Origin of the sequence: Paenibacillus ginsengarvi (assembly GCF_003626695.1) — a bacterium.
GTDB classification, from domain to species: Bacteria; Bacillota; Bacilli; order Paenibacillales; family NBRC-103111; genus Paenibacillus_AB; species Paenibacillus_AB ginsengarvi.
Genome location: NZ_RBAH01000019.1, coordinates 57672 through 115342, shown reverse-complemented (window position 1 = coordinate 115342; position 57671 = coordinate 57672). Strand labels below are relative to the sequence as shown.

The 57671-nt window shown below is 56.1% G+C and carries 49 protein-coding genes and 3 riboswitches (2 of these 52 cut by a window edge); of the genes, 31 read left to right on the top strand and 18 right to left on the bottom strand.

Features of this window, described 5'->3' with window-relative positions; genetic code table 11:
* On the bottom strand, positions 1 to 440 hold the 5' portion of the coding sequence (locus tag D7M11_RS23445) for a hypothetical protein (RefSeq protein ID WP_120749702.1). The gene continues 91 nt to the left of window position 1, outside the view; only the first 440 of its 531 coding nucleotides appear in the window; its start codon is at positions 438 to 440; its stop codon lies beyond the left edge, outside the window.
* A gap of 61 nt (positions 441 to 501) precedes the next feature.
* Positions 502 to 582, bottom strand: a riboswitch (ZMP/ZTP riboswitch).
* 254 nt (positions 583 to 836) lie between these two features.
* Between D7M11_RS23445 and D7M11_RS23440 the strand changes: the two genes are divergently transcribed.
* Positions 837 to 2444 (top strand): S-layer homology domain-containing protein, encoded by a 1608-nt coding sequence (locus D7M11_RS23440; protein ID WP_120749701.1) that lies wholly within the window; start codon positions 837 to 839, stop codon positions 2442 to 2444.
* A gap of 70 nt (positions 2445 to 2514) precedes the next feature.
* Here D7M11_RS23440 and D7M11_RS23435 read toward each other — a convergent pair whose 3' ends face one another.
* The 3 genes from D7M11_RS23435 to D7M11_RS23425 form a co-directional block, all read right to left on the bottom strand.
* A complete protein-coding gene (locus D7M11_RS23435) occupies positions 2515 to 3045 on the bottom strand; it encodes an SRPBCC domain-containing protein (RefSeq protein ID WP_240041271.1) in 531 nt (176 codons plus the stop codon).
* Positions 3046 to 3067: 22 nt separating this feature from the next.
* On the bottom strand, positions 3068 to 3409 hold the full coding sequence (locus tag D7M11_RS23430) for an ArsR/SmtB family transcription factor (RefSeq protein WP_120749700.1): 342 nt from the start codon (positions 3407 to 3409) through the stop codon (positions 3068 to 3070).
* A 203-nt stretch (positions 3410 to 3612) separates the two neighbouring features.
* Positions 3613 to 4872 carry a glycosyltransferase family 39 protein gene (locus D7M11_RS23425; protein ID WP_120749699.1) on the bottom strand — a complete coding sequence of 420 codons (1260 nt, stop codon included), beginning with the start codon at positions 4870 to 4872 and terminating at the stop codon, positions 3613 to 3615.
* Positions 4873 to 5218: 346 nt separating this feature from the next.
* Here D7M11_RS23425 and D7M11_RS23420 point away from each other — a divergent pair, with 346 nt between their 5' ends.
* Complete coding sequence (locus tag D7M11_RS23420) at positions 5219 to 6499, top strand: ArsB/NhaD family transporter (protein WP_120749698.1); 1281 nt, start codon at positions 5219 to 5221, stop codon at positions 6497 to 6499.
* 21 nt (positions 6500 to 6520) lie between these two features.
* Positions 6521 to 6802: a hypothetical protein gene (locus tag D7M11_RS23415; RefSeq protein ID WP_120749697.1), complete on the top strand. Its 282-nt coding sequence runs from the start codon at positions 6521 to 6523 to the stop codon at positions 6800 to 6802.
* A gap of 34 nt (positions 6803 to 6836) precedes the next feature.
* On the opposite strand, the gene D7M11_RS23410 is transcribed toward D7M11_RS23415, so the two are convergent.
* The gene (locus tag D7M11_RS23410; protein WP_120749696.1) at positions 6837 to 7532 is read right to left on the bottom strand and encodes a hypothetical protein; all 696 of its coding nucleotides are present in this window, start codon (positions 7530 to 7532) and stop codon (positions 6837 to 6839) included.
* Between the two features lie 341 nt (positions 7533 to 7873).
* Between D7M11_RS23410 and D7M11_RS23405 the strand changes: the two genes are divergently transcribed.
* The 8 genes from D7M11_RS23405 to D7M11_RS23370 all read left to right on the top strand — a co-directional run bounded on the left by D7M11_RS23405 (position 7874) and on the right by D7M11_RS23370 (position 15495).
* Complete coding sequence (locus tag D7M11_RS23405) at positions 7874 to 9142, top strand: glycosyltransferase family 39 protein (protein ID WP_120749695.1); 1269 nt, start codon at positions 7874 to 7876, stop codon at positions 9140 to 9142.
* On the top strand, positions 9121 to 9828 hold the full coding sequence (locus D7M11_RS23400) for a glycosyltransferase family 2 protein (protein WP_120749694.1): 708 nt from the start codon (positions 9121 to 9123) through the stop codon (positions 9826 to 9828). Before D7M11_RS23405 ends, D7M11_RS23400 begins: the two co-directional genes overlap by 22 nt.
* 5 nt (positions 9829 to 9833) lie before the next feature.
* Positions 9834 to 10208 (top strand): DUF2304 domain-containing protein, encoded by a 375-nt coding sequence (locus D7M11_RS23395; RefSeq protein WP_120749693.1) that lies wholly within the window; start codon positions 9834 to 9836, stop codon positions 10206 to 10208.
* A 7-nt stretch (positions 10209 to 10215) separates the two neighbouring features.
* Positions 10216 to 10554 (top strand): EamA family transporter, encoded by a 339-nt coding sequence (locus D7M11_RS23390; RefSeq protein ID WP_120749692.1) that lies wholly within the window; start codon positions 10216 to 10218, stop codon positions 10552 to 10554.
* 6 nt (positions 10555 to 10560) lie between these two features.
* Positions 10561 to 11607 carry a GNAT family N-acetyltransferase gene (locus D7M11_RS23385; RefSeq protein WP_120749691.1) on the top strand — a complete coding sequence of 349 codons (1047 nt, stop codon included), beginning with the start codon at positions 10561 to 10563 and terminating at the stop codon, positions 11605 to 11607.
* A 27-nt stretch (positions 11608 to 11634) separates the two neighbouring features.
* Complete coding sequence (locus D7M11_RS23380) at positions 11635 to 12297, top strand: class I SAM-dependent methyltransferase (protein WP_120749690.1); 663 nt, start codon at positions 11635 to 11637, stop codon at positions 12295 to 12297.
* Positions 12294 to 13151 (top strand): DUF3473 domain-containing protein, encoded by an 858-nt coding sequence (locus D7M11_RS23375; RefSeq protein WP_205127103.1) that lies wholly within the window; start codon positions 12294 to 12296, stop codon positions 13149 to 13151. The genes D7M11_RS23380 and D7M11_RS23375 overlap by 4 nt, the downstream gene beginning before the upstream one ends.
* A gap of 64 nt (positions 13152 to 13215) precedes the next feature.
* Positions 13216 to 15495, top strand: coding sequence for an ATP-dependent helicase (locus D7M11_RS23370; RefSeq protein WP_120749689.1), 2280 nt, complete (start codon positions 13216 to 13218; stop codon positions 15493 to 15495).
* Positions 15496 to 15579: 84 nt separating this feature from the next.
* Here the strand turns inward: D7M11_RS23370 and D7M11_RS23365 are convergent, their stop codons facing one another.
* The 6 genes from D7M11_RS23365 to D7M11_RS23340 form a co-directional block, all read right to left on the bottom strand.
* Positions 15580 to 15792, bottom strand: coding sequence for a hypothetical protein (locus tag D7M11_RS23365; protein WP_120749688.1), 213 nt, complete (start codon positions 15790 to 15792; stop codon positions 15580 to 15582).
* A 123-nt stretch (positions 15793 to 15915) separates the two neighbouring features.
* A complete protein-coding gene (locus D7M11_RS23360; RefSeq protein WP_120749687.1) occupies positions 15916 to 16932 on the bottom strand; it encodes a Gfo/Idh/MocA family protein in 1017 nt (338 codons plus the stop codon).
* A gap of 143 nt (positions 16933 to 17075) precedes the next feature.
* Complete coding sequence (locus tag D7M11_RS23355) at positions 17076 to 18635, bottom strand: extracellular solute-binding protein (protein ID WP_120749686.1); 1560 nt, start codon at positions 18633 to 18635, stop codon at positions 17076 to 17078.
* 44 nt (positions 18636 to 18679) lie between these two features.
* Positions 18680 to 20041, bottom strand: a complete 1362-nt coding sequence (locus D7M11_RS23350) for an ABC transporter substrate-binding protein (RefSeq protein ID WP_158606786.1) — start codon at positions 20039 to 20041, stop codon at positions 18680 to 18682.
* A gap of 348 nt (positions 20042 to 20389) precedes the next feature.
* A complete protein-coding gene (locus D7M11_RS23345; protein ID WP_120749684.1) occupies positions 20390 to 22438 on the bottom strand; it encodes a helix-turn-helix transcriptional regulator in 2049 nt (682 codons plus the stop codon).
* A gap of 144 nt (positions 22439 to 22582) precedes the next feature.
* On the bottom strand, positions 22583 to 22930 hold the full coding sequence (locus D7M11_RS23340) for a hypothetical protein (protein WP_240041270.1): 348 nt from the start codon (positions 22928 to 22930) through the stop codon (positions 22583 to 22585).
* Positions 22893 to 23094, top strand: a riboswitch (cyclic di-AMP (ydaO/yuaA leader). It overlaps the preceding gene by 38 nt.
* Before the next feature lie 152 nt (positions 23095 to 23246).
* Positions 23247 to 23413: riboswitch (cyclic di-AMP (ydaO/yuaA leader) on the top strand.
* A gap of 145 nt (positions 23414 to 23558) precedes the next feature.
* Here D7M11_RS23340 and D7M11_RS23335 point away from each other — a divergent pair.
* From D7M11_RS23335 to D7M11_RS23295, 9 genes are all read left to right on the top strand, one after another.
* Positions 23559 to 23969 carry a hypothetical protein gene (locus D7M11_RS23335; RefSeq protein WP_120749682.1) on the top strand — a complete coding sequence of 137 codons (411 nt, stop codon included), beginning with the start codon at positions 23559 to 23561 and terminating at the stop codon, positions 23967 to 23969.
* A gap of 93 nt (positions 23970 to 24062) precedes the next feature.
* Complete coding sequence (locus D7M11_RS38145) at positions 24063 to 24182, top strand: potassium-transporting ATPase subunit F (RefSeq protein WP_120749681.1); 120 nt, start codon at positions 24063 to 24065, stop codon at positions 24180 to 24182.
* 32 nt (positions 24183 to 24214) lie between these two features.
* A complete protein-coding gene (gene kdpA, locus D7M11_RS23325; RefSeq protein WP_120749680.1) occupies positions 24215 to 25894 on the top strand; it encodes a potassium-transporting ATPase subunit KdpA in 1680 nt (559 codons plus the stop codon).
* A gap of 31 nt (positions 25895 to 25925) precedes the next feature.
* The gene (gene kdpB / locus D7M11_RS23320; RefSeq protein WP_120749679.1) at positions 25926 to 27956 is read left to right on the top strand and encodes a potassium-transporting ATPase subunit KdpB; all 2031 of its coding nucleotides are present in this window, start codon (positions 25926 to 25928) and stop codon (positions 27954 to 27956) included.
* A gap of 44 nt (positions 27957 to 28000) precedes the next feature.
* Positions 28001 to 28609, top strand: a complete 609-nt coding sequence (kdpC, locus tag D7M11_RS23315) for a potassium-transporting ATPase subunit KdpC (RefSeq protein ID WP_120749678.1) — start codon at positions 28001 to 28003, stop codon at positions 28607 to 28609.
* A gap of 88 nt (positions 28610 to 28697) precedes the next feature.
* Positions 28698 to 31028, top strand: coding sequence for a universal stress protein (locus D7M11_RS23310; RefSeq protein WP_120749677.1), 2331 nt, complete (start codon positions 28698 to 28700; stop codon positions 31026 to 31028).
* Positions 31029 to 31188: 160 nt separating this feature from the next.
* Positions 31189 to 31944 (top strand): ABC transporter ATP-binding protein, encoded by a 756-nt coding sequence (locus D7M11_RS23305; protein WP_120749676.1) that lies wholly within the window; start codon positions 31189 to 31191, stop codon positions 31942 to 31944.
* Positions 31941 to 32960 carry an ABC transporter permease gene (locus tag D7M11_RS23300; protein WP_120749675.1) on the top strand — a complete coding sequence of 340 codons (1020 nt, stop codon included), beginning with the start codon at positions 31941 to 31943 and terminating at the stop codon, positions 32958 to 32960. Before D7M11_RS23305 ends, D7M11_RS23300 begins: the two co-directional genes overlap by 4 nt.
* A gap of 74 nt (positions 32961 to 33034) precedes the next feature.
* Positions 33035 to 33697: a TetR/AcrR family transcriptional regulator gene (locus D7M11_RS23295; RefSeq protein ID WP_120749674.1), complete on the top strand. Its 663-nt coding sequence runs from the start codon at positions 33035 to 33037 to the stop codon at positions 33695 to 33697.
* Between the two features lie 90 nt (positions 33698 to 33787).
* Here the strand turns inward: D7M11_RS23295 and D7M11_RS23290 are convergent, their stop codons facing one another.
* Positions 33788 to 34549 (bottom strand): helix-turn-helix domain-containing protein, encoded by a 762-nt coding sequence (locus D7M11_RS23290; RefSeq protein ID WP_158606785.1) that lies wholly within the window; start codon positions 34547 to 34549, stop codon positions 33788 to 33790.
* Between the two features lie 134 nt (positions 34550 to 34683).
* On the opposite strand from D7M11_RS23290, the gene D7M11_RS23285 reads away from it, so the two are divergent.
* The gene (locus tag D7M11_RS23285; protein ID WP_120749672.1) at positions 34684 to 35601 is read left to right on the top strand and encodes a nucleoside hydrolase; all 918 of its coding nucleotides are present in this window, start codon (positions 34684 to 34686) and stop codon (positions 35599 to 35601) included.
* A gap of 400 nt (positions 35602 to 36001) precedes the next feature.
* Complete coding sequence (locus D7M11_RS23280; protein WP_120749671.1) at positions 36002 to 39958, top strand: carbohydrate binding domain-containing protein; 3957 nt, start codon at positions 36002 to 36004, stop codon at positions 39956 to 39958.
* 113 nt (positions 39959 to 40071) lie between these two features.
* Here D7M11_RS23280 and D7M11_RS23275 read toward each other — a convergent pair whose 3' ends face one another.
* Complete coding sequence (locus D7M11_RS23275) at positions 40072 to 41124, bottom strand: metallophosphoesterase family protein (RefSeq protein ID WP_120749670.1); 1053 nt, start codon at positions 41122 to 41124, stop codon at positions 40072 to 40074.
* Positions 41125 to 41381: 257 nt separating this feature from the next.
* On the opposite strand from D7M11_RS23275, the gene D7M11_RS23270 reads away from it, so the two are divergent.
* Genes D7M11_RS23270 through D7M11_RS23255 form a run of 4 tightly spaced genes read left to right on the top strand, consistent with a single transcriptional unit; the run spans position 41382 to position 47253 of the window.
* Positions 41382 to 43079: a permuted SH3 domain-containing protein gene (locus tag D7M11_RS23270; RefSeq protein WP_120749669.1), complete on the top strand. Its 1698-nt coding sequence runs from the start codon at positions 41382 to 41384 to the stop codon at positions 43077 to 43079.
* Positions 43076 to 43849 carry an ABC transporter ATP-binding protein gene (locus tag D7M11_RS23265; protein WP_120749668.1) on the top strand — a complete coding sequence of 258 codons (774 nt, stop codon included), beginning with the start codon at positions 43076 to 43078 and terminating at the stop codon, positions 43847 to 43849. Before D7M11_RS23270 ends, D7M11_RS23265 begins: the two co-directional genes overlap by 4 nt.
* A complete protein-coding gene (locus D7M11_RS23260) occupies positions 43846 to 45024 on the top strand; it encodes an ABC transporter permease (protein ID WP_120749667.1) in 1179 nt (392 codons plus the stop codon). The genes D7M11_RS23265 and D7M11_RS23260 overlap by 4 nt, the downstream gene beginning before the upstream one ends.
* Before the next feature lie 60 nt (positions 45025 to 45084).
* Positions 45085 to 47253 carry a hypothetical protein gene (locus D7M11_RS23255; protein WP_120749666.1) on the top strand — a complete coding sequence of 723 codons (2169 nt, stop codon included), beginning with the start codon at positions 45085 to 45087 and terminating at the stop codon, positions 47251 to 47253.
* Between the two features lie 354 nt (positions 47254 to 47607).
* Here the strand turns inward: D7M11_RS23255 and D7M11_RS23250 are convergent, their stop codons facing one another.
* Positions 47608 to 49338, bottom strand: a complete 1731-nt coding sequence (locus D7M11_RS23250) for an SHOCT domain-containing protein (RefSeq protein WP_120749665.1) — start codon at positions 49336 to 49338, stop codon at positions 47608 to 47610.
* A 271-nt stretch (positions 49339 to 49609) separates the two neighbouring features.
* On the opposite strand from D7M11_RS23250, the gene D7M11_RS23245 reads away from it, so the two are divergent.
* Together D7M11_RS23245 and D7M11_RS23240 are read left to right on the top strand one after the other, a co-directional pair.
* Positions 49610 to 51283, top strand: a complete 1674-nt coding sequence (locus D7M11_RS23245; protein ID WP_120749664.1) for a DUF6138 family protein — start codon at positions 49610 to 49612, stop codon at positions 51281 to 51283.
* Between the two features lie 89 nt (positions 51284 to 51372).
* Entirely contained in the window at positions 51373 to 52233 is an 861-nt protein-coding gene (locus D7M11_RS23240; protein ID WP_120749663.1) for an AraC family transcriptional regulator, read from the top strand.
* A gap of 147 nt (positions 52234 to 52380) precedes the next feature.
* Here D7M11_RS23240 and D7M11_RS23235 read toward each other — a convergent pair whose 3' ends face one another.
* Positions 52381 to 52821 (bottom strand): hypothetical protein, encoded by a 441-nt coding sequence (locus D7M11_RS23235; protein ID WP_120749662.1) that lies wholly within the window; start codon positions 52819 to 52821, stop codon positions 52381 to 52383.
* 238 nt (positions 52822 to 53059) lie between these two features.
* On the opposite strand from D7M11_RS23235, the gene D7M11_RS23230 reads away from it, so the two are divergent.
* From D7M11_RS23230 to D7M11_RS23220, 3 genes are all read left to right on the top strand, one after another.
* On the top strand, positions 53060 to 54112 hold the full coding sequence (locus D7M11_RS23230) for a stalk domain-containing protein (RefSeq protein ID WP_120749661.1): 1053 nt from the start codon (positions 53060 to 53062) through the stop codon (positions 54110 to 54112).
* A 147-nt stretch (positions 54113 to 54259) separates the two neighbouring features.
* A complete protein-coding gene (locus tag D7M11_RS23225) occupies positions 54260 to 54685 on the top strand; it encodes a DUF4395 domain-containing protein (protein WP_120749660.1) in 426 nt (141 codons plus the stop codon).
* 62 nt (positions 54686 to 54747) lie between these two features.
* Entirely contained in the window at positions 54748 to 56511 is a 1764-nt protein-coding gene (locus D7M11_RS23220) for an ABC transporter ATP-binding protein (RefSeq protein ID WP_158606784.1), read from the top strand.
* Between the two features lie 24 nt (positions 56512 to 56535).
* Here the strand turns inward: D7M11_RS23220 and D7M11_RS23215 are convergent, their stop codons facing one another.
* The 3 genes in view from D7M11_RS23215 to D7M11_RS23205 are tightly spaced (at most 4 nt apart) and all read right to left on the bottom strand, a layout consistent with a single transcriptional unit that may run on beyond the window.
* On the bottom strand, positions 56536 to 56874 hold the full coding sequence (locus tag D7M11_RS23215) for a YrdB family protein (RefSeq protein WP_120749658.1): 339 nt from the start codon (positions 56872 to 56874) through the stop codon (positions 56536 to 56538).
* Positions 56871 to 57521 (bottom strand): TetR/AcrR family transcriptional regulator, encoded by a 651-nt coding sequence (locus D7M11_RS23210; protein ID WP_120749657.1) that lies wholly within the window; start codon positions 57519 to 57521, stop codon positions 56871 to 56873. Before D7M11_RS23210 ends, D7M11_RS23215 begins: the two co-directional genes overlap by 4 nt.
* A 4-nt stretch (positions 57522 to 57525) precedes the next feature.
* Positions 57526 to 57671: the end of an MBL fold metallo-hydrolase gene (locus tag D7M11_RS23205; protein WP_120749656.1), read on the bottom strand. 586 nt of this gene lie beyond the right edge of the window; 146 of the gene's 732 nt are visible here — the last part of the coding sequence; the start codon falls outside the window, past its right edge; its stop codon occupies positions 57526 to 57528.

The window sequence follows — 57671 nt, the reverse complement described above, 5'->3', positions numbered from 1 at the left end:
CCCGTTTGTTTCATATGGGCAAGCAGCATGTCCGCCTTTTCCTTCCTGTTCATCAAGGCATAAGCGACATACCAGGCTTCAGGACTGCCGACCTGGATACCGTTCCATCGGGCCAGCGGAATGGACGGTATATGACATAGGCCGTCGCCGCTATAAATCGAAAATCGGCCCATGATTTCCACCTGGGGGCTCGTGCTTCGAACAATCAGCTTATATTCGGAGGCGAACGGATAATCGCCGCTCGTTATTTCTTGTACCTCGAAGTCTTGCAGGGCGGCGAGGACGTCGCCCTTCGACGTTTCGGTCATCACATCCCAGTCGCCGACCTTGTCCGCCAGCCCCAGGCTGCATAGCAATCCGCTCCCGCCCAAGGTGTAACCGATCTTGTGCCGCTCCAGCTTTTCGACCACGACAGCCAAGCTTTGAATAGATGTTTGCATATCGCTCTAATCCTCCCGTTTCCCGAAAAAAATAAAAAGTATTCGGTCATAGGTTGACCGAATACTTTGCCCAGGCGAACGGCATATGAGGCTAGGTGATTCCTCGTGGTACTCCACGTTTACGCCAGTCGCACCTAACCGAATCTATGTTTACTAACTTACCAGAAAACTCGGATGGTTTCAATCGTGACTTGAACCGAGCCCGGCGAGCCGTCTCATTTAGGAGCGCTTTTGAAGCGCCAGGCCGGGTAAAATGGAGGCAGCGGCAAGCCTGAATGCTGCTGAGCAGCAGGCTCCGGACAGCGGCGAAGCTTCGGCTTCGGGCGCAGATAAATCCGCTTGACCGCAGTACCGTTGAAATCAAGCAACGCATTATAAGCCGAGGGGAGTTCGTGTATGGGAACGGTCAGAAAAACGTTCGTTCTGCTGTTCGCTGTGTTGGTCATGCTGGGAATCGGGAAACCGGGGCAGCGTGCCGATGCGGCCTCGATTAATCGCCTTTCTATTATGGATCTGGAGACGTTCACCCAAGTGAATATGCTGATTGCGGGAAAGGGCTACTATCCCGCATTCGATTCCGACAGTGCCATCGGCACCTCGATGTATAACGTCAAATTCGAGTATACGACCAACAACGGGGCGACATGGACATCGCTGCCTTTCACAGAGTCGGGCGGGTTTTATGTGAAACATTTCCAGATGCCCATCGATCCGCAGCTCACGTCCGCCAAATTCCGGATCAGCGCCTATTTCGATCCGCTGATCGGTTCGAAAACGTACTCGGAGAAGACGATCGGACCTTTTCCCATTATGCAGCCGGCCGATCCGACCGATTTCACCGCGATCGCTAACGACGACGGTACCGTCACGCTGAAATGGATCGATAACTCGAATATGGAGTCATCTTATCTGATCACCCGCAGAGGTCCGGACGGCACGAAAACGTTCAGTGTCAAAAGCGGGAACGATCGTGTCGCACCAATCAGCTATACGGACAAAACGACCGATACGAAAAAAAGCACGCTTTATTCGTACCAGCTGTCCGCCATAGTCGATGCCTACAAGCTGCCGGATAACCTGATGCTTGCGGAGGCGTATACGCTAGTTAAAACGAAGGTGCCGATCTCGCTCCGCGACATTTACAAGATCGATTCCCCGATCATGCTGGATAAGTGGAGCCTGGAGCTGTTCAAGGACCCGAATAAAGCCGTAGTGACCGGAGTAGCGTTGAAGCAGCGCGATATCTCGCTGGCGAAAGGGCAGACCGCGCAGCTTGTTGCAATCGTATCTCCCGCCGATGCGGCTAACCCGAACGTGAAGTGGAGCAGCAGCAACAGCGCGGTGGCCGAAGTGGACGCAAACGGCAAAGTTACGGCCAAATCGGCCGGCGCAGCGAAAATTTCCGTCAAAACGGAGGTCGGCAATTTTTCCGACGTTTGCACGGTGACTGTAACCGAAGCGCCTCTTGCCGACATCGAAGGACATTGGGCCAAAGCGTGGATCGCCAAAGCGGTACAGCGGCAAATCGTGGACGGTTATGAGGACGGCACGTTTAAGCCGGATAACACGGTCACCCGGGCGGAATTTACGGTTTTACTGATGAAAGGGCTGAAGCTTGCCGACGAAGGGAAGCCGCTTGAGTTTGCGGATAAGGAGCAGATCGGCGGCTGGGCGCTCATACCGGTGCAGCAGGCGGTGAAGCTTGGTATTATCGGCGGCTACGACGATGGCACGTTCCGGCCGAATGCGAATATTACCCGTACGGAGATGATCGCGATGGTCGTACGCGCCTCCGGTTTGCCCGTAAACGAACAGGCGGGCAAAACCCGTTTCGCGGACGATGCGGATATTGCGTCGTGGGCCCGGCCGGCCGTCTCCAAGGCGGAGGAAACCGGCATTATTATCGTGGGCGGGCTTCCGGTCCAAACGTTCGGGCCGAGCACGCTGTCGACCCGGGCGGAGGCGGTGTCGTCCATCGTGGCGATGCTGGAGCTGGGGAAGTAAGATACAGGCACACAAAAAGCCGTCGGCCCAGGGACCGGCGGCTTTCCGTATTTGTTGCGGCAAAGGAATCTTATTTCAAATCGGCCACAAGCTCGGCCAGTCTGTCCCATGTTTCGGTGATGCCTTGCATCATGCCCATGTCGATAACTTTTTGCAGCGATTCCGCCGAATCGTATTGACCGCGGTTCAACAGCTTTGTCTTGCCGCCCTCGAGCTCGTGGAACTCCAGCGTGACGCGCGTGGAGGGCATGCCGCTCGCTTCGTTGCCTTCGGCGTCGGAGAAGAAGTCCACATACACGATCTTCTCGCCTTGCACGATTTCCTCGTACACCGCTTTGCCCCAGGATTCGAATCCGAAGAAGTCGCCCTGATTCTCGTCCATGCACTTCATGCAATAATGCCATACGCCGCCCGGACGAAAATCGATATTGCACACGGTCAGCGTCCAGCCACGCGGTCCCCACCAATGCTTCAGATGCTCCGCCTTGGAAAAAGCCTGAAAGACGAGCGAACGCGGCGCATCAAACACCCGTTCCAGTACAAGCTCCCGTTCGTTCTCGATTCTCGAAATCATTTGGCCTGCCGTGTTAGAAGTTGTCATTAGTAATCCTCCTCGAATGGGTTCAAGATTCGTTTTCGTTGCCGCTTTCCGTGTTCGCCTGCAATCTGCGGAGATAATCGTCCAACCGGTCATAGCGCTCGTTCCAGATGCGCCGGTACGCCTCCAGCCAGGCATCCAGCTCTTGAAAAGGCTCGGGACGCAATCTGTAGATGCGTCGGTTCGCTTCGGCGCGTTGTTCCAGGATGCCGGCGTCCAGAAGAACGCGGAGATGCTTGGATGCCTGAGGCTGACGAAGCTGGAGACGATCGGCAATTTCTCCTACGGTCAAGGGGCCGTCGCGCAGCAGCTCTACGATGTGCAGACGATTCGGCTCGGCAAGCGCACTCCATGTTGTAGTGTCCATGACTGCATAATCCCTCTCAGGTCGTTCTGGACCCGTCATGATCCGCTTCCAGTCATCTGTACTGGCTCGTTACATTCATAGTATACCCCAAAGGGAATATTCCTGTAAAGGAATATTTTAAAAAAATTTGGGAACCTGCAAAAAAACAGGCTGCGCCGCAGCCTGTTCGCGAATGTATGGAAATTGAAGACTATTTGGAAGCTTTACAAATCGACCGAATTTCGCTTCCACGGCAGCTTATCCGCATATTTCCTGATGAACCGGTACAGCGTTCGCAGAATGCTGTCCGCCCCATAGGCGACCGCTATGGCGATAAACGGGATGCTCGGGGCTCTGTACCTGTACATGCCGTCGATAAACAGGATGATGCAGAAAATGAAAATCGCCAAAAAGCTGAGCCAAATAATCGAGGTCTTCTTGAATACCCGATTGACGATCGTGGCAAGAAAGCCGATCAGGAACAGGAAGGTCGGAATCATATGGATGACGAATCGCTTGATGCCCCCGAGCGTGTGTAAATCGGTAAGCCATACCCAGCGCCCTAGGAAGGCAACCACCCGTCTCGCGTACAGGACGGCGATATGATCCCAGTTATGGACGAGAAAGCTAAGTATCAAGCTATCGGCGATATCGATCCTATAATCCGGTTTGTAGGGCATGGCCCCCGGCGTCGGCTGGTCGTATACCCAGCCCTTGGCGTAAATATTGTACAGAACGAGCTTGGCGTTATATTGCAGCGATTGGATCAAAGGAGTAAGCTTGCCGCCCAGCAGCAGGATCGCGAATACGGCAATGATCGCCGCAGCGCCGCCGCCGAGCGCATATTTATATTTGCGGATAAAGGCCATTGCTTTCCGCTTGTCCATACGAATCACCAGGTAAATCACGATGAACAGGAAGGAAAGCAGCCCGGTAGGCCGGAAAATACACATGTAAGCCGCAGTCAGGGCAAACAGCCATTTGTATGCTTTTTTATCCGATTCCAGACTTTTGAGCAGGAAATAGACGCACAGCAGAAGCAGGCTGATGAAGAAGCTGTCTGTCAAAATGTAGGTGGACCACAGCGTAATATCCCAGGAATAGGCGTAAAAAATCGAGGCGATGACGGCCGTCGTCCGGTTGAACAGCATGCGGGCGATTTTGAAGACGAGAATGACGCTTAGGCTGGCCGTTACGGTCTGGATCAGCAGGATCGTTTCGGTGTTTTTGAAAATCAGGAGCAGCAGCGTCAGCAGCGTATTATAGCCTAAATACATCAGATCGTTCATATGCGATCCGATATCGAAGTCGGAGATGAGCGACCTGGCGTAAGCGAGATACCACTGGCTGTCTGCCGAATCGGGAAATTTGCTGTTGTTTGCAAGGAAGAAGAAATATCGCAACCTGACGTATAGCGAGAGCGCTACGATCGGAAGGAAGAGGATGAAGTCGTAGTGTTTGTACTTCTGATAGAGGGCGTACATCGTTGTAGTTGACAGCTCCTGGTCGCAGGGTAAAAGTCAAAAGTAGGAATATGTCATTTTTCCATAACTATAACAAAAGCCGGTCAAGCTGACAATCCCTAAAATCGGCTTAAGGGGTTAGCTGCGATCCGCGGCCTTATGACCCCCGGGAATCGCTGTGCCGAGTCTTTACAACCGTACCGGTCCTGTATATAATGAGACCGGAATAGCATATCGGGATGTACCTGGAGGAGCCTGTCAATTGCGGCTCCTTTTTGCCATTTTTGCGCTCGCGTAAAGATGGCGGGTCTGCTAAAATCTGGCCGGCAAGGGCAAATTAAAGCATCCTTACGAATCGGGAGGCATTATGGAACTGCAGGCAATGCTCGCAATCGGTATTTTCCTCATTACGTACGGACTGATTATCGCCGAAAAAATACACCGTACGATTATCGCCATGCTGGGCGGGGTTGTGATGGTGGTACTCGGAATCGTCGATCAGGAGACGGCGATCCATCATATCGACTTTAACACACTCGGCCTGCTGATCGGCATGATGATCATGGTCAGCATAACGGCGGAAACCGGCTTGTTCAAATACGTGGCGCTTGTAGCCGCCAAGAAGGCGAAGGGAGAGCCTGTCCGGATCATGCTTTTTCTTGCGCTCATTACGGCGCTCGGCTCGGCGTTTCTCGATAATGTGACGACCGTGCTGCTCATGGTGCCGGTGACGTTCAGCATTACGAGGCAGCTAAGAGTCAATCCAATTCCGTTTCTCGTGACACAAATTATTTCCTGTAACATCGGAGGAGCGGCTACGCTGATCGGAGACCCGCCAAACATTATGATCGGCAGCGCGGTCAAGGAACTGACCTTCATGGCGTTCATCACGAACCTTGCCCCTATCGTAGCGATAGTGATGGCTGTTCACCTGCCGATATTCGTATGGCTGTACCGGAAAAAGATTCAGACTACCGACGATCTGAAGCAATCGATCATGCAGATGGACGAACATGAGGTCATTACCGACCGTAAATTGCTAATCCAATGCTTATCCGTGCTCGGCATCACGATACTGGGCTTTTTCCTTCACCAGACGTTTCATCTCGAGTCGGCGACGGTCGCCTTGGCAGGGGCGTTTCTGCTGCTTTTGCTGACGGGCGAGCATTCGATGGAAGCGGCGTTTGCCAAAGTCGAGTGGACGACGATTTTCTTTTTTGTCGGGTTGTTCGTGCTTGTCGCCGGTTTGGTGGAGACGGGGGTCATCTCGCGTCTGGCGAAGGAGGCCGTTGAATTGACCGGCGGTGAGCTTGTGGCCAGCTCGATGCTGATCCTATGGATGAGCGCGATCGCGTCGGCGTTTCTGGACAATATTCCTTTCGTGGCGACGATGATCCCAATGATACAGGAAATGGGGAGCATGGGCGTGTCCGATCTGGAACCGCTCTGGTGGAGTTTGGCGCTCGGAGCATGTCTCGGCGGCAACGGTACGTTGATCGGGGCGAGCGCCAACCTGATTGTGGCGGGATTGTCGGGAAAAGAAGGCTATCCGATCCGGTTCGTCTCGTTTTTGAAGGTTGCTTTTCCGTTAATGCTCTTATCGATCGTCATTTCAAGCGTGTATATATACCTGCGGTATTTAATGTAATAGGGAACAGGAGGGTTTACGATGAAGCTTCATTACGAATGGGATTCGGAAGTGATCCGAATCGAGGAGACGGCAAACGGAAACGATACCGAATTCACGATCGAGCTGATGGGGCAGAAGCCGCACGACGAGGCGCTGCGGCTCGTCCAGACGTATTTCGAATCGAATAAGGTACACACCGATGTGCTCTTGTATGCGTACCCCGATCATCGGTACCGGGTTATCGTCCGCAAAGATTATTACGAGGAGTTTCTGCTGGAGCTTATGAAGCATAAGCTGCTGCGGGCTCTGGAATGGAAATGAGCCGGGAGTTCGGCTTGGCCGGCCGGCTCGCCGTTCAGTAGCCGTCGATGACCCGGCCGGTCAAGGAATGGACGGTTACGATACGCGGAGAGGCAGCGTAACTCGTATCGGGAGGTAGCGATACGATATAAACGAGGGGAACGCCTTCCCGGGTCGGGAGATAGCAGGCTTCCACCCGGGCGGTCCCGGCGGCATCCGGGTTCTGCGCATAGGCGGCTGCCGCCGCTGCCGCTTCCCTGGCGGACAGGGCCGGGAACATCGGACGACGCAGCCTTTTGCGCTCCAAATCGGCATGAATGGTCCCCTCGACCCGGCGAATGACGCGGGAAGCGTCCAATTCGGCGGTAAGCGAGTCCCCGCAAACCGGCCTGCCGTACAAGTAGCGCTGCAGGCGAACGGCCACCGTGCCGGTATCCCGATGCTCTACATGTGCGACTTTCATATTTTCACGAACCTGCTTAAGCCCGTAAAGCGACTTCGCGGCTTCCGCAAATTCGAGCGTTATCCATTCCGGGGTATGACGTGAAGGCTTGCTTAGCCTCCCTTCCAGCGTTCCCGGCGTGCCGGTATCCGCGTTCCAGCTCATTCGGAGCGTATGCCCGCTCTCCTTCTCCAGCTTCTGAATGAACCGGGCTGCCGGGCCATATGCTGCGCCTGCCTCGGACGACAGATGCGGCTCCATCCACGCTAGAGCCAGAGCCGTTACCCATATCCATTTGCTTTCCCACAAGGGACTTCACCTCCTGCTTTGTTAACATTGTCTGTCAGCGGCGCGAAGTTTTATTCCTGCGCTTTTGGCCGATTACAAAAAAATATCATAATAATTTGTTCATATACTAAGAAAAAGGCAGGAAATACGTCGATATACGTCGTAAAATAAAGACTATAAGAACGAAATGGCTTATTTCGAGGAGGAATGGCAAAAATTGTATTCCTATGCGCGATCGCTTAACCGCTATGGGGTGATGGTTCGGTAAGTTGAAAAGAACGTTTACGTTCGCAATATCGCTTGCCGAATCGGCAATACTGAAGCTGGGCCTATCCAGGCGGGTGCGCCCGCGACTACGATGTATGGAGCTGTTTGATAGCGTGTACAAACTTTATAACCAATACAAGGACCGGGACTTCGTGTACTGGATCCCGCTCGTCCTGTTTACGCTCGCGGTCAAAGTCCGCTATTTCTGGCTGCTGATGAAGTCGGGGCGGGGCATTCCCGAATCCGAGGATAGCGACTGGTACATCGCTTACGCCCATTCCTTGATGACTCATTTCCGGATCGGCCTGAATATGGACGAGATCATGTATGCGGGTTACAATCTGCTGCTGACCGCGCTGCTGGCCTTATTCAAGGACCCTGTCGCCGTTGTGTTCATTCAGGTGCTGACCGCAAGCTTCAGCGTTATTCTCGTGTACAAAATCGCGAAGCTGCTGTTCAACCGGACGACTGCGGTGATCGCTTCCTTGATCTACGGGTATTCATGGGATATAACGCTGTGGTCGACGTATTTGCTGACCGACAGCTTCTTTATAAGCCTTTTGCTGCTGTGCGTGTACTTCCTGCTGCAAACGTTCGAAACCGGGAAAAAGACGTACAAATGGCTTTTTATCGCGACATCGCTGTATATGCTCGTATTTCGCCCGGCGGGCGTTATGACGCTGATGTTCGTTATGGCGTATGCGTTCATCCGGATGGACAAAACGAAGCTCGTCGCCTTTCTACGCAAATACCGCCTTCTGATCGGGGGCGTGCTCGTCGCCGGACTGGCGGTGTTCGTATTTGCGCTCGCAAGCGGCAGACTGGAGCCGCTGCTCGAATCGATGCAGCTAAACGCCAAAAAGGTGCTGTACAACATGTATGCAGAAGGCTGGATTTACGACAAGCCTTCGGGCTATGATTATCACTTTACGCCGGACTATACGATTGACATCGCGAACAGCCTCATTCTCAGCTTTTTCATTCACAACTGGGATCATATTCTGATCCTGTACGGACGAAGGTCGATCGCCTTCCTCGGCCGATGGGTGTGGGACCCGGAAGCCCGCAGCGGCATGCTAACGTACGTCAGGCATCTCGTTCCCATCGCCTTGTTCGCGGTCGGGACTGTGGCAGCCGCCGTAAACGGGCTGTTTCGGCGAGCATCGGTCATCTGGCTTGTCATTGCTGCCGTGTTCCTCTTTTGCGTGTTGTTTTTTATCGACGGACTTTACAGATATAAGGCGCCCGGTATTCCTTTCATCGCCATTGCGGTTGCATATGGAGCGGACAGAACGGTTCGGGGAATTTTCGTAGTCGCAAAAAAATATACGGGGATGCTATTATGGGACAAGGGAAAATATTGATCGTCGTTCCAGCTTACAACGAGCAAAATAACATTTTAAAAGTAATTGACGATATTCGCAGCAGCATCGATAACTGCGATATTCTCGTTGTCAACGACTGCTCCCTGGACGCCACATCGGTGACGGCCCGGAAGGCGGAGGGCGTGAAGGTCGTCGATCTGCCGTACAATCTGGGCATCGGCGGCGCCGTGCAGACCGGCTTCAAATACGCATACGCCCACGGCTATTCGTATATGGTGCAGATCGACGGGGACGGCCAGCATCTGCCGCGCGAAGTGAACAAGCTGTACGATACGCTGCTGCGAACCGGCTCGGACATGGTCATCGGCTCCAGGTTTCTAGATGTCCGCTCCTTCCGGACGACGTGGACCCGCAGGCTTGGCATCAAGGTGTTTTACGTGCTGTTCCGGCTGCTCATCCGCACGAAGGTGACGGATGGCACGTCAGGCTTCCGGCTGTACAACCGCAAATGCATCGAGCTGCTGCAAAAGCATTATTCGGACGACTACCCCGAGCCGGATGCGATTATTTTGCTCAAGAAGAACGGGCTGCGAATTAGCGAGGTAGGCGTTGAAATGAGTCGCCGCGAGCATGGCTCTTCGTCCATAACGCCGCTCAAGAGCGCTTATTATATGGCGAAGGTTACCTTGTCGATGCTCTTTTCCTGTATTCGGACTAGGTGGTGAAAGCTGTGGAGGGCGGAACGATTCAATTAATGGGCATCGCGTTCAGCCTCATCATGATTTTATCGGTATTTTTCATGGTGCGGGCGCGGATGATCCAGGAGAAGTATTCGCTGGTCTGGTTTGTAATCGGACTGTTTACGCTGATTATGTCGGTGTTTAAAGATTTGATGGACTGGTTCTCGCATATCATCGGCGTTTATTACGCGCCGTCCGCTTTTTTTGCGATTCTGATCGCAAGCGCCTATCTGCTGCTGCTGAATATGAGCGTCAGCATATCCGGGCTCAAGGCGCACAACAAGGCGCTCACGCAGGAGCTCGGGCTTACGAAGCTGCGGCTGGATGAGCTGGAAAAAAGACTCAAGGAGGAGGGCCATCATTAAATTCGTTATGCTGTTTGGAAGCGTCCTGATGACCGTGACGGGCAGTACGCTGCTGAAGCTCGGCAGCCGCTCGGTTAGCTTCGACGCTCCGCTGTTCGGCATTCTCCTGAGCTACATCACGACGCCCGCTTTGCTCGCCGGGTTCGCCGCGTATGCGATCGGAGCTTTTCTGTGGGTGTACTGCCTGTCCCAATTCGAGCTGAGCTACGTCACATTCGTGACCAGCTTCCAATACGTGCTGCTGCTGCTCGCGTCCATCTTCATTTTTCAAGAGCATATCAGCATGATGAAGTGGGCCGGATGCGTTGTTATATTGATAGGCGTAGTGATGTGGATGAAAGGATAACGATTCATGCTGAAGTGTGTGGCCTATACCGAACGGATGAGGGACGAATGGGACGAGCTGGCCTGGTCGAAGGGCACCGTATTTCATACGACGGCGTTTCGTCAAATATTGCTTAGCTGTTTCGGCTACCGGTGCCAGTACCGCGCCGTCATCGATGAGAGCGGGCGTCTTCGCGCCATGATTCCGCTCGTAGCCGGGCGCAATTTGACCTTGAAGCAGGTAGCCGTTTCGCTGCCGTTCGTCAATTATTGCGATCTGTGCGCGGACGGGGACGAGTCGTTCCGGTTTGCCGTCGAGTCGGTTAAAGCGCTGAAACGGGAAAGCAAGCTGGGCTACGCCGAGCTGAGGCTGAAAGATCGCCCCCTTGCCGACGAAGCAGGCTGGACCGTGAATACGCATAACTATACGTTCAAGCTGCCTCTTGAGGGCGGCGAGGAGCAGGTGCTGGCGCTGTCCAGCGGGAACAACCGGAACCACGTGCGCAAGGTGTACAAGAACGACTGGTTCGACGTTTCCTTCGATACCGGCCATCTGGACGCGTTCTACCGCGTATATGTCCGGAGAATGAAGCAGCTCGGCTCGCCGGCGCCGGATATCCGCTACTTCCGGGCGTTCTTCGAACGGCTGCCGCGGCATGCGTTTTTGTTAAGCGTGCTGGACAAGACGAGCGGGGACGTTGTCGGCGGCATGTTGCTGCTCGGCAGTCCGGGCAACTCGACGCTTTACTACCCGTATGGAGCGAATCTGATCGAATACAACAACAAATATTTGAACAACTTCATGTACTGGGAAGCGGCGAAGCTCGGGATGAGGAACGGGTACGACTATTTGGACCTCGGCCGCTCGCCGGCCGGCTCCGGGACGTACACGTTCAAGGAGAAGTGGGGCGCGAAGCCGGAGCAGCTCTATTACGCCGTTTACGACGGCGGAGCGGGAGCCGGCGGACCGCCGGACAAGGAAAGCCTCGGCCTGTTCGTCGAGCTGTGGAAGAAGGCGCCTGCCTTTGTCACCGATCTGGCGGGCAAAAAGCTGATTAAATATGTATTCCCCTGAGGCTACGAACTGGAGGACTTTACGCGGATGTCCAATCATAACTGGAAGCAGTATTTTGATAAAAAAGCCGAGGTGCACGGCGCCTCCGTCAAATCATCGGATTATTTCAACGAGAAAAGCTTCTTCATGCAGCGGGAAAATACGCTGCGCTTTCTCGGACCGTGCAAGGGCAAAGTGATTTTGGACGCCGGCTGTGGCGTAGGCGCCTTTAGCGAGCCGCTGGTCGAGCATAATATCGTCTATGGCGTCGACTTTTCCGAGAAAAGCCTGGAATTTGCCGCAGCCCGCGGCTTGAAGACGATGCCCGGCGATTTGACGGCGCTGACGTTCGAGGACGGCAAGTTTGACGTAGTCGTATGCAACGGAGTCATTCAGCTGATCGATCAGTATGAGGACGTCATCAAGGAGCTGGCGCGGGTGACGAAACGCGGCGGCACGCTGCTGGTAGAGACGCTGAACCGGAACTCGCTTCAGCGCAAGCTGCTGAAGCTGTTCGAGAAGGACAAAAAGTTCGACCGCATGTTCGAGATGAACGAGCTGCAGAGCGTGTTTAAGAAATACGGCTTCGAGCATATCGAATTTTTGCATATTTACCATCCGTTCCATTTCGTGACGCAAGGAACTGGACAAGGGGCGCTGGCGAATCAGTTCAGCACTTCGTTTGCAATAAAAGGGAGCAAAGCAAAGTGACACAAATAGCGAATGCGGCTAACATGCTCACCTTCGACATTGAGGAATGGTACCACGCCAATTACGATGGCCTTGCCATGGACGGTGGCGGCAAGTCGACCCACTTCCGGCTCAATATGGAGGAACTGCTCCGGTTGTGCCGGGAGACGAACTCGAAGGCGACGTTTTTCGTGCTGGGCTGTATCGGGGAGATGTATCCCGACGTGGTGAAGGCGATCGCGCGGGAGGGCCACGATGTCGCTTCTCACGGATACGGGCATGAGCTGGCGTACAAGCAGTCTTACGAAGAGTTCTACGAGGACGTCAAGAAATCGGTCGGCATCCTCGAAGGCTTGACCGGCAAACCCGTGCTCGGCTACCGGGCGCCTTCCTGGTCGATCGTGGAGCGCAATCTGCACTACCTCGAAGCGTTGGAGGAGCTCGGGCTCAAATACGATGCCAGCATTTTTCCGGTAAAGACGTTTCTGTACGGCATTCCCGATGCTCCGAGGCATATTCATAGGCCGCGGGTGAACGGCAGGGAGCTGAACCTGTTCGAGGTGCCGATGTCGGTCATGAATATGGCCGGCCGCAATATGGGCTATTCGGGCGGCTTTTACTTCCGGTTTTTCCCCACGTTTTTCATCAAACGGCAAATCGCGCGTGCGAACCGCGAGGGGCATAACTCGATCGTGTATCTGCATCCGCGGGAAATCGACCCGACCGAGCATCGGCTGCAGCTGCCGGCGAAGGAAGGTTTTATTCACTATTACAACGTGCGCGGGACGAAGGCGAAGCTGGAGAGCATTCTCCGCAGCTACAGCTTCACCTCGATTTCGGACCATTTGAAGCGGCAGCACGGGCTGGACGTTTAATGCAAATCCTCTCACCGGTGGTTATACTGGAGGGAGGATTGTTTTTATAAGGGTGGATAGGCGAATGGCTGAACATTTTTTTGAACGCAAGCGGAACGAAGTCGGCGTCTCGCTGAACGAGGTGCAGAGGAGGGCCGTGCAACGTACCGAGGGGCCGCTGCTGCTGCTCGCCTCTCCAGGATCGGGCAAAACGACGACGATCATTATGCGCATCGGGTATTTGCTTGAGGAGAAGGGCGTCGACCCGTCGCGCCTGAAGGCGGTCACGTTCAGCCGGGCGTCGGCGGGCGATATGAAGGAGCGCTTCAAGCGGTTTTTTCCCGGGCTGCCGCCAGACTGCGTCGACTTCTCGACGATTCACAGCCTGGCGTTCGAGATCGCCCGCGACCATTTCCGCCGCACGGGAACGGCGTATCGGCTGATCGAAGGAGAGCTGCAGCCGGAGACGGAGCAGGCTGCGGCAGACAGCATAACGTTGCCGGTACCGGTACTGCACAAGAAAATCATTTTGCGGGAGCTGTACGAACGAATCACGCGTAACCGTCTGACCGACGATCAGATGGAAGAGCTGACGACGTATATCAGCTACGTAAAAAATAAGCTGATTCCGCAGGAAAAGTGGGCGTCGGTCAAGTGCGACGTGCCGGATGCGGAGCGGGTGCTGCGCGAATACGAGACGTTCAAGCGGACGGGGACGGACAAGCTGCTCATCGATTACGACGATATGCTCGTGATCGGCCATGAGGCGCTGGAGCGGGACAAGGCGCTGCTCGGCAAATACCAGCGGCGGTACGACTACGTGCTGACGGACGAAAGCCAGGATACGTCGCTCGTGCAGCATGCGATCATCGAGAAGCTGGTGCGGGCGCACGGCAACCTATGCGTCGTTGCCGACGACGATCAGAGCATTTACGGCTGGCGGGCGGCCGAGCCGCAATATTTGCTCGACTTCAAGCGGACGTATCCGCGCGCGGCGATTCTGAAAATGACGCAAAATTACCGCTCCACGAAGGCGATCGTCGGCGCGGCGAACCGGTTTATCAAGCGCAACAAAAACCGGTACGACAAAACGATGTTTACCGAAAACGAGTCCGGCAAGCCGATCGTCATCCGCAGCTTGTCCGATTACAAATATCAGGCGAAATACGTGGCCGAGCAAATTTCCGGTGTCGAGCATTTGCGCGAGGTCGCCGTGTTGTACCGGAACAATTCGTCGTCCATCGCGCTTATGAACGTGCTGGACAAAAGCGGCATTCCGTTTTATATGAAAGACGGCGACAACCGCTTTTTCTCGCATTGGGTCGTCGAAGACATTCTCAATTTCATGCGGTTGACGTACACGGACAAACGCCCGGAGTTATTCGAAAGCATTCATACGAAATGCATCGGTTATGTTACGAGGCAGCAGATGGCGGCGGTTCGCGATATTCGCAATAACGAATCGGTGTTCGACAATCTGATCGCATATGGCGAACTGAAGGATTATCAGGTGAAACAGCTCCTGGAGGCGAAGGAGACGTTCGCGAATATGCGCGGGGCGGCTCCGCTTGAGGCGATTCGCACGATAAGCGGCAAGCTCGGGTACGAGAAGGCGATCGATAAAATGTGCGAACGGCTCGGGTTTCGCAAAGAGTATTTGATTGGCATCGTAAACGCGCTGGAGGAAATCGCGGAGGGGCTCGCCACGATGGAGGAGTTTGCGAACCGGCTGAAGCATCTCGAGCAGGCGATGAAATCTTCCAGGCACAACAAAGGGACGAACGCTGTTACGCTGTCGACATTTCACAGCGCGAAGGGGCTTGAATTCGAGCGGGTGTACATGATCGATCTGATCGAAGGAATCATTCCGTCCAACGACGATATCAAAAAATTCGAAGGCGGCGAGCCGGCGAATATGGAGGAGGCGGTGCGGCTGTTCTACGTCGGCATGACGCGGGCCAAGTCGCATCTGGAGCTGCTCGCTTACCGCTGGAGAGACGGGGCGAAGACGAAGGAGTCGCGCTTTATGGAGCATATTCGCAAGCTGCAGGCTCCTGCGCCATCCGATCGGCAGGGGGCGCCGCAAAAGGCAGCCTCCCGTTCCCCAAGCCAGACGCCAGCCCCGGCTTCGGCGGCAAGGCGAGCGGAGCCGGCGCGACCGGCGAAAAGGCCGCTGAGCGAGGAATCCCGGCAAACGATCGCCCGCTTGAAGCAGACGGGAAAGGCGTTTCACCGGTCGTTCGGTAGCGGCGAAATCGTGTATATGGACGACGAGACGATTCATATCCGTTTCGAAAAAGGTCTTAAGAAGCTGCTGCTGACCGTATGTGTGGAAACGGGGCTGCTCCGGCCGGTATCCGGTTGACGCAAGTAGGCGAGCTGCTATACAACAAACCTGCCCCGCCTCTTTTCCGATTCGGAAGGGGCGGGGCAGCGCATTGTTTACGTCTTATTCAAACTGAAACGAGAACAGCTCCGCGTCTCTCATCGTTATTTCCATGGTTACGGGTTTCCCGGACAACGCGGCGATGTCTCCGTCGACGAACGGAACCGTTTTGTCCAGTTTATCTCCGAACAGCTCGACCGAATGCAGCGTCCGTTCTTCGGAGACGAGTTTGATGTTCACATAACCTCTCGCAGAGGTGGCGAAATTGATGGACAATCGGCTGCCTTCGAATGTAAACGGGCGGGTAACGACTGTGCTGGGCTTATAACCCAGAACAGCTCTCGGCGATTGCCGATATGGATCATTTCAGACATGGTTATCCTCTCCCGCTCCTATACTTTATTTCTCAATTCTCTTTACCGTTTGGACGGCTCCGCTGTTTTGATGCGACCGGATTAAAGCATCGGCAACATATAGCGAACAGAGGCCGTCGTCGAGCGTACAGACCGGTGCGGCGCCGTATTGAGCGATATCGACGATATGCTCCACCGCGAGCTGAATAAGGCTAACGCGCGCCAGCAGATTCGTCTCCTCGCGTTTCAGCGTCAGGTGTTTGCCTTGAACCGACGCATGCTCCGAAGCCGTGTAGAAGCGGATGTCGTCGCCGGTCCGTAACAGCTCGATTTTGCCCTTGTCGAAGTACAAGTCCATCTCGAACATAAGAAAATGGCGGTCGTCAAACGCCTCCGCGTACCCGGGGACGCCACCATCCAGCGAAAATAAGAAAGAAAACGTCGGGTCATCTTTGCGGTCCATATTCGTAGCGACTTGCCTGACGACTTGGACCTCAGCGATCGGACCCGCTGTAAACCGAATCAGATCAAACAGATGAGAGCCGTTGTTGCCGATCCCTCGCGTATACCGCACATGGATGTTGGTCAATGTGCCGAACTCCCCGGATACCACCGCCTGACGAATTTGACGAACGCCTTCGCTCCATCTTCGCGAAAAATTGACGACAACGGTTCGCTTATAGCGCTTCGCGAGCTCGGCGATTGCCTCCGCCTCCTGAACGGTCGTTGCAACTGGCTTTTCCAGAAAGAGGACGCGTGCTTCCGAACGGGACAGTACCGTCCGCAGCAGCTCCAGTCGCACATGTTCGGGCGTGCAAATGCTGATCAGATCTAGCTGCTGCTCGCTAAGCATCGTATCCAAGTCCATGTAAAACTTCGTCTCCGGCGCGAGCAGGGCGAGCATCTCGCCCTGTTCCCGGCGTACGCCTGCGGCTGCCGCAAACTCGATATGCGGATTCAACCGGTAAGCCAGCGAATGGCTTAATGGCACATGTTTCCTTGGTATATCCGCCTTTAATCCGATATAGCCCAGCCCGATAACGGCCGCACGGTATTTGCTCATCGCGGTTCCTTACCTCGTCAGTCCTATAGGATGGTCTAACCACTTTACGGCGCAAACCTTTAACCAAGGAACGGGGCTTCGACCCTATGGCTATGCGCCCACGCTCCCGGAATGGTTTGCAGACAGTATGGTTACGGGGAAACCTACGGGCTCAAGGACGCGGCATACTGCTTGTTGCGATCGTCGATCATTTGCGACCCTCCCATATCAAGCCAACGCGCCATGATGCCGTCCCAGCTGTCGACGCTTATTTCGCCGTTTAACACCCGCACCTTCTGCTCGCTCAGATAAGCGTTCAGAGCATCGAGCTTCGGATACGATTGCCATTTGGTCGCATCGTAAAACACGCCATAATCGATCGGTTCGAACCGCGGCAGCCGGTTTACCTGCTCACGCTTCAAATTGTACGCAGCGGATGTCCAGGCGTTAACCGGCCATACCGGCTTGCCCGGCCAGTTAATAAACACCGTTTTGTATTTGGCGTAATAATGCGCTTTGGCCAGATCGGTTTTGTCCTCGGCGATAAACTCGACCATCCCGTCCGGAGTCGTCGTGTAGTTGTCGCCTTCGATACCGAACGAGGTCAGCATGTTGCCTTCGTAAGTGCCTTGGTAGTCAAAAAACTTCATAACCGCTTCGGGACTGGCGTTTTTTTTGTAAATGACCCAGACCGAATAAGCGATCGGCGAGGCAGGCAAACGATTGAGTCCTTGTTCGCCCTCCAGCACGACCGGCAAATAGCTGTAGTCCGGCACCGATTTCCTCAGCAGCTCGCCGGCGTTCACAATCGTTCCCGAAAACGTGGCGGCTACCGCTCCTGCCCGGTTGTCGGCAATCAACTCCTGCTGTTTATTTGCCGCCGACAACAGCAGATCCGACCACAAATAGCCTTTCTCGTTCCAATCGGCGAGCTTGGCAAGAAACGCCTTATAGGCGGGATGAAGCTCAGGCGGCTTCAATTTTCCGTCGGCATCTTGCCACCAGGCGTAACCTTGCGGAAGAAAGCTCGAGCCGAGCACGCTCTCCAGCATATTAAACGCGCCGCCCGATGAAACGGTGAGCGGTACGGTGTCCATCTTGCCATTCCCGTCGGGGTCTCGTTCCTTGAACGCTTGCAACACTTGCTCAAATTCGTCTATCGTTCGCGGGAGCTGCAGCTGCAGCTTGGCGAGCCAGTCAGCGCGGATTTGCAGGGCGCTGAGCGTATGCAGACCGTTCTCGATCGGAATGCCGAGTATGTTTCCTTCATACGTCGCCAGCTTGAACGCTTCGGGAACGACGCTTTTCTTGAGATGGCTCCCGTACCGGTCAAGCAGATCGTTGAGCGGCAAAAGGAGCCCTTCGTTAAACGCCTGCACCGCCTCGGTTATCGATAGTTCGGCGAAATCCAGCTGCTCGCCGGAGGATAGCATCGCCGCCCGTTTCGACCTGCACGGCCCGCCTGATCCCTCTTCCGAGAAGGTGATGTGCACATCGGCGCCCGTCTGCTCCAATAGTCGATCATGCACCCGTTTCTCCTCGGCCGTTTGCCGGTCAAAGGACGGATTGCAATTCAGCCCGACGATGCGAATTCCGCTCGAGACCGGTTGGCTGCCGTTCGGACCCGGTTGCTCCGGAGCAGCCGAATCGCAAGAAGCCGCTGCGAGGACAACTAGCAGAAGCATCGCGGCAAGCATCGTTTTGACCTCTCTGTACGAACGCATCGATCCAAGCCCCCTTACGCTCCCAAGCTGACCCGCGGCAGTCGTTACTTCGCTTTCAGCTCCTGCAACTTTTTCGCAGCGCTTTCTTCCGACAGCCGCAAGGCGGTATTCAAGTCGATCTCGCCTTTCATGACCTGATTCATATTCGCTACATACAGCGAGGCAATCGGCATTTCATTGACGCTTTTATACGGAACTTCCGCCAGTTTGTTGTAGAAGTAGGCGTTCCAGTTTTTATCCTTCACCTTCGTATCCTGACCGAACACTTTCCTGACGTCCAAATTTTTCAACACCGGCATAAAGCCTTTTCTGGCGACTTCGGTCTGGAATTCGTCCGATACGAGATACTTCAGCATTTCCATCGCCGCATCTGCGGTATTTTTGCTTTTGGCCATTCGAGTAATGCCGAAATATTGAGTATACGGCTGTCCCCCTACATTCGGCAAATCTTGGAACGACGGAAGCGCCACCCAATCCCAGTTGAACTTGCTCAATTGATCTTCACGGCTATTGGCCGCGAAGGCGGTGATGCCGCCAATCATCGCGACCTCCTGATCTTTGAAAAAGCCGTCGATGACCTCATGTTTCTTCAAATATTCCTGAATGCCGGGTACCTCGGAGGGAGCGATCAGCAGCGTTTGGTAAAATTTCTTCCAGCGTTCATCCCGGTTGATCGTTGGCGTCCCCGTCTTCTCGTCAACGAGCGGGATGGACAGCGGATTCATGGACAGCATGTAATTGGTAAACGGCACGTATCCGGCGTATGTTTTATCGCCTTCGGTCCGGGTCAGCTTGCGTGACATATCGATAATTTCTCCCCAGGTGATGCCGTTTTTCGGATAGGGGACGCCGAATTTATCGAGAATGTCTTTGTTGTACATGATGCCGAGCGTATCAGTAATGACGGGAAGCGCATACATGCCGTAGCTCGAATTCCGGATACCGCTGATGACCGACGGGTCAATCCGGTTCAGATCGAGCTGGTGCTGCTTAATCAGCTCGGACATGTCAAACTGCAGATCGTAGGAGATGAACTCGTTTTCGAAATACCCGACATAGGCGAAATAAACGTCGTAATGCGTATTGGAGGCGAGCATGCCGGGAACGTCCATCCCTTTGCCCGTGTTTTGGATGTACTTGATCGTGTAGTTGGGAAATTTCTTTCTGAGGCTGTTGCCGAACCGATTGTCGAAGTCGGCCGGCGTCATTCCGTTCTGTGCATAAAATACAACTTCGACGGGCTCTTTCGGTTTTCCTTCCAGCGCCGTTTTGTTCTTGTCCAGGCTTCCGCTGTCGGTTTTATCGCCGCCGGTCGCGGCAGTACCGCCTCCACTGCAGCTTGCCAGCAGCATAGCGGCGGCCAGCAGCGTGGGCGGAATCGCCGTAAAACGTCTCTCCTTCTTCATCGGACCATCCCCTTCAGTTTTCATCGAACGATTCCGGCCCCGGACGCCGGAACAATTTCAACCTACCCTTCATTGATGGTCTTTTCAATCACAATATATTAAAACCGTTGCAGTGAGCGGCTTCCAAGCCCAAGTTCAACGAGTTGAATATTGTGTTATATTCCCCCGAAAGTGAAGAGAAGCTCTGAAGCGTATTCCGAATACTTTCGGGGGAGCCCCCGTGATACTGTTCCCCCAAAAGTGAAGAGAAGCTTCGCAGCTTATTCCGAATACTTCCGGGGGAGCCCCCAACCGAGAAGTAAAAAAGCCGACAGCTGGTTCCTGTCGGCTTGCGAGTTGGACAATCGGTCAGCTTTCGGCGAGTTGCGGCTTTTTCTCCGTGTTCCGCGTAAACAACAGCTCTCTGTACTCGGAAGCGGTGATGCCGGTGTACTGCTTGAACACTTTGGCAAAATAGCTATTGCTGTTAAAGCCGGATCTTGTGCCGATGTCGGCGATTTTCGTCCGGGTGTCCGCCAGCAGCCGCTTCGCTTCCTCGATACGGATTTCGTTCAAATATTCGATCGGCGTGCGGTTATACCTTTTTTTACATACGGTTATCAAATGCTGCTTGGATATGCCGAGATGCTCGGCCATCTCATCCAGCGAGAAGTTTTCCGTGTAATGCGCGGCGATATAGTCATGGATTCGGCCTGCATAATCTTTCGTTTCCTCGGCATAATCGCGGAAGCTATAAAACTTCGCAAACAGGAACTGTTTCACTGCGGTGACGTTCATAATCCCTTTGTCCGTAATAAGCTGGTTTAATTCATTTAAGAACGATAGGCTGTGCTGGCCGAACATGCGAAGCAGCAGCGAAACCGTCTGATAAAAATTAAGATTATACTCCACGACAGTTTGCTGCTCGGAAAATAAAGCGTTCAGCGCCTCCGTAAAACTCCGTTCGTTTTGCTGCCGGATTGCCAGCTCCAACTCCTCGATCGCGGCGGCTTTCATCGGAACCTCATAGTCCATCGGCAGCTTGTTGAAACAGTAAACCGGACTGTCTCCCGTATAAATGCGCCCAATGTTGTAAGCGTACAGCGCTTCAATATAAGAGGTATGAACGTCTTCCAAGGAATGAATGCCGCCGACGCTGATGATAACCGACTCCAGCTCGGCAGGTTCCAGCGTAAGCAAAAGCTCGGTCATAAACCGGTTCATATCTTCATGCTCGAGCTGGAACAGGACGACATCATCCCCGCTTCGTTCCTTGAACAGCTCCAAGCGGAACGCTGCGGACGCAGTTAGGCGCTGCTGAATGTGCTGAATCTGGGAAGCGGCAGCTTTCCCGGCTTTTTTTCCTTCTAGCGAATGCTTCGGGGTCATGATCGCTACGACAAGATTAGGCGACATCTCGGGCCATCGTCGAACGAGGTCCGGACAAACCGGGGTTTCCCCGCGAATGAAACGGCCAAGCAGCGATCTTCTTAGCTGCTCTTCGTTTTCCGTCATTCTGGCGACAACGCTGCGGAACGGCTTATACAGCTCGCGGGCCCCAAACAAGATAAATACGGACATGACACCGATGACGGTGAACAATACAGCCAGCACTTTATTTTTGAGGGCGCTTACCTCTTTATACAACAGCTGCGTATGCACTTCGCGGACTAAAGCCCAGTCAAACGTTTGAAGCTCGATCCGGTCGACTTGAATATTGGTGTTTCCCATTTGATCCGGCAGCGTTGTACCGATCAACGACTTGTCGCGGTGGTACACGACCGTGCCTGTGGCATCGGTCAGATAGTAATTGTACAATTCTGCGTCGGCATTCAGCTCGCTCAGGAAGGACGTATACATTTTATCCAAGTCTACATGAAAGATGATATAGTTCGGTTCTTTTTGCAGTCCGGGGAGCTTCTGCACGATGGAGGCCATCTGTTTGCTTGGCTTCGAGTATCCGGTCTTAATCTCGTACTGGTATAAAGGGATTTGCGGCGTTTGCGAGGCAATCCACGGAATGGCGCTTCGTTCCGGATTACGCTCGATTCCGTAATTGGAAATAAGCAGCGACCGGTCGGCGCCGTTATACAGCATATATTCGGTGACGTAGGGGCTGGCGTACAAAAGCTTGTTCAGCTCCAGCCACGCCTTCCACTGCTCCGTCGCCGTCTGCAAATTGGCAAAGCGGGCGTCGCCGGCGGTCTTGCTGGCGAAATCCATAATCTGCTGCAGCATCCGCTCCATCAGCGTTCCGGTGCGGGTCAGTTCGGTTCCGTTTCTCGCATCGACCAGACGGATCGTTTGCTTCATAAACAGATTCGTGTTGTAAGCGCTTGACAACAAAGCCGGAACAAGCGACACGACGATCAGCACAATCGCCACCCGGTACATATAGGAGCGGATATCCCGTTTCAACGCCGATTCCCCCTTTATGAATGAAAAAAAGGAGCCCAAGCTGATTCTTCCAGTTCAAAGACAAGTGGTAATACCATAATATAGGATATGCTTTTAGTCTACTGGTTTTACCTGAAATCGTCAATCGCCAAATAAAATCGAAGCTTACGCGAGTTCGCTGCCGAAGTAAACTACGAAATTGGCGAATATGAACGCTTTTTGAACGAGAAATTGTGGTGGAAACGGATTCATCGCAGAATTGCATATCGGATCGGCAAGCAAGCTTTCCGATGCTGCGATTTTCGCTGTTGTTGAGAAAAGTAAAGAAATAACGAGCATCATAGCGTATTCTGAAGATCGTATCGGGTGTTGCTGCTGCGAAAGTCTGTTTATGCCGGAATCGGAAGTCCGGCTCTCTTTACAGAACGGTTCGGCAAGCGTAATATTCGGTTCATCCAATCCAAATAAAGTTTCCTGATTCTGGTCGCTGAGTTTCTTGGGGATGACTACCAAGAAAGCGGGGGAACCAACAAGTGGCGCGGGAAGCGGTGTGAGAGCCGTCTTCGCCGTCACAGGGGTGAATCGGCGTGCGAAAATCCATAGTTTTTCGTACCCGTAGGGCGACTCTCACCGCCCGAATCCGACAGCTAACCTCGTAAGCGTAACACGGCATTCGACAGGTGCAAACGATATTGTTGTTCGCCTGTGGTCCGGTGCCGTATAGGGAGAGAGGATGATGAAGCTTGTGAACCGTTAACGTGCGGCCACAGGGTTTATGCCTCTGTGGTTTTTGCTGTGCCTGTGTATGAAAAAGGTTTTCAAGAAAGTGACCGACCAATCGCTGAATCCTTGAATGGAAAAGGAACGGGGGAACCAACCGGAAGCCGCTTCGGCGTCTTCCACGGGGTGAATCCTTTGGCGGCAAGATGCCGAAGGTAGGGCGACTCTCACGCCCGAATCCGACAGCTAACCTCGCAAGCGTAAACGAGAGAGGCCACCATCGCCGTGCGTTTCAGGTGAACAGCGGGATTGTTCCCGCATGTCCCGAAGAAGCCGCGATAGGAGCTTCCGCTCTTGTCGCAGGCTTCTTTTTGTTGTGCCGGCGTAAAGCGGTCTTCAGAATCAGGAGGAGAAAAGCCAAGTGGAGAAACGGCAGGACATCATTCTCGTATCGGCCCCGAACAAGGCGGGCGAACGGTTTATTCGCGGGCTGCAGCAGATCGGGCAACCCGTCGCCGGTCTCGCCAACAGCATTAGAGAGCAGGAACGGCTCAAGGAGCTCGGGGTGAAAACAATCGCCGTAGTGGATACGGCTAACGAGAACACATGGGTCATCCCGGATTTTCCGGTCGGCAGCGTTTATTTGTTCGAGAGCAGTCTTAATCTCAGCTGCCGGTATATTCGCGTATGCCGAAGCTGGACCGCGAAATCGATCTATGTCATTACAGGCTCGGGAAATCCGAGGTTGATTTATAAGGTGCTGGGAGCCGACTATGTCGTTCATACGACGACCGACAAAGTTTCATTTCTCTTGGAGTCGGTTCTGAAATAAGGTTCAACAAGTTATGGAGGGATAGAGAATGCAGGATATTCTCATGCTTATCATTCTTGCGGCAAGTTACTTGCTGTTTGCAGGTTTTCTGAAATGGTGCGGCAGTGTGATTCGGGAGAAGGAGGGGACGCGCGGATGATCGTCGTTTATGCTTTCACGGTGGTTGTATTCGCGTATCTCGTCTACGCGCTGCTGCATCCGGAGAAATTTTAACGAAAGGTACCTGAGGGAGGGCATCGTCTACTATGGGCGTTTTGCAAATAGCTGTCGTCATCGCTATGTTGGTGCTGCTGGTGAAGCCGCTGGGCACCTATTTATATAACGTATTTCGCAATGAGCCGAACCGGACCGACAAGCTGTTCGGTTTCGCGGAACGGCCGATCTTCGCGCTGATCGGGCTGAAAGATCGCAGGGGCATGACATGGCAAACGTACGGTCTCAGCTTTATCGCGACCAATATCGTGCTCGTCGCCGTTTGCTACCTCATTATTAGAATGCAGAAATGGCTGCCGTTTAATCCCGGCGGTATCGATAATATGGAGCCGACGCTATCGTTTAATACGGTGATCAGCTTCATGACGAACACGAATCTGCAGCATTACAGCGGAGAGACGGGCTTGTCGTACTTTTCGCAAATGGCAGTCATCACGATGATGATGTTCACATCGGCGGCAACCGGCCTGTGCGTGGCCATCGCCTTCATCCGCGCGGTTACGAGCAGGGGACAGACGCTCGGAAACTTTTTCGAAGATTTCGTCAAGGCGATTGTGCGGGTGTTTTTGCCGCTTGCCTTCGTTGTTGCGCTTGTGCTAGTTGCGCTCCAGGTGCCGCAGACGCTAAAGCCCGCCATTACGGTGACGGGACTTGAAGGGCAGGAGCAACACATCGCAATTGGGCCTGTCGCCGCACTCGAGTCGATCAAACATCTCGGCACGAACGGCGGCGGCTTTTTCGGAGCGAACTCGTCCCATCCGTTCGAAAATCCGAATCCGCTCACGAACGTGATCGAAATCCTATCGATGTGGTGCTTCGGGGCGGCGCTCCCGCACACGTACGGCTTGTTTGCCAAAAACCGCAAGCAGGGCTGGGTCATTTTCTCGGCGATGATGATCTTGTTTCTGGCTTTCCTGTCGCTCGCGTACGTATCCGAATCGAACGGCAGCCCGGTCATGAACCGGCTCGGCATCGACTCGTCGCAGGGCAGCATGGAAGGCAAGGAGGTGCGCTTCGGCATCGCTCAGTCGGCGTTGTTCACGACCGTTACGACCGCAGCCACGACCGGCTCGGTCAACAACATGCATGACACGCTCACCCCGCTCGGGAGCATTACGCCGCTTGCGCTCATGATGCTGAACAACGTGTTCGGCGGCAAAGGCGTCGGTCTCGTCAATATGCTTATGTATGCGATGTTGGCCGTATTTCTCGCCGGTTTGATGGTCGGACGGACGCCCGAGTTTCTCGGAAGGAAGTTGGAGGCCCGCGAGATGAAGCTGATCGCCGTAGCCATACTGGTCCATCCGCTCATTATTCTCGCACCGACGGCGCTTGCCCTTATTACGAATGCGGGGACGGCAGCGATTACGAATACCGGCTTTCATGGTATTTCACAAGTGCTGTACGAATATACGTCCTCGGCGGCGAACAACGGCTCCGGCTTCGAAGGACTTGGCGACAACACGCCGTTCTGGAACCTATCAACCGGTCTCGTCATGTTATTCGGCCGGTATATATCGATGATTGCGATGCTTGCGGTAGGAGGCTCTCTGCTTCGGAAAATGTGGGTGCCGGAGACGATCGGCACGTTCCGTACCGATAACGGCTTGTTCGTCGGCATTCTGGTCGGGGTCGTGCTGATTATCGGCGCGCTCACGTTTCTGCCTGCGATTGTGCTCGGACCGATAGCCGAACATTTGACGATTCGTTAATAAGGAACAAGGAAGAGGGGAACAACCGACTATGGCAACGACTCGAAACAAGCTGCTGACTGCGGCGATCGTGAGACGTGCGATATGGGACAGCTTCGTCAAACTGAATCCAGTGCAAATGATGAAAAATCCGGTTATGTTCGTGGTGGAGATCGGCACGTTTATCGTCCTGCTGATGACCTTGATTCCGGGCTATTTCGGGACCGAGGAAAGCATAGGCTTCAATCTGACCGTATTTTTGATCTTGCTCTTTACGGTGCTGTTCGCCAATTTTGCGGAAGCATTGGCCGAAGGTCGCGGCAAGGCGCAGGCGGATTCGCTCAAGCAGTCGAAAAAACAGATTACCGCGAACAAAGTCTCAGGCGTCTCCGTCAAGCAGGTGCCTTCCACCGAGCTGCGCAAGGGCGATATCGTCCTCGTCTCGCAAGGGGAGATGATTCCCGGCGACGGCGAGGTGATCGAAGGGCTCGCGTCCGTCGACGAATCGGCGATTACGGGGGAATCCGCTCCGGTCATCAAGGAAGCTGGCGGAGATTTCAGCTCGGTAACGGGCGGTACCCGGGTTGTAAGCGACCGGATTACGGTACGCATTACGAGCGATCCCGGCGAGTCGTTCATCGACCGGATGATCGCGCTTGTGGAAGGGGCGCAGCGGCAAAAAACGCCGAACGAAATCGCGCTGAACACGCTGCTGACGACGCTGACGCTTATTTTCCTGATTGTCGTCGTGACTCTCGCGCCGCTGGCGAACTATTTAAATATCGAGCTAACCGTCCCGGTGCTCATCTCGCTGCTCGTATGTTTGATCCCGACGACGATCGGCGGCTTGCTATCCGCTATCGGGATTGCCGGGATGGACCGCGTCACGCGGTTTAACGTCCTTGCGATGTCGGGCAAAGCGGTGGAGGCGTCGGGCGACATCGGCACGATGATCCTCGACAAAACCGGTACGATTACGTTCGGCAACCGGATGGCGAGCGAGTTTGTTCCTGTAGGCGCGTCATCGATGAATACCGTGGCCGAATGGGCGGCGATCAGCTCGATTAAGGATGAAACGCCGGAAGGCCGCTCCGTTCTGGAGCTGATGAAGAAGAACGGCCTCGCCTACGACATGGCACTCGCAACGGGCGGCGAGTTTATCGAATTCAAAGCGGAAACCCGGATGAGCGGGATCGATCTGCCGAACGGCCGCAAAGTGCGCAAAGGAGCGGTCGACGCTGTTAAGAAGTGGGTAGAATCGCAGGGCGGGGACGTTCCGTCCGACCTGGAAGCGAAAGGAAACGCCATAGCAAGAGTTGGCGGCACGCCGCTCGCCGTCGCGGTGGACGGACAAGTGTACGGCCTCATTTATTTGAAGGATACGGTCAAACCCGGGATGAAGGAACGATTCGAACAGCTCCGGCAAATGGGAATCAAAACGATCATGTGTACGGGCGACAATCCGCTGACGGCCGCCACGATCGCGCGGGAAGCGGGTGTGGACGATTTTATCGCGGAGAGTAAGCCGGAGGACAAAATCGCCGTCATCCGCAGAGAGCAGGCGGAGGGCAAGCTCGTCGCCATGACCGGCGACGGCACGAACGACGCTCCCGCACTGGCGCAGGCGGACGTGGGGCTGGCGATGAACAGCGGTACGGTGGCGGCCAAGGAAGCAGCCAATATGGTCGATCTGGACTCCGACCCGTCGAAATTGATCGAGGTCGTGGCGATCGGCAAACAGCTGCTGATGACTCGCGGGGCGCTGACGACGTTCAGCATCTCCAACGACGTGGCCAAATATTTTGCCATCATTCCTGCGATGTTTACGCTCGCCATTCCGCAGATGGAGGCTCTTAACGTCATGAAGCTTGGTTCGCCGCTGTCGGCGATTTTATCGGCGTTAATCTTTAATGCCATTATTATTCCGCTGCTCATCCCGCTCGCCATGAAAGGCGTCAAATACAAGCCGATGAGCTCGAGCAAGCTGCTGCAGCGCAACATTTTCGTATACGGCGTAGGCGGAATCGTTGTCCCGTTCGTCGGGATCAAGCTGATCGACCTTGTCGTTCATGTGTGGATTTGACCCGAATCGTTGAGGCGGTTAATAGAAAGAGAGGTAGAATAGAAATGAACAAAGCGGCAGAAGCCCAATCCGAGACGGCGCGAATGTCCCTGGGAGTCGTCATCCGAATAAGTCTTGTTTTTATCGTACTGTGCGGAATCGTATACCCGCTCGTTACTACGGGGGCGGCGCAATTGCTGTTCCCGGGCAGGGCGAACGGAAGTTTGATCCGCACAAGCGATGGAACGGCGGTGGGCTCGGCTTTAATCGGGCAAACCTTTAACGACCCTAAGCATTTTCAGAGCCGGGTGTCGAGTATCGATTACAAAGCGGAGGCGTCGGGCTCGAACAACTATGCCCCTTCGAACGCGGATTTGCTGGCGAGAACCGAGAAGACGATCGAAGATTGGAAGATTAGCAACCCGGACGTGCCGGTAAGCCGGCTGCCGATCGCTTTGATCACGAACTCGGGGTCCGGGCTCGACCCGCATATTACTCCGCAGTCCGCTGAAGTGCAGGTGCCGCGAATCAGCAAGCAAACCGGCTTATCCGCCGAGCGACTTCATCAGCTGATCGAAGACGCGACCGAGGGACGCGATCTCGGCGTATTCGGGGAGCCTCGCGTAAATGTGCTGAAGCTGAATATGGCTCTGGACGAACTGCTTCGCAAATAAGAAACGGCCGGACGAGGCTTCTTCGGGCTTCTGTCCGGCTTTTCCGGCTGTTTGCCGCCGCATAGGGAACAAGGAAGGGGATACGCATATGGACACGTTCAAAAGGAAAACGCCAGAGGAGCTGCTGTATTCGATCTCCAAGCTGCACCGCGGCCGGCTGAAGGTGTACATCGGAGCAGTGAGCGGCTCGGGGAAAACGTACCATATGCTGCGCGAAGGCTGCTCGCTCAAGGAACAGGGCATCGACGTCGTCATTTGCGCCGTTTCGACGATGCAGCGTCCCGAGACGGTCCGGCAAGTCGGCGATTTGGAGCGTGTTCCGAGCATCCACTGGCAGAAGGACGGGAAGGAGAAGAAGGACCTGAACCTGGATGCCCTCATCGCGCGCAACCCCGAGGTCGTGCTGGTGGACGGTCTTGCTCACCGGAACCGCGAGGGATCCCGTTTCCCAACGAGGCTCGAAGATATTCGGCTGCTGCTGAGCCGGGGCATCAGCGTCATTACGACGGTGAACGTATACGAGTTGGAGGATGTAAGGGCGATCGCCAAAAAGATGACCGGCATCGACGTGAGCGAAACGGTGCCGACCGACACGCTCGAGCTGGCCGACGAAGTCGTGCTGATCGACGTGACGCCGGAGACGATGCTTGCCCGGGTGGCGGAAGGAGCTCTGCGCAATCCGGGCAGCGAGCTGCTGAAGCGCGGCAATCTCGCCGTGCTGCGGGAGCTGTCGCTCCGTCTCGTTGCCGAAGGCGTCAACGATTCGCTTGAGAAGCATCGCGACGAGCTTGGGCTGGTCGGCCCGTCGGGCGCGACCGAGCGCATCCTCGTTTCGACGCAGTACCATTTCAACGGCTCGATCTACGTGCGCCGAGGCCAGCAAATCGCCAAAAGGCTGAACGGCGACCTGCTTGTCGTCGCTTTCGTTAATCCGAAGAAACAGCTGGCGAAGGAAGCGGCAGCGTTCAAGCGTTCCATGATGAAGCTCGTCCAGCGCATCGGGGCGAAGTTCGAGGAGCTTCCGCTGCCCTCCCGCCGGGCGCTCCCGGACGCTCTATCCGCGTACGCCCTGGACAATAACGTTACCCGCATCGTGCTCGGGCATTCGAAACAGACGAGGTGGCAGGAGCTTTGGCACGGCTCGATCGTTCGGGACATCCTGAAACGGACGCGCCATGTCGATCTGTTTATCGTCGCCGATCGGGCCGAGCATGACGGGGAACGTATATTGCCCGCTCACATGACGAAGCCGGAAGCGGAGGCCGAGCTGTTCCGGAGGCTGAGCTCGCAGGAGCTGGACCGGAAAATCGAGCGGATCAAGCGCGGACGATTCAAAGTATATATCGGCGCCGCACCGGGCGTCGGCAAAACGTACACGATGCTGCGGGAAGGAAACGACCTGCTGCGTAAAGGGATCCATATTTGCGTCGGTCTGCTGGAAACGCATGGCCGCGAGGAAACGCTCGGTCAAGTCGGAGAGCTGGACATTGTGCCGCGCGAAACGATCCAGTACAAGGGAGTCCGGCTGGAAGAGATGGACACCGCCGAAATTATACGCCGCAATCCGGAGGTCGTGCTCGTTGACGAGCTGGCGCATACGAACGTGCCGGGCAGCAAGCACAAGAAGCGGTACGAGGACGTGCTGGACATTTTGGCTGCCGGGATTTCGGTCATTACGACGATGAACGTGCAGCATCTCGAAAGCTTGAATGATGCGGTCGAGCAAATTACGGGCGTGCGCGTCCGGGAAACGGTGCCGGATCATATACTCCGGCTGGCCGACGAAGTGCAGCTGATCGACGTCACTCCGGAAGCGCTGCGCAGACGTATGCAGGAGGGGCGTATTTACGCCCGGGATAAGGTGGAGCAGGCGCTCGGCCATTTTTTCAAAACCGGCAATCTGATCGCTCTGCGGGAGCTGGCCCTGCGGGAGCTGGCCGACGATGTGGACGAGAGGCTGGAGTCGTGGGAGCGCAGCAGCTCGCTGCGGGGACCGTGGAGACGCAAGGAAGCGATCTACGTATGCGTCGACTGTATGCAGCAGGCGGAGCGGCTTGTACGCCGCGGCTTCCGCATCGCGCACCGGCTTAAGGCGCTTTGGTACGTATCGTACGTGATGGCGGCAAATAATGCCCGCGGCGAAGAGGGGGACGGGGAACGGCTGGACGCACTGAAGAAGCTGACGGAGCGGCTCGGCGGAACATTCGAGGTGCTCCGGGTGCGGCGCTCCAGGGAGATCGCCAAAGCGATCGTTGCTGGGGCGACGAAGTACGAGGCCACGCAAATCGTGATGGGACAGTCCAAGTCGACGTTCTGGACGGAGCTGCGGCGCGGCTCGGTTATGAAGGAAGTGCTGCGATCGGCAAGGCACATCGACGTACTGCTGGTGGCAGGCTACGATCCAGGGGCGAACGGTTGACGTGAATCGTCGCGGGACTTCATTGAGCCATCCTATGCGATATGAGCGGCGTTTCTTTACTCGTAAAAATGAGTGATTACTCACTTTACAATCAAGCTGTCCATCCTGTATGATGAGGGTAAGAAAATGAGTGATTACTCACATTCAGGGGGAATGCCCTATGGTAAGCGTTGCCTCGACCGACCTGCCGCAAACGGCCGCTGTCGATCTTCACGGCATCGTCCGGACTTTCGGCAGCCGCACTGTATTAAATGACGTTACGCTGCGCGTGGAACGCGGCGAGCTGTTCGGGCTGCTCGGTCCTTCCGGGTCCGGCAAAACGACGCTGATCAAGCTGATGACCGGCATCGACAAGGCGGACGGCGGAACCGTCCATATGCTCGGCGAGCGGATGCCGCAGCTGTCGATGTTCCAGCGATTCGGGTATATGGCGCAATCGGACGCGTTGTATAACGAGCTGACGGCGAAAGAAAATTTGCTGTTCTTCGCCTCGCTTTACGGCTTGTCCGGCGCCCGGCGCAAGGAGCGGATCGAAGTTTCGATGGCCGTCGTCGACCTGACGGATCATCTGAACAAACAGGTGGCCGCATACTCCGGCGGGATGAAGCGAAGATTGTCGCTTGCGATCGCCCTGCTGCACGAGCCGGAGCTGCTCGTGCTCGACGAACCGACCGTCGGCATCGATCCGGTGCTGCGGCAGTCGATCTGGCGGGAGCTGTTCGCTTTGCGGGAGAAAGGAACGACGATTGTGCTCACAACTCATGTGATGGACGAGGCCGACAAATGCGACCGGATCGCTCTCATTCGGGAGGGGCGCCTGACCGCGGTGGATAGCCCGGCTGCGCTTATGGAGCGTAGCGGGACGACGAATATCGAGGATGCTTTCATCGTGCTCGGGGGAGGCGATCGGTCATGAGAATACGCGCACTTGCGCTGCGCATCATCCGGCAGTTCGTTCGGGACAAACGGACGCTCGCGCTGCTGTTTCTGGCCCCGCTGCTTGTGCTTACGCTGCTCCATTTCGTATTCGACGGCCAGTCGATCAAGCTGGATATCGGGACGGTAGACGTTCCGGCGCAGCTGTCGGAGCGGATGAAAAGCGATGACGTAAACGTTGCTTCGTATCCGGACGCCAACCAGGCGAAGCAGGCGCTGGAGGAAGGGAAGCTCGACGCGGTGCTGTCGGTAGCGGGCGGCAAGCCCTCGATCCTGCTCGAAGGCAGCGATCCTTCGGTCAGCAAAGCGGTTATGCTCGTCATTCAGCAGACGATGCAGGCCGGTTCGCAAGCGGTTCAGCCGGAGATCTCCTATTTGCACGGCAAGGAAGGGATGTCCGCGTTCGATTCGTTCGGTCCGGTGCTGATCGGCTTCTTCTCCTTCTTTTTCGTCTTCCTGCTGGCCGGCGTCGCCTTCCTGCGGGAGAGGACGACCGGTACGCTGGAGCGACTGATGGCGACTCCGATCCGCCGCTACGAGGTTGTCGCCGGATATTTGGCCGGCTTCGGCGTCTTTACGCTCGTGCAGGCCGCGCTCATCGCCTGGTATTCGATCGGCGTCCTCGGGCTGTATATGGAAGGCTCGATCTGGCTCGTGCTGCTGATCAATTTGCTGCTGACGCTGACCGCGCTTACGCTCGGTACGCTGCTCAGCTCCTTTGCCGGAAGCGAATTTCAAATCATTCAGTTCATTCCGCTCGTCATCGTGCCGCAGGTGTTCTTCTCCGGCCTATTCAGCCTGGAGGCGATGCTCCCCTGGCTGCAAAAGCTGAGCTACATCATGCCGCTGTATTACGGGGCGGATGCGATGCGCGGCATTATGATTCGCGGGGAAGGGCTTGCGGACATTCAGGGCGATGTTTATATCCTGATCGGCTTTTCTGTCGTTTTTGCCCTGCTGAACGTGTTCGCGCTCAAGAAGCAGCGGGCGATTTAACAACCGGGGAGCGGGTGTGATACAATCGTGCTTATCAAACAACGCACGGCGCGGAAAGGTTAGGGTCAAACGATATGTCCGAAGCAATCGAGCCTTGGATCGAGGAGCTGCTGCAAGCCGGTTTGGGCCGCGATAAAATGACCGACAAACAAAGACGCATCGTCGAGTCGGCGATCGAGGTATTCGCCGAGAAAGGATATGCCGCCTCGTCGACTAGCGAGATCGCGCAGCGGGCGGGGGTGGCGGAAGGGACGATTTTCCGCCATTTCAAAACGAAAAAGGAGCTGCTGCTGTCAATCGTCACGCCGACGATGCTGAAGATGATCGCTCCGTTTCTGCTTCGCGAGTTTCGCGATGTGCTTACGCAGGATTACGACAGCTACGAGCAGTTTTTGCGGGCGATGATCGAAAACCGGCTGTTATTTTTGCAAAAAAATAAAAGCCTGATCAAAATCGTCGTGCAGGAGCTGCCGTTTCACCCCGAGCTTCAGGAGCAGTTCGTGCAGGTCGTGCTGGTTAAGGTGAAGGAGCGGCTGGAAATCGTCATCGGCAAGTTTAAGGCGGAGGGCCAGCTGGCCGATCTGCCGGTCATGACCATTATAAGACTGAGCGCATCGGCCATTATGGGGTATGTGCTGACCCGGACGTTGTACGGGACGCGGGAAGGCGCGGACTGGGACGACGAGCGCGAGCTGGAGGCTACGATCGGGTTTATTATGAAAGGCTTGGCGCCTTGACGGCGGAGGCGGACGGCGGGTTCCGCCTCCTGACAGGCGGCTGTGGATAACATGTGTATAATTTGGGGATGACGGCTTCCCGCCGGATACTTAAAGCGAGCGGTAGCTGTTTTGCCGGAAGGCGCGGGGCGTTTCGCCAAGCTCCCGCTTGAACATCGTGCAAAACTGGGCGTCGCTGGAAAAACCGCATTCCAGCGCAACGGACGTAACCGGCAGCGACGTGTGGCGGAGCAGGCTGCGCGCCTTCTCCAGCCGTTTATCGATCAAATATTGAATCGGCGATACGCCGAATTTTTTTTTGAACAAATGGCGGAAATGGTCGTAGCTGTAGCCGGCAAGCGCGGCCAAATCTTCCACGGCGATTTTCTGGCCCAAGTTCTCGTCCATAAATGTCCGCGCGTACAACAAATTGTCGTCGGTCTGGTCAGCTAAAACGGGAGAGACGGATCTGGCGTGCTCGATCAGCATTTCGCTCAGGCGCAGATTCAGCTTTTGCCCGTAATAAGCTTTTTTCTCCTGCATCTCCGTCTTGATATCAAGCAGCAGGCGCAGAATGGGCGATGAGGGCGCGTCCTGAAACAGCCCGTGCGTCAGTACGGGCATATCGCGGCCAAGCTGGCTGAAGCCGATAAACACGACATCGGTGTCGCAGAACCGTCTCTCGTCGTGCATCATTCCGGGGGGGATGACCGTATAGGTGTTCGGCTCGTACCGGTATTCGAGCTCGTGCAGCCGGGTCGACCCCGTTCCTTCGCGGTAATACACAAGCTCGTAGCAGCGATGACGGTGCATCGGCATATACGAGCGGGCTTCCCGCATCGCGTGAAAGATGAAATCCATCTGGGCCAGCATGGGCGGCTCCTCCTTCCGGCTTAAGGGCGACATTAGCCACATCGTACAAACAAATCGCCGAATCGTGAAAATATGGCGCGGTTCCCCCGTGTACAATGGGCTCTAGTACCACTATAACCCAGGGAGGGAACCTGATGATCACCTATCCGAAGCTAACGCAGGAACAATTGCTGAAACGGCTCGCCCATCCGAAAGGCCGCGTGCGTATGGTGCTCGACACCGACACGTACAATGAAATCGACGACCAGTTCGCCGTCGCTTATGCGGTAAGATCGCCGGAGCGGCTTCAGGTCGAGGCGTTTTATGCGGCGCCTTTCCACAATTCGCTGTCGAGCGGACCTTTGGACGGGATGGAGAAAAGCTACAACGAGCTGCTGACGATCGCCTCCCATATGCCCGACATGGCCGGCATTCCGGTGTATCGCGGTTCGAGCTCGTATTTGCCCGGTCCCGAGACGCTGGTCGAGAGCGAGGCGGCCCGCAATCTGGTCGAGCGGGCGATGGCCAGCCCCGATAACGATCCGCTGTACGTCGTCGCGATCGGAGCGATCACGAATGTGGCGTCCGCCATTCTGATGGAACCGCGCATTATCGAGAAGATTGTCGTCGTCTGGCTTGGCGGGCACGCCCTGCACTGGCCGCACACGAAGGAGTTCAACCTGTTTCAGGATATTCACGCCTCCAGTACGATTTTGGATTGCGGCGTCCCACTTGTTCTGGTTCCGTGTATGGGAGCGGCCTCGCATCTGCTGACGACGTTATCCGAGGTGGAGGATTACGTGAAAGACAGCGGTCCGGTCGGCGCTTATTTGTACGAAACGTTCCGTAACTGCGCAAACGACCACTTCGGCTACTCCCGGGTCATCTGGGATATCTCCGCGATCGCTTACCTGATCAACGACGCGTGGTTGCCGAACGAGCTTGTACATAGTCCGCTGCTGTCGGAACAGTTCCGCTGGAGCTTCGACGCTTCTCGGCATTTTATCCGCTACGTCCATTTCGTTCATCGCGATCGCGTATTTCAGGATTTATTCCGTAAACTTAAACAGTAGGAGCGGGTAAGCGCGGAGACAGGGCCTCGGCCGTCAGTTATGGCGGCTTGGGTCCTGTTCGCTATGAACGTATGAGCCATCCTCCATTATTATACAGCAGCGATCTGCCCCGTTCCTAGCCGCAGTCGCAGGCCGCAGCAAAAATCGGCGGAAGGCCGCCCGGTACCGGGACGCCAGGTCACGGCCTGCTAGCCCGATTCGGCTTCATTCTCCAGCATTCCCGCGTTTTCGACGAAAGTAGCCGTTCTCCATGAGCGGCGAATAGTTCCGAAGCATCATGGAAACGCTTTCTCCAATTGGTATTATGAAGGCGAGGACATACAGGTAAAAACCTTGTATAGATAAGCTGAATTCAGAACGAGCATCCGTCCAAATCGTAACCAGAGGAAGGAGCGTTTTGATGAATTTGAAGCGTAAAGGCAAATCGATGCTCGTCTGGCTCGCGCTGCTCTCGCTGCTTGCGGCGATGATGCCGGCCGCGGCGTCGGCCGATCCGGGCGGACCCGCCTATGACAGCCAACTGCTTAATGGGGATTTCGAGCAGACGGCAAACGGCAAGCCGACCGGATGGACGGGCTTCGGCAATTCGATCTATGAATCGGTGTATTCGCCGGTTCACGGCGGAGGGTTCAGCGTCAAGCTGACTGACAGCAGCGCGCAAGCGGCTAACGGCATCCGGAGCAGCAACATCGCCGTAGAGCCGGGCAAGCTGTACAAAGCGTCCGTGTACGCGTACACGGACTCCGGCGTATCCCAGCTCTATCTCGAATATTGGAATGCGGCCGGCGTACGTATCGACGTCAAAACGTTGACGATCGCTTCGGCCAAAGCGTGGAAAAGAGGGGAATTGCTCGCGGAAGCGCCGGTCGGCTCGGCTTACGCGACGCTGCTGCTCTACCAGCATGCGGCCAATGTGGGCGTTTCGTATTTCGACGATGCGGCCTTTATCGAGGTATCGCGGGACTTGCCTTATAACGGCGGCTTTGAAGAAGTAACTGAAGGGAAGCCTGTCGGCTGGACGCCGCTTGGCGCCGGCCAAGATTACTCGTCAGTAACGACGACCGTCTACAGCGGCACGTACAGCCTGAAGATGGTCGATCCGGACGCAAATTCCGGTCCGGGGCTGCGCAGCGGCAGTATGCCGGTCGTTCCCGACCAACTGTACCGGGCTTCGGTGCAATCGTATAACGAATCGGGCGTATCCCAGCTTTATCTGGAGTTCTGGAACAGCTCGAACGTGCGGATCGATACGAAAATCGCTACAAACTCGGCCATCGGCTCCTGGAAACCGATCACGATCGAGAGCTACGCTCCACAGGGAGCCGCGTATGCTACGCTGCTAATGTACTTGCACAAAGGGAATATCGGCACCGCATATTTCGACGCCGCTTCGTTTGTGCTGGTGCCCCCCGAACCGGTGCGGGAGTTCCCCCTGCTGACGCCGAGCCACCCGCGGCTGTACTTCACCTCCGCGGATTTGCCCGCCCTGCAGGCCAAGGCGACGGATACGGTAAACGCCCCGTTCGGCCGGACCGGGAAAATGATCTGGGATACGGTCAAAAATGCGGCCGATACCTACTTGACGGAGACGAGCTTCTCCCGGACGTATTACGCCGGCAAAGTCGTCACCTTCCCGCTGCCTCCGGTACAGCCGGGACCAATCGAAAGTCCGCCCGGCTACACGACTTATCCGTATTGGACGATGATGACGCGCTCGATCCAGGACCGTCTGGAAACGCTTAGCCTCGCGTACGCCGTATCCGGCAATACGGCATACGCCGATAAAGCGAAGCAGTATATGCTGTCCGTAGCCGGCTGGAACAACTGGTCGGACCCTACCTATGCGTGCGGTGGCTATACATGTCTCGACACGGCCCATTTGACATTTGGCGTCAGCATGACGTTCGATATTTTGTACGATCAACTGACTGAGGCGGAGCGGACGACCGTCATGAACGCGCTCGAAACGAAAGGGTTGATCCCGCTTTATAAGGACGTAAGAAGCAAGCTGGATCATAACATCCAGTCGCTGCGTGCGGCGGCTCTCGGAACCGGCGCGGCGGTCCTGCTCGGCCATAGTCCGAATGCGAACGCCTACCTGACACGCGCGATGAGCTATTACAAGTGGTATCTCGACGAGCGGGTGACGTCCGGCCAGCAGGAGGGCATGCTGTATACGAGCTATGCGATGGACAACATGATCAAGGCGTTCGACCATATCGACCGCGTCACCGGCGTGCGGGATTTGGCCGAGCATCCGTTCCTGAACGATTATCTCGTTCGCTGGATCGTGTACTCGCTTGCTCCGGGAGGAGCGGGTCTGGCTAATTTCTCCGATTCCGATCCGTCGAACTATTTCAGCCTGACAATGAACGTCATCAACGCCTGGCTGAACAACGGACAAGCAGGCTGGTACTTGAAGGAGACCGGGGGAGCGGCAAGCGGTACCGACGGCTTCATTTATTTCCGCCCGAACGCGGTGATCACGCCTCCGGACACTTGGCAGCCTTCCACCGTGCTGGATGAGAACGGCTGGGCGCTGCTCCGCAGCGGATGGGAACGCGATGACGTCCTATTTGCCATGGCGAGCAACAAGTCGGCTCTTGGGCACAACCATTACGACCAGAACAGCTTCCAGATTGCGACGAACGGAAGCTGGGTCGCTACCGACCCCGGTTACCAGGATTATGTGGCAGGACCGGTCAATGACTTTACGGTGCGGTTAGGCCACAGCACGATTCAGGTTGACGGCAAAGGCCAATCGTCTCTAGGCGGAGGAACGATGACGGAGGGGCTGCTCGCTCCGACCTACGATTATATCAAAGGCTCGGCTGCTGGCGCTTACGGCAATCCGAAGCTGACCCGCTTCGACCGCCACGTCGTCTACTTAAAGCCGGATACGTTCGTTATGCTGGATGACATTCAGTCGAACGCCCCGCATGTGTACGACTGGATGATGTACGGCGGCGCGATCGCCGATTTTGAGATCGACGGTCAGTCGGCCACGGCGGGCCAGACGGTAAACGGTCGCGATCTATATTATCGCAAGGGCGGCGCGGAGCTGGCGGCGACGTTCCTGGACAGCTCGCAGCTGCCGATTACGTTTGCCAAATATCCGGGCGCGGAATCTTACGGCTACTATGCGAAGGTGGGCAGCGGCAGCGCCAAGACCGATCACCGGTTCCTGACCGTAATGAAGACAAGAACTTACCATCCGCAAGGACTGTTCGACGAATCGAACCTGCTTCCGCTGACGGCCAGCTCCGGACGCGAGGTCAAGCTGGTTCAGGCGAACGGTGCGACCGTGATCTTTTATCGGGGCGAGGCGGCCGGCGACTTTATGACGGTGACGGTAAACGTGCCGCAGGCAGGCGACTACGACATTACGAGCCGTTTCCTGAAGTCCCCGCTGTATGGGAAAGTACAGGCGTATGTGGACGGGCAACCGGTCGGGGGCATCTACGACGGCTATGCGGCCGCTGTGGAAGGGCCGTTCTCGTTTGCGCACGGAACCGTGCCGCTAACGGCGGGAACACATACGATCCGCTATGAGGTGACGGGCAAAAACGCGTCGTCCAGCAACTATTTCATCGGACTGGATTCGATCCAACTGCTCCTGGGCGGCACAGCCGATCCGAACAAGTTAACCGTAGAAGCGGATCTCGTTCAAGGAACGAACGGCATCGGCGCGCGGGTAGAACGCGGCGACGGCAGCGACATTCGCGATCTGGCCGTATTCCGTACCGGCTCCGCACCGTTTGCGGTCGGCGGCGTGACGGGCGATGCCGAGCAGGCGGTCGTCAGCGACACGTCAGCCGTTACAATCGCCGGGTTCAAAATGACCCGCGGCTCGTCGCTGCTTCTCGGCGGCACTACGCTGCTGGCGGCATCGTCACCGTTCAGCGCGTCGTTCGATCGGGACACCGTGACTGGCGAAACATACGGCGTCGTCGAAACCTCGGCAACGCAAACGGTACGTATCCACGCTCCGGCAGATGCTCTCGTTATTGTTGATGGAGCACTGCTCCAGCCGGGCGGGTACACCGTGCAGGCGTCCGAAGGCACGATCGGCTTGCCGCTCGCGGCAGGACGTCACGATGTGCGGATCATTCCTCTGGCCGAAATGGTTGCGGGGCTGATCGGGAAATGGCAGCTTCAACCGCCGATCGCCCCGGCGGCGCAAAATGCGGCCAGACAAGCGGAGCAGCAATGGAACAAAGGCTCGGCCGCCAAAGCCGTCGAACATCTGCAGCGGCTGCTCGACCATGTGAACAACCCGTCGCTGCGCCAGTTCATTGCCGACGATGCGCGGCTGGCGGTGAGCGAGGCGGTGGAGCGCGTTAGACGGCTAATGTAGCGATAGCGGGGCTGCGATAGTGAGGGACTGGATAAGCTGCAGCAAAAAAAGCGACCTGGAACGGAAGTCCATCTTCCACCAGGCCGCTTTTCCTATTTTTTGCGTCATGCCGCCTACTTGGCTAGCGGCACCGTCCACTTGCCTTCCGCGATCCATGTCCGGTCCATAAATTCCCGCGCGCGCAGCTCGATGCGATCCGCATACACCTGCACGAAAAGCCCTTGGGCGGTCGGGGGCTCAGCCGCCGACGCCGGACGGGTACGGCCGACCGACGCGTTCTGAAACCAGTGGAACGTCTCCGCCGTGTAATGCTGGCCGCTGCGAAAGTTTTGATGGCGGTGGCCGGAGAAGACGAACGCGTTGCGATACGGCTCCAGAATGGAACGGAACTGTTTGGCGCGAATGAGCTGGCCGGTGCCTCCGTCCTGGCCCTCTGCCGGAAGCGGCTGGTGGATCATGACGAACACGGGGCTTCCGTCCTTGTGCGGCTCGAGCGCTTTCCGGAACCAGGCGAGCTGCTCGTCGGAATACCAGGCGCCTTCGCCGACGTCGGGGTTTTCCTGCACGTACGTCTCTTGCGACAGCATGATGATATGGCAGCCGTTCACATGGAAATCGTGATACACCCGTTCGAGGCCGAACTGGTTCTGGAACATCCGGCGCGAAAGGGCGTCCGACTTGCCGTTAGGCATCGCGTCCTTGTTCCACTGTCCTTCCTTGTCGATCCAGATGCCGTAATAATCGTGGTTGCCCATGTTGGCGTGGATCGGCGGCAGGCTCTTATAGTCCTTCATGATTTTGTTATATTCCCGGTAATCCGATTCGCTGCCTGCATCCGTAATATCGCCGGTGATGAGCAGCGCGTCGATCTTCGTCTCGAAACCGGCGGCATCGTCCAGTGCTTTGCGCAGCTTGTCGCCCTGTTCGGCAAAGGCGCCGTTCACATGCGTGTCGCTCAGGATCATCATCGAGAGCAGAGGCACGGTATGCGCCGCCGATGCGTCCGGGGAAGAGGGTGGAGCATCCGGAGCTTGCGCGGGCGGTTGTCCCGGCGATTCGGATGCACCCGATTCGCCTCCGCCGAGCCATTTCCAGAGGCCGGCGGTCAAGCCGGCTGCGACCGTTAGCAAGGAAATCAGCAATTTTATGAATTGTCTTCTCGACATGGGCTCCACCTCTGCGCATAAGTCCGGTTTCGTGTCGTTTAACGTTTCGGAGCGTTTCTTTCATCATAGCACGCCGGGCGGCGGCGGAGAAGAAGGGTACGCCCCGGCGCCGGGTTTTCAGCAAACTTTCAGGTAACGTTAAGGCGCGGTTAAGGACACTTCCCATCCCGGGTTATATAGTTAAGGAAGAGTTTATAGCCCGCCGGCGGTTATGCCGGCCATCGTGAATATTGGCGCGCAGGGGAAGGAAGTGGAGCATGGGGCTCAAGCGAACGTTGAAATGGACAATCGTGGCTGTTGTAGTAGTCGCTTTGGGCGGCGGAGGCACTTACTGGTTTATGAAGTCGGACCGTAAGACCTCCGCAGCACAGAGCGTGGAGCAAACCGCCAAGGTGCAGAAAGGCAACATCCGTCTTACCGTATCAGGCACTTCACAATTTTCTACGCAAAACTTGCAAAATATTACCGCTCCGGCAGACGGCACGATTAATGCGATGAATTTGTCCCGGAGCATGCCGGTCAAGCAGGGGGACGTGCTTCTGGAAATATCGAGCAGCACGCTCGAGGCTTCGCTCAAGGACGCCCAGACTACGCTCGCAACGCTTCAGCAGGATCTGGCCGATCTGCAAAAACAGAAGGCGGGCCTGCGCATCGTCGCCCCGGCGGCCGGCAAGCTGTCGGTCGGCAATCTGGACGTCGGCTCGACCGTCGGCAAATCGGCCAAACTGGGCACCGTTTCGGTCGTTTCGAAGCTGCTCGTGAAGCTGCCGTTCCCGCTCGAGGAGGCAGTTCAGTTCCAAGCGGGCGACGAGGTTGACCTCGGCTTTGCGGGGTATGCGCTGACGAAGACCGGTCATGTGCAGTCGGTAGGACAGACGGTGAAAGCCGACAGCGCCGGCAACCGGATGGCCGACGTAACGATAGCGGTCGACAATGACGGGACGTTAGCCGTCGATATGGAAGCTTCCGGAACAGTTATCGTGAACGGGCGCGAGATCAAGTCGAAGAGCACGGCGAAGCTGGAAGCTTTGTCTACGGTAGCGCTTCTATCCGGGACGTCCGGCACGATAGCGGAGATGAAAAAGAAAGACGGCGACATCGTACAGGCCGGCGAACTGATCGCGGTTGTCGCGAACGATACGCTGGACGATTCCATCGATAGCAAGACGTCCAGCATCGAGCGTCAGCAAAGATCGGTCGACTCCGCGCAGCAGAAGGTCGACGATCTGACGATCAAGGCGCCGTTCGACGGCGTGTTCTCGACTGATTTTGCCAGCCAAAAAACGAATGTGCTTGCGAATTATCCGGTCGGGGCGACGGTAACGGCCGGCAACTTGTTCGGAGCGGTTGCGAGTCTGGACGTGATGACGCTGCCGATTCAAGTGGATGAGCTGGACCTTCAGAATGTCAAGCCCGGCCTCAAAGCGGAAATTACGGTCGACGCGATAGCGGGGAAAGTATTCTCAGGCGAGGTGCTCCAGGTCTCGACCGTCGGCACGACATCGAACGGGGTCACCTACTACGATGCCGTCATCGCCGTCGACAACAAGGAGCAGCAGCTCAAATACGGGATGACCGGAACGGCGCAGGTGCTGATTCAAAATAAACAAAACGTGCTGACCGTTCCGATCGAGGCGGTCAGACGGCAGCGCGGCAGCGCCACCGTCACCGTCAAGCACCCTGACGGCACGACGGAAGAAAATGTGCCGATCCAGATCGGCATTCAGAGCAAAACGGCGGTGGAAGTGACCGGCGGCCTGAACGAAGGGGATCTCGTCGTGCTGCCGAAGAGCCGGACTTCGGGGAATGCGAATCAGCAGCAAATGATGCAGCAGATGATCCAGTTCCCAGGCGGAGGTGGGGGCGGAAGCTTCCCTGCTGGCGGAGGAGGAGGTTTCCCTGGCGGCGGTACGCCGGGAGGAGGCGGAGGCGGCGCCGGCGGAGGTGGCCGATGACGAAACCGATCATAGAGTTAAGCGGGATAGACAAGACGTACGGCCGGGGAGCGGAGCAGATTCAAATTCTGAAGCAGGTGTCGATGACCGTAAACGAAGGCGAGTTCGTCGCTATCGTCGGGCCGAGCGGCTCGGGGAAATCGACGCTGATGAATACGATCGGCCTGCTGGATACGCCGACGTCCGGCACGTATAAGCTGGACGGCGTAGTGACCGAGAAGCTGAACGACAGCCAGATGGCCAGCGTGCGCAACAAAAAAATCGGATTTATCTTCCAGCAGTTCAATCTGCTGCCCCGGCTTACGGCGCTGGAAAATGTGGAGCTTCCGCTCATTTACGCAGGCATGGGCAAAAGCGAGCGCAAGGAACGCGCCAGAAGCATGCTCGAATCGCTCGGCATGGGGCCTCGCGTGGACCACAAGCCGAGCCAGCTGTCCGGCGGCCAGCAGCAGCGGGTAGCCATCGCCCGCGCGCTGGCCGGGTCGCCGTCGCTGCTGCTGGCGGACGAACCGACCGGAGCTTTGGACTCGCGAACCGGAACCGAGGTGCTCGAGCTGATGATCCGGCTGAACGAAGAAGGCAATACGATCGTGCTCATTACGCACGATCTGCACATTGCGGACAATGCGAGACGCGTCGTGTCGATCCGCGACGGCGAAATCGTCAGCGATGTGCGTAACGGCGAGACGCGCGACAGCCCGCTTCTTCATACCGATACCGGGAGCGGAACGAATGAAGGCTCCCACCCAAGGCAGGTGCAGCATCAATGAATATACTCGAACTTGTCTCGATGGCGCTTCGCACGATTACGGCGAAGCCGATGCGCACTCTGCTTACGATGCTCGGCGTCATTATCGGCGTCGCCTCTGTCATTACGCTCGTATCCATCGGCAAAGGGACGACGGCTCAGATCGAGAAGCAGTACGAGGCGCTCGGCACGAACCTGCTCGTCGTCAATCTGCTTGGAAACGGGCGGGCCCAGCAGCTCGATTACGACGAACTGATGGAGCTGGAGCTGCTGCCGGAGATCGAAACGATTGCGCCGACCGTCACGAAGAACAATTCGAATGTCAAGTACGAGCGGGAGTCGGAGAGCTATAACGTCATCGGTACGAACGACCGCTATTTTACGCTGATGAAAACCGAGATCGAGTCCGGCCGGGCGCTTGCCGAGGCGGACGTAGAATTCCGTAACCAGGTTGCGGTCATCGGCAGCGAGGTCGCCGAGACGCTGTTCGGCAAAGCCGATCCGGTTGGCCAGGACATCAATATCGACGGCAGCATCTTTACGGTCGTCGGCAAGCTCGCGCCGAAAGGCTCGAGCATCGGGGGGACGTCTCCCGACAGCTCGGTCATCGTGCCGATCGTGACCGCTATCCGCACCTTTAAGCTCGGGCAAATCCGCAACGCCTATATCGAGGCGCCGGAGGTCGATCAGCTCGCCGCGGCCCAGACGACGATCACACAATTTCTCACCGCCAAATTCAAAAGCTCGAACGGCTTCCGCATTTCGAACCAGGATGAGCTGATGAACGCGCGCAAGGAAGCTTCCAGCTCGCTGACGAACCAGATGATCAGCGTCGCGCTCATTTCTTTGCTCGTCGGCGGAATTGGGATTATGAACATAATGCTGGTCACCGTGAGCGAACGGACAAGGGAGATCGGCATCCGCAAATCGATCGGCGCCCAGCGGCGGCATATTATGATGCAATTTCTGATGGAGGCGGCGGTCATTAGCGGTTTGGGCGGCTTGCTCGGGCTGCTGCTCGGGATCGGAGCGTCGCTCGGCTGGCCGATGATCAATCCGAGCCAGCCGACGAAGCTGTCGCTGGAGATCGGCTTGTACGCGCTGCTGTTTTCGGTGCTGGTAGGAATCATATTCGGGCTTTATCCCGCGAACAAAGCGTCGCGCCTGAAGCCGATCGATGCGCTTCGATTCGATTAAGCGGCTGCGTGTCCGGCTTTCCGGCTCGAACACCGCATCCAGACTGGAGGGATTTACACGATGAAGATCAAAAGAGCTGGCGGCATGTTTCGGACGATGCGCCTGATCGTTTTAGCGGTCAGTCTGCTGGGCGGCGTGCTTGCTCCTGCTGCGGCCCAAGCGGGCAAGGAAGGCATTTATTTAAGCGACAGCGTCTATTTCACGCTGGAGAAAGTACGCTTCTCCGAAGGAGGAGACGATTCGATTCTCCGCTTCGTGGTTATGCTGCACAACGGCGGCAGCACGCCGGTAGACTATAACTATTACGGAGCGCGCGTCACGGACGGCAGCGGCTTCGGCTACTCGGCGCAGCTTACCGGTACGCAGAGCGCACGCGTGCAGCCTGGCAAGGACCAGGAGTTTGCCTACGAATCGAGAGTGGCGAAAGGACTGAAGGCGGATCAGCTTTACGTCACGATGTTCGGCTGGAGCTACGGGACTACGGTCGCGATGAACGATATCGCTTCGTTCTCGGTGGCGAATGCGCTTCAGGACGCTGCCGGAGGGGTTCAGGAGGCGATCGTGCCTCTGGCGCAAGCGGATCAGTCGCTAGCCAGCGATGCCCGTGTGGCATTCCGCATCGGCAGCGAATATCCGGTCTATGAGAGCGGCAGGTGGAATATGTACGTCGACTTGGTCGCGACCAACATGGGTTCGTCCGGCGTCACGCTGCCGGCAGCGCTCAAGATGCGGCTCGCTGGTGCCGACGGACAGCAGGTAACGGCAACGGCCATCGACGGTGCCGACAAATCGCTGCTTCCGAGCAAGCCGCAAAAAATAACGGTGCGTGCGGAAATTCCGGACGACGGGCATGGAAAAGGCTGGGCGCTGCAATTTTACAAAATGACCGGCGACGAAGCCACCGTGCTGGACAGTCTGGACCTGGGCGGCGCCGCGAAGCCGGTAGCGATCGGGGACAGCCGGACGCTTTCGGACAGCCAGGGCCAGGAGACGGTTACGCTGAAGCTGGAGTCGGCCGTCGTTTCGCAGAGCGAAAATGGGCAGTGGGTCCGCGCCAAAGTAACGGCAACGAATCCGGGCAGCCGAGTCGTCGAAATTCCCGCTTTGACCGCGAACTTTCAGGCGGCGAACGGAGGCGTTTCGGTAACGGCGACGGATGCGGATACGCATTCCGCCTACTTGTCGCAAGGCGAGTCGGAGACGTTTACGTTCGGCGGCCTGCTGCCGAAGGGAATGACCGCTAGCGATCTGCAGCTCATCCTGTTCGAATCGAGAGGCGGCAGCACCGCCGGCTCGAATGCGGCGACGGGAACGACTGGAACAACGGGAAGCGGAACGGGCTCGGGTTCGGCAGCTTCCGGCAATACAACTACGGGCTCCGGTTCTTCCGGCAGCACGGGTTCCGGCAAAACGACGGTTCCCGTGTTCATCGCGCTGCTCGATCAGGCGGTTGTTTATAACCAAGGCGCAGGCGCAGATTATGCACTCGGAGAGTCGATCGATTTGCCGCTCGATCATAAGTTCGATATGGCTGTTTCGGAGCTGCGACTGTACGACAACGAGAACTACGGGCTCAAGACGGCGGTGGCGAAGCTGAAAATAAGCAACCGGGACAATACGGCCTATGCGCTGCCTAATTTGAACCTGGATCTTATGGACGAGAACGGCCGCGTGTACACGGGGACGAGACAAGCGAACGTCATCTCGCAAGTTGCGACGAACAGCAGCTATCTCATGACGTATTCGTTTATCGTACCGAAAGCCGAAGACGGACAGCCGGTAACGATGCGCTTTTTCAGTGGCAGCGACTCGATCCCTCTAGGTGCGGTCAAGCTCGGCTACGAGCAGGACAACACGGCGGATAGCGTATGGGATACGTATCCGTACCGCTTGACGGTGAAAGAAGCCGATCTCATGCTCGCCGGACTGCTCAGCTCGACGTTTGCGTATACGCTCAAGCTGGACATCGGCATCGAACGGCTGGACCCGATCGTTGCGGATGCCGCGACATCCAAGCTGCAATTTGACGTTGTCGACTCGACGGGTTACGTTTTCGCTACACAGACGGCTTCGCTGCTTGGCTCGACAAAGCTGGTGGATGGAGACAACTCGATCTCTTTCTCCAATTTGAAGCTGAGCCAGTTCAACTCGACCAACTACGTGAATGTGTACGAGGTCATCGATACACCGAACGGTACCGTGAAGCACAAGCTCGGGGAAATCCGGTAATCGGTCAAAAGGCGACAAAGCAAGAAGGACGGTCCGTTTCCGGGCCGCCCTTTTTTTGCTGAAAAGCCTATATTAGCTGATCGTACCATAGCCCTGAACTTCTGCCGCTGCCTGGCGGTGGAGTTTTTCACACCGCATCTTTTTTGAAAAGGTAATAACAAAGGAACCGCGTTCCATTACTTGCGCCATAGCCGGGCTTGCTGTCCGACAATGACGATATAACGGAAATCGGTTCCTTGGTGTGCGAGGAAGGCTCGAAATAAGTCCGCTTGGCGGGCAGCAGTTACATGGTCGCCTTGATCAAGCGGAACTGGAATATGTTTATTTGTGTGAAAGCTGGCTTATGTCCGCATTTCAGCTCGATATCGTTTTACCGCTTGTACCGGATGGAGTGATGGTACGAATATTTTGGCGCAGGTTTGCTTTTGAGCCGCTTGCTGCGTTATCCCCGGTTTCGTTCGTTCCCGGCCCCACCTTGCCGCGCTTCATGCCGTCTTTTCCTTGCTGGCCGTGGCCAAACGGGAGATTCGGCATACCGCCGGGGAGTCCGAGCTTGCCGCCGAGTTCGCCGTTTACAAGCTTGGTTGCGGAGTCGGTTAGCGTCGATTTCGCCTTATCGTACTGCTCCTGCGTCAGTTTGCCGTCGGCGAGCTGCTTGTCGAGCTTTTCGAGAGACGCTTTCGTAAGCAGGCTGACGACGGAGTCGACGCTGACGTTTTTCTCGCCTGCGATCGTTGCGATCGATTTGCCGGACTTGACCGCTTGAGCAAGCTCGTCTTTCGTCAAACCGAGCAAAGTAGCCAGCTCGTCGGAGACGGCGAAACGGAAATCGAAATGCAGGCCTTCGCCCATCCCTTTGATGCCGAAGCTGAGCATACCGCCGGGAAGCCCGAGCTTGCCGCCGAGTTCGCCGTTTACAAGCTTGGTTGCGGAGTCGGTCAGCGTCGATTTCGCCTTATCGTACTGCTCCTGCGTCAGTTTGCCGTCGGCGAGCTGCTTGTCGAGCTTTTCGAGAGACGCTTTCGTAAGCAGGCTGACGACGGAATCGACGCTGACGTTTTTCTCGCCTGCGATCGTTGCGATCGATTTGCCGGATTTGACCGCTTGAGCGAGCTCGTCTTTCGTCAAACCGAGCAAAGTAGCCAGCTCGTCGGAGACGGCGAAACGGAAATCGAAATGTACGTTATCTCCCAATGCTTTGCCGGGGCCCGGCATACCGCCGGGGAGACCGAGCTTACCGCCGAGTTCGCCGTTTACGAACTTTTTAGCGGAGTCGGTAAGCGTTGTTTTGGCTTTATCATACTGTTCCTGCGTCAGTTTGCCGTCGGCAAGCTGCTTGTCGAGCTTCTCCAGAGGCGCTTTGGTAATCAAGCCGATAACGGAGTCGACGCTGACGTTTTTCTCGCCTGCGATCGTCGCGATCGATTTGCCGGACTTGATCGCTTGAGCGAGCTCGTCTTTCGTCGTGCCGAGCAGAGCGGCCAGCTCGTCGGAGGCGGCAAAACGGAAATCAAAATGCACGCCTTCGCCCATCGCCTTGTTGCCGAAGCCAGGCATGCCGCCGGGGAGACCGAACTTACCGCCAAGCTCGCCGTTCACGAACTTTTTAGCGGTATCGGTAAGCGAAGTTTTCGACTTGTCGTACTGTTCCTGCGTCAATTTGCCGTCGGCGAGCTGCTTGTCGAGCTTCTCGAGAGAAGCTTTCGTGAGCAGGCTGACGACGGAGTCGACGCTGACATTTTTCTCGCCTGCTATGGTGGCGATCGATTTGCTGGATTTGATCGCCTGGGCAAGCTCGTCTTTCGTCAAACCGAGCAAAGCAGCCAGTTCGTCGGAGACGGCGAAATGAAATGCCATGCCCGGCATTTGGTTCATTTGTTTGCCGCCCGGAGCGTCCTTTCGTAGTCCCGGAGCTGCGCCCCGTTTATCATGCTTGCCGTTCGAACCCTGATCCTGCGATTGCGATTGCGTACCGGAGGCATCGCCGGTAGGCGCCGCATTGACGTAATGGTGCGCCCACAAGCCACCGCCGATCGTTAAAGCGAGTGTCATCGTGCCGGCAACCCAAGTTTTTAAACGTTTCATAGTGATTCCACCTTTCGTTGCATATTAGCGGCCCTGTACCTAATTCAGGAAGTTTTTCAGGGAGATACTGCCATCATAATCCGCAAATCTTAAAGCAACGTGAATCGTAGCTGAAAGTTTGCTGAATGTGCTTATTAGAGGTAGACTCGTGCATAATGACAACCGGACGTTAGACTCATTGTTCCGGGAGAGTACCGGCAAGTAAAATATTAAAAAAAGTTACCGAACAAGGCGAAATCGCCGAACAAGCACAAACGGAGGACGGAAAACGATGAACGAATGGCAGGAAGAAGCGCTGTCCGAAATGATAGCGGCGATTCAAAAATGGTTTGACGAGCAGGAGCAGCGAAATGACGTGGAGGGCGCGGTCAAACGTACTCCGCTGCAAATCGGTATATTTAACGAATTGATTCTGGATTACCAGCCGGGCAGGACCAGTGTCGACGGTTTCGATTTGGGATGGGATACGGAGGGCGGCAAGCCGGCGAAGGCTTCTCCTTTTACGAGGGAGCAGGTGCTGCATGAGGTTCGGCCCTTTCTTGCGGATTTCGTAAAAGAGAAGCTGGACAAGCTGAAGGCGTCGCCGCTGATCGACTATCGGTTTACTTTGCAGGGAACCTTCGCAACGACGGACGGGCCTGTGCAAGTAACGGTGCTGGAGATCGAGTATGATGATAAGAAGCGGCAGCTTCTGGAGCGTATACAGACCTACATCGAGAATAAGCTGGAGAATGGCGCTTACCCTACAAAGCCGCTTGAAACGTTCTTTTTGGCGCGTCATTTGCTGGACCCTTTTTTGTTTCCCCAGCCGGAAGTCGCAAGGACGATTGCCGTATTTCAGCGGATTCAGGGGCTGAACAAGGAAAGGGCGCAGGCGTTGGCGGAGCATCGAAGCCATATCACCCAAGCGCTATCAAGCTGGGCCGAGGATGTATTCCTACCGCGTTATTGCGAAGTGACTCGATCCGCATATAGGACCAACGAGTATACCGCTAGGCCGGGTGCCGCTCTGGAAAACAAGGACGAGCCTAATCAGCCTGTAGACCTGCTGCTGTACGGAGCGGTAATGATTCTTCGTTACGAACCGAGCTACAGCAAGGTCAGGGGCCAGACGTTTCTGGAGCTTGCGGCGCAGCTTGGCAGCGGCAAAGCCGTGCATATGCTCAAGGAGGGCAGCGACAGCTTCTCTCCGGATGAAGTCCATATGCGCCATGAGCTTGTCGAATGCAAAGCTAACGATGTTTTCGCGCTGATTACGGTTGAGATTCGCAAGGAAGAAGCCGGAGCGTACCAACAGGCGATTTCGTTTATTGTCGCTCTGCTCCGAAAAGGCTTTCCGAAAAGCTACAAAATCAAGCTGAAATCCGCAGCGAGAGAAGCGCTGCCCGTCAAAGGGCTGGCCAAATCCGACACACACCGTTTTTTCGCGAATGCGCTGGCTTATTCCGAGCTGCATCCGCTGCTGGAGGAGTACGCCCGCGAGGCGATGGAAACGTTTGAATGGTATGGCGATACGGAAGGGGAAAAAGGTGTAATGCCGGGCAGCTATGCCGTATTTGGGCTGGGACTTGCGTCTGAACGGTATTTCCCGCTGGTCGAAGCGTACATGGCCCTTGTGGATGAGGAGCATCAGCTCGCGCAGGATAAGTTTACGCCCGTTTTTGCCGAAACGTTTGGCCTATCGGAGCATTCGATTCCCGCTCTGGTCGCCTGTCTGCGGTGCTCCCACGATTCGCTTAAGCTGAAAATTCAGCCGGAGCTGGAGAGCGAAGACAAGCTGTTGTTGTTCGTACAGCATGTGGAGGCTTTGCCGGATTACGACGCCGAGCGGGTGTTATATCCGATCTGGGGCCATACGGAGAAGCTGGCGGCACTGGCTCGCAAGGCGAAGGAGCCGCGCAAGGGACTGCTGCTTCGTTTGCTGGAGGCGGCTGGTAAGGCCTGACGGCATTCGGGAATCTGTCCGCACAGAGCATAAGAAGACAGGATTTACGTCGCCCTTATCGGTATCATTTTCATTGGGAGTTGGGCTATATGGCATTGGTTGAATCGTTGCAGAAGGCAATCGATTATATGGAAGAACATTTGCTGGAGCAGCCGACGATTGAGAGGATTTCCAAACAGGCGAGTTTGTCTCCGTATCATTTTCAGCGCACGTTTACGATTCTGACGGATTTAACGGTCGGCGATTATATGCGGCGGCGCCGTCTGACGCTCGCGGCACAAGAGCTAACCAGAACGGATTGCAAAATCATCGACCTTGCCTATAAATACGGCTATGAAACTCCCGAAGCTTTCACCAAAGCTTTCCGCAAACAGCATGGCTGTACGCCAAGCGAAGCTAGACACGGGATCGGAAAGCTGCAATCTTATAACCGCCTGGCGATACAGGTGAGTTTGAAAGGAGCGGAGCCTATGAAGTACCGCATTGTGGAAAGAGAAGATTTTACGGTTGTAGGTTTAAAACGCGAATGTCCTTGCGGCGAGAATGCCGAAGGAGGATCGGGTATCCCCGAATTTTGGGGCGAAGCGAATGCAGACGGAACGGTTAACAAGTTGACCCGGCTGCTGAACGGTAACATACAAGGTGTTCTGGGGATGACGTGCAACTATAACGCAGATAAAGGCACGATCGATTACTGGATTGCCGCCGAACACTCTGGAAAAACGCCGGACGGTTTCTCGAGCTTTACTATCCCTGCATCGAAATGGGTCGTTTTTGAGGTGTTAGGTTATGCTCCGACGGCAATGGTTAACGCCTGGAAACGGATCTATTCGGAATGGATCCCTTCCAACGGCTATGCGCTCGCTGAACTTCCGGCTATAGAGGCTTATATTAGTCCGGATCTCTTTAGTCCGGACTCCTTGAACGAAATTTGGCTTGCAGTGAAGTAGGAGAAAAACTAACGTTATTTTTTGCGAACATAGTGTCTCTCTGGTAATCTCGCAAGCTAACGCAGAAAGCCGGCTTCGCCCTATTATTCGAGGCGGGCCGGCTTTTACGGTTGTACAGGAGCCGTGCGGTGCGGCGTTCGGAAGGCGTCATCTCCCGCCTTTGCGCGATCCGCGAACGGATCGGCTCTGGTCCTGCTTCGTCCGCGGCGCGGCGGGCCGGCTGATCGGCAAGCTGGTTGTGGCCGCTTTTCCTCCCAGAAAAGATCCGAACGAGCCGAACATGTTCAGCAGCGGGCCGAATTGCTGGACCATGCGCATCATTTTTTGAACCTTGCCCATCGTGCTCATAATGCCGTCGAGTCCGCCCCACTGATCCAGAAAGGAGAACATGCCGGCGCGATTGTCCAACCCGGCGGCTGCATTCGGCGCATTGTTTCCGGCACCTGCGCCCGGTGCAAGAAGTCCGCGTATTTCCGTTTGATTCAAGTAAGGCGATGGCGTCCGCCGTTTTCCCGTCCCCGTTCGTCCGGGCAACGATTTGCCGGAAGCGGAGCAGCGCCGGGCGTACGTCCGTTTCGTCCTGCTCATCGTAGATTCCTCCCTTTCCTCCAGCTCTATTCTCTATACGATATGTAGCTGCCTTTCTTATCGCTTGGGTCATTCGCACATCGCTTGGTAAGGTTATTGGTTAATGACGCGAACGATTAACCCGGTGTAACAGGCATCCTATGAAAACTTTTTTCTTTTTTTGCAACAATATATGAAAACGACTCGTTAGAGAGGGTGAAGGCAACACGATCAACAGACAGAGAGGAAGTTGTTACTTATGAAAAAACATCTCCGAACAGGGATCGCAGCGATTTTCGCTTTATCCGTATCCGTAACGGGAGCGGCGGCTTATGCAGCGGCGGATCAGACACCGGTCACGACAAGCGCGCAGGTCATTTCCCAAGCGCTCTCGCAAAATACGGCGATTTCGGTAAACGACAAAGCGCTCGCTACCGGAGGTTATGTGAAGACGGGCGGCAAGGAAGCGATGGTGCCGCTGCGCGATATAGCCGAGGCGCTCGGACTGACGGTGACGTGGAACGAGGAAAACCGTTCGGCCGAGATTTCGGGCCAGGCGCTGTGGACCAGCGTGAAGCTGGGCGAAGACCAGTACAGCGTGAACAAGATGTACATAACGCTTGGCACGGCTCCGGAGCTGACGGACAGCAAGACGTTCGTGCCCGTTTCGTTCGTGGATAAGGTGCTGCATGCGACCGTCAAGACGGAAGGGGCGTCGATCGCGATTACTTCCGGCGAACAGAAGAAAACCGCATTGACCAAAGGCGTCATCACGTCCGTGTACGAAAACGAAGGCCGCCAAACGGTGCGGATTAACGGCATCGGTACGGATGGACTCGTCTTGCACGTCGGCCAGGACACCGTATATGAAAAAGCCGACGGCACGAAGATCAGCTTCGCCGATCTCACTCTCGGCCAGCAAATCGAGGTCGAGCATTCCCTGGCCGCTACGCTGAGCCTCCCGCCGCAAACGGCGGCGTACAAGATCGTCGTACTCGACCAAACGATCGAGAAAAACTCGGCCGGTACAGCCGGACAAATCGAGGAAGTGCGGACCGGCGATGACGGAGCTACGAGCCTGCTTATCAAAGGCGAAGGCTTGACCGAGCAAACGCCGGACGAGCTCGTGCTTCGCTTGACGGACAAAACCGTTATCGTCGACACCGAAGGCCGTACGGTAGAGGCGAAGGAACTCGTGAAAGGCGCGAAGGTGATCGGTTTTTACAACGGCATTTTGACTAGAAGCTTGCCGCCGATCGGCTCCGCCACCACAATCGTCCTGCAGGCGGCTCCGACCGAAACTACTCCGTAACGAAAGCGAATCAAACTCCGTTCAGCCGTTATCCATAGCGGCCGGCGGAGTTTTTTTGCATATGCGGCTAGCTGCTGGCTGGGACGTTTTCAAACGCGAAAGGAGCATGTATAATTTTCTTAATCCTACTGGAAAGAGGGAATACAAGTGAGCGTCAGACCGGAATCGGTTCCCAGGCCGCTCGTAAGAGCCAATCAATGGGTCATAGTCATTGCGGTTGTACTAACGTGGATTACGGGCAAGTATTGGCTGCTCTCCGTCCCTTTGCTGGCCGGAGCGATGGGTGTCATCTTCGACTTCAATCCGATTATGCGATTTGCCAAACTGTTTTTGCGCAAGCCCATGTCGGGCTACATCCCGGAAGACAAGGCCGGGCAGCAGTTCAATCAGGTCATAGCCGTTACGTTCCTGCTGCTGGCGCTGCTCGGGTATTCGTTTGCCCTGCCGGTAATGGGGGTTATGTTCTCCGCGCTGGTCGCTTTGGCTGCTTTTGTGGCGATCTGCGGTTTTTGTATCGGCTGCTTTATCCGATACCGGTATCAGCTGTGGCTGAAAAGTCATTTTAAATCATAGTTCCCGTCGCTTCGCCGTCCCCTTCGTGGTACGATTTCCCTGAAATGGGAGGTGGGGCTGGGTTGGAACGCAATCATAACCGGAGTGTACGAAAGCTCATTCGCCGCAAAGGATTCCGAACGCTCCTCGGGTTGAGCGGCACCTACAAGGGGCTTTATGCAATCGTCCTCGTGCTGCAGCTCGGGGTGACCGCTTCGGCGCTGCTATTCGCGGAGACGAACCGGCGGCTGTTCGACCGGATGCCGGGACCGGGGGGCGAGCTGTACGGGCTGCTTGCCTGCTTCGTCGCTTTTATCGCGATGGGGCTTTTGTTCGGGCTGCTGGAGCGGGTGTTCAATCAGATCGTGAATACGAACGTCGTCTTTCGCATGCGTGAGCTCGTGCTGATCCAGCTTACCCGGCTGTCGCTCAGCCATCATGAGAACAAACACAGCTCGGATTCGAAGCAACTGCTGTTCGGCGATTTGGAGGCGTTTAAGCAGTTCGTCGTCTTCGACGTGCTGAAGCTGTGTACGCTGCCGATTTCGTTCATTTCCGTCGGCATTTATTTGATGACGGTGCATCCCGTCCTCGGTCTGATCGCCATCGTCGTAGGTCCGCTTCAGCTTCTGTCCAGCGTGCTTGTGAACCGGACGCTGAAAGGTCTTATCGCCAGGCAGCGGGAGCACGGCGGCGAAGTGTTTTTCCATATGGGCGAAACGTTGTCCGGCATGCGCGAAATCAAAATGAATCAGATGGAGGGCGCCGTGGCGAGCCGCTTCCGCCGCGTTTGCGACGATGGCATCCGGCTGTGGGTGGCGATCGAGAAGCTGCACGCTTACCGCGAGCTTGTGCGAGCGATCCCGGAGAAGGCCGGGTACATCGTCGGGATTGGCGTCGGGGCCGTCATGATGGCAAACGGGCAAATCGGCGCCGGTGGTCTCGTCGCTTTCATTACGCTGCTGGACAAAGCGTCCGCTCCTTTTGCGAGCATCGTGCAAATCATCAATTCGCTGCAGCGGGTGGCGGCAGGCGCGGAAAAGCTGCTGGACGTAATGGAGATGGAGCCGGAGGACGATGGCGGCGGCATCGGGCTGCCGCCGGGTGCGCCGTCGATTACGTTCGAGCGCGTCGGGTTCGCCTACGAAGAAGGCCGCACGGTGCTGAGCGGCGTATCGTTCCACGTTCCCGCCGGCGCTACAGTCGCTTTGGTAGGCCCGAGCGGCGGCGGGAAAAGCACGGTCGTCAAGCTGCTGTACCGGTTTTACGCCCCGAGCTCGGGAACGATCAAGCTGAACGGCGTACCGCTGCAGCATTATGCGATTCCCTCGCTGCGGGCGAATCTGGCTTCCGTCTCGCAGGACGTCTATTTGTTCGACGGCACGATCGGCGATAATATCAAGATCGGAGCGGAGCATGCGGGGGAAGCGGATGTGAGGCGGGCGGCGGAGCTGTCCCAGTCGCTGGCGTTTATCAAGAAGCAGCCGCAGAGCTTCGATACCCGCGTCGGGGAGCGCGGCATCCGGCTGTCGCAAGGGCAGAAGCAGCGGATCGCGATCGCCCGGGCGATCCTCCGGAAAGCGTCGATCGTCGTGCTGGACGAGCCGACTTCGGCGCTCGACGTCGAAACGGAATCGATGTTCCAGAGCGATCTGCACGAATGGGCCGGCGACTGTACGAAGATCGTCATCGCGCACCGGCTGTCCACGATCCGCGACGCGGACTACGTCGTATTTCTCGAAGACGGGGAAGTGCGGGAAGCGGGCACGCCCCAGGAATTGCTGCGCGAGGGCGGACGGTTCGCGGATTTTTGGCAAAAGCAGGAGATCAAGGAGTTCGTCTCGTAACAGCGGCGGCTCCGGGTATTCGCTTCAAAGCTTCATCGTATAGTTCAGCGTTAGCACGACCAGCACGATGACGATAAAAGCGGCGGCAAGCTTGGGATGTCCGGAAGCGTAAAGGGCGGCCGCCGCCGTTCCGAATACGAGCAGCTGCAGCATGATCCGCACCGGGACGGATACCGGGATCGAAGCTTTGGGGGCGACGAACGTCCCCCAAAGCACGGCGGCAAGCAGCGGTGCGCCGATTCCGAGCGCGATTTTGACGATCCAGCCCTGACCCGTCTGAAAGCCCCAGTAGCCAAGGCAGGCCAGAGCGCCGAGCTCCAGCAGGAAGAAGATGCCAAGTATGAAGCCTTGAACGACGATCATTCACCGTGTCCCCCTTTATCCGGCTTCTCTCCTTCTTCCCCTTCCGATCTTTCCTTTCGGTTTCTCCGTTCCCCTATATCCGCATTCACTGTATGAAGACCCGTGAGAAACGCATCCACCAGCAGCCGAAAACTTACATCCAGATCGAGCGGCAGGCCGAAGCCGCCCTTCTGCTCGAGCGAGGCGAAGCCGTGCAGCACGCTGCGCAGTCCGCGAATCGCATGCAGGGCGGCCTCTTCCGTCATGCGATAGCCTTCCATGATACGAATGAGCAGGTCGACGAGCTTCTGCCCGTTCTGAAAAACCTCCGGCGCGCCGGGATCGGGAGCGCTTAGCGTCAGCTCGTACAGGCCGGGGTGCATGCGGGCGAACGCGAGGTACGCCTCACCGCATGCGCGGATTGCATCGTCGCCGGAGCGGCCGGCCGCAGCGCGAAGGAGCTGTTCGTGCAGCAGATGAAGACCGTGTGCAGCAAGCTTGTTTCGCAGGCCGGGAAGGCCGTCGATATGGTTGTAGAGCGAAGGCGTGCGGATATTCAGCTTCTTCGCGAGGGTGGCGAGCGAAAGCGATTCGGTTCCGAGCGTATCGGCGATTTCCGCAGCCGCTTGCAAAACGGTAATCTGATCCAGTCCGATTCTTGGCGACATCCGGTCACACGCTCCTTTCGCCGGCGGCGGCTTCGAGGCTATGCGCAGCTTCGTTTATCGCGCGCTCGAGTACGGCTAGCGGCTGTACAAGCATGCGGCCGTGCCCGGCGGCCAGCAAGGTCGGCCGAAGCTCCTTTAGCTTCTGCGCGC

Coding starts and splice junctions, on each gene's coding strand:
- D7M11_RS23440 (WP_120749701.1), top strand. CDS start 837: ATGGGAACGGTCAGAAAAACGTTCGTTCTGCTGTTCGCTGTGTTGGTC.
- D7M11_RS23435 (WP_240041271.1), bottom strand. CDS start 3,045: ATGACAACTTCTAACACGGCAGGCCAAATGATTTCGAGAATCGAGAAC.
- D7M11_RS23430 (WP_120749700.1), bottom strand. CDS start 3,409: ATGGACACTACAACATGGAGTGCGCTTGCCGAGCCGAATCGTCTGCAC.
- D7M11_RS23425 (WP_120749699.1), bottom strand. CDS start 4,872: ATGTACGCCCTCTATCAGAAGTACAAACACTACGACTTCATCCTCTTC.
- D7M11_RS23420 (WP_120749698.1), top strand. CDS start 5,219: ATGGAACTGCAGGCAATGCTCGCAATCGGTATTTTCCTCATTACGTAC.
- D7M11_RS23415 (WP_120749697.1), top strand. CDS start 6,521: ATGAAGCTTCATTACGAATGGGATTCGGAAGTGATCCGAATCGAGGAG.
- D7M11_RS23405 (WP_120749695.1), top strand. CDS start 7,874: ATGGAGCTGTTTGATAGCGTGTACAAACTTTATAACCAATACAAGGAC.
- D7M11_RS23400 (WP_120749694.1), top strand. CDS start 9,121: ATGGGACAAGGGAAAATATTGATCGTCGTTCCAGCTTACAACGAGCAA.
- D7M11_RS23390 (WP_120749692.1), top strand. CDS start 10,216: ATGCTGTTTGGAAGCGTCCTGATGACCGTGACGGGCAGTACGCTGCTG.
- D7M11_RS23385 (WP_120749691.1), top strand. CDS start 10,561: ATGCTGAAGTGTGTGGCCTATACCGAACGGATGAGGGACGAATGGGAC.
- D7M11_RS23380 (WP_120749690.1), top strand. CDS start 11,635: ATGTCCAATCATAACTGGAAGCAGTATTTTGATAAAAAAGCCGAGGTG.
- D7M11_RS23370 (WP_120749689.1), top strand. CDS start 13,216: ATGGCTGAACATTTTTTTGAACGCAAGCGGAACGAAGTCGGCGTCTCG.
- D7M11_RS23360 (WP_120749687.1), bottom strand. CDS start 16,932: ATGAGCAAATACCGTGCGGCCGTTATCGGGCTGGGCTATATCGGATTA.
- D7M11_RS23355 (WP_120749686.1), bottom strand. CDS start 18,635: ATGCGTTCGTACAGAGAGGTCAAAACGATGCTTGCCGCGATGCTTCTG.
- D7M11_RS23350 (WP_158606786.1), bottom strand. CDS start 20,041: ATGAAGAAGGAGAGACGTTTTACGGCGATTCCGCCCACGCTGCTGGCC.
- D7M11_RS38145 (WP_120749681.1), top strand. CDS start 24,063: ATGGTGCGGCAGTGTGATTCGGGAGAAGGAGGGGACGCGCGGATGATC.
- kdpA (WP_120749680.1), top strand. CDS start 24,215: ATGGGCGTTTTGCAAATAGCTGTCGTCATCGCTATGTTGGTGCTGCTG.
- kdpB (WP_120749679.1), top strand. CDS start 25,926: ATGGCAACGACTCGAAACAAGCTGCTGACTGCGGCGATCGTGAGACGT.
- kdpC (WP_120749678.1), top strand. CDS start 28,001: ATGAACAAAGCGGCAGAAGCCCAATCCGAGACGGCGCGAATGTCCCTG.
- D7M11_RS23310 (WP_120749677.1), top strand. CDS start 28,698: ATGGACACGTTCAAAAGGAAAACGCCAGAGGAGCTGCTGTATTCGATC.
- D7M11_RS23305 (WP_120749676.1), top strand. CDS start 31,189: ATGGTAAGCGTTGCCTCGACCGACCTGCCGCAAACGGCCGCTGTCGAT.
- D7M11_RS23300 (WP_120749675.1), top strand. CDS start 31,941: ATGAGAATACGCGCACTTGCGCTGCGCATCATCCGGCAGTTCGTTCGG.
- D7M11_RS23295 (WP_120749674.1), top strand. CDS start 33,035: ATGTCCGAAGCAATCGAGCCTTGGATCGAGGAGCTGCTGCAAGCCGGT.
- D7M11_RS23290 (WP_158606785.1), bottom strand. CDS start 34,549: ATGCTGGCCCAGATGGATTTCATCTTTCACGCGATGCGGGAAGCCCGC.
- D7M11_RS23285 (WP_120749672.1), top strand. CDS start 34,684: ATGATCACCTATCCGAAGCTAACGCAGGAACAATTGCTGAAACGGCTC.
- D7M11_RS23280 (WP_120749671.1), top strand. CDS start 36,002: ATGAATTTGAAGCGTAAAGGCAAATCGATGCTCGTCTGGCTCGCGCTG.
- D7M11_RS23275 (WP_120749670.1), bottom strand. CDS start 41,124: ATGTCGAGAAGACAATTCATAAAATTGCTGATTTCCTTGCTAACGGTC.
- D7M11_RS23270 (WP_120749669.1), top strand. CDS start 41,382: ATGGGGCTCAAGCGAACGTTGAAATGGACAATCGTGGCTGTTGTAGTA.
- D7M11_RS23265 (WP_120749668.1), top strand. CDS start 43,076: ATGACGAAACCGATCATAGAGTTAAGCGGGATAGACAAGACGTACGGC.
- D7M11_RS23260 (WP_120749667.1), top strand. CDS start 43,846: ATGAATATACTCGAACTTGTCTCGATGGCGCTTCGCACGATTACGGCG.
- D7M11_RS23255 (WP_120749666.1), top strand. CDS start 45,085: ATGAAGATCAAAAGAGCTGGCGGCATGTTTCGGACGATGCGCCTGATC.
- D7M11_RS23250 (WP_120749665.1), bottom strand. CDS start 49,338: ATGAAACGTTTAAAAACTTGGGTTGCCGGCACGATGACACTCGCTTTA.
- D7M11_RS23245 (WP_120749664.1), top strand. CDS start 49,610: ATGAACGAATGGCAGGAAGAAGCGCTGTCCGAAATGATAGCGGCGATT.
- D7M11_RS23240 (WP_120749663.1), top strand. CDS start 51,373: ATGGCATTGGTTGAATCGTTGCAGAAGGCAATCGATTATATGGAAGAA.
- D7M11_RS23235 (WP_120749662.1), bottom strand. CDS start 52,821: ATGAGCAGGACGAAACGGACGTACGCCCGGCGCTGCTCCGCTTCCGGC.
- D7M11_RS23230 (WP_120749661.1), top strand. CDS start 53,060: ATGAAAAAACATCTCCGAACAGGGATCGCAGCGATTTTCGCTTTATCC.
- D7M11_RS23215 (WP_120749658.1), bottom strand. CDS start 56,874: ATGATCGTCGTTCAAGGCTTCATACTTGGCATCTTCTTCCTGCTGGAG.
- D7M11_RS23210 (WP_120749657.1), bottom strand. CDS start 57,521: ATGTCGCCAAGAATCGGACTGGATCAGATTACCGTTTTGCAAGCGGCT.